Origin of the sequence: Mycobacterium sp. E1747 (assembly GCF_001667775.1) — a bacterium.
GTDB lineage: Bacteria > Actinomycetota > Actinomycetes > Mycobacteriales > Mycobacteriaceae > Mycobacterium.
Map to the genome: position 1 here is coordinate 1 of NZ_LZJI01000249.1, position 55960 is coordinate 55960.

The following is a 55960-nucleotide window of genomic DNA, read 5'->3' on the forward strand; positions in this document are numbered from 1 at the left end:
CGACCGCGGTGACGTGGACGGGGATGGGGTCGGCGCCGCACTGCCCGCTGCCGCGGCCGGCGATCGGGCCGGGCACCTACAACCTCGTGGTGCAGCTGGGCAACCTGCGTTCCCAGCCGGTCCCGTTCATCTTGAACCAGCCACCTCCGCCGCCGGGTCCGGTGCCCGGGCCGGGTCAGCCCGCGGCCGCGCCGCCACCGGAGGCGCCCCCGGCCCCGGTTCCCGCGGGTTAACTCAGCGGGTCGGCGATCGTCGACTCCGCGAGCTGCGACAGCCCCTCCCGCACGTGACGGGCCCACATCGCGCCGATGCCCTCGACCGATTGCAGGTCGCCGGCGCTGGCCGCCAGCAGGCCCTGCAGCGTCCCGAACGAGCGGACCAGTAGGTCGGAGTGGGCGAACTGCAGCCGCGGGATGCTGGCCAGCGCTCGGTAGCCGCGCGGGCTGACAGCCGAGTCCTGCGCCTCGGCCGTGGTCGGATAGCCGAAAACCTTTGCCAGCGCGGTGAGTTCGAGCAGCTCGGTGTCCGAGAGGGCGTCCAGCTCGTCTAGCGTCGCCGTCATCTGCGCCTTGGACAGCGGCTCCGGGCTGGCGTGGTAGTCGCGCACGGTCAATTCCCGCGCGATGTCGTTGCCGCCCAGCAGCTCGTCCAGCTGCAGCCGCAGTTGGCGCCCGTCGGTGCCCAACTCGACGACGTCGTCGTCGATCACCAAGCCGATCCGCCGCACCAGCTCCAGTCGCTGCACCACCGTCATCACGTCGCGCAGCGTGACGAAGTCTTCGATCTCGGCCAGCGACAGTTGCCTGCTCACCTCGTCGAGCCTGGTCTTGTACCGCTCCAGCGTCGCGATCGCCTGGTTGGCCCGCGACAGGATGGTCGCGGAATCGGCCACCACGTGGCGTTCACCGCCCACGTAGACCGTCACGATGTTCATCGAATGGCTGACCGAGATCACCGGGTAACCGGTTTGAACCGCCGCTCGTTCCGCTGACCGGTGCCGCGTCCCCGATTCGTCGGTGGGTATCGACGGATCCGGCACCAGTTGCACGTTGGCCCGCACGATGCGGCTGCCGTCGGTGGACAGCACCACGGCGCCGTCCATCTTCGCCAGCTCCCGCAGCCGCGTCGGCGCGTACCGAACGTCGAGGGCGAAGCCGCCGTCGCAGATGGCCTCGACGTTTTCGTCGTTGCCGATGACGATCAGCGCACCGGTGCGGCCACGCAGGATGCGTTCCAAGCCGTCTCGCAGCCCGGTGCCCGGTGCCAGGCGGGCGACGGTCTCACGCAGTGTCGGACGTGTCACAGCGTGTCATTGTGCGGCCCCAGGGCGTTTTGCGTCCAGCCGGTGCGCGGCCCGGCGATGGCTTTCATGTGTTGCAGCGCCGCGGCGATGGTCGGTGCGCGCAGCGCCCGCATCCCGCTCGGCACGATCTCGCGCCGCGGGTCGTCGCCGTCGGGGATGAGCGCGATGCTGAATCCCTGACGCGCCGCCTCGCCCAGCCGCCGTTCCATGCCGCCGACCCGCCGCAGGTCGCCCGCCAGGCCCACCTCGCCGATCATCACCGCCGTCGTGGGCAACGGCAGGTCGGCGTAGGCCGACGCCAGCGCCATCGCGACGGCCAAATCCGAGGAGGGATCGGTCAACCGCATGCCGCCCACGGTGGACAGGTAGACGTCGTTGACACCGACGGCCAGCCTGCCGTGCTTTTCCAGCACCGCGCTGATCATCGCGGCCCGCGAGTGGTCGATCCCGCTGACGGCGCGGCGCGGCGAGCCGCCCCCCGGCTTTGAAAGGCTGGGCGTGAGCAGTGCCTGCACCTCCCCGATGAGCGGTCGCTTGCCGTCCAGCGTCACGGTGATCGCGGTCCCGGCGACCGGCGCCGGCCGCTGATCCAGGAAGAGGTTCGACGGATCGGACACGTCCTCGATCCCGTTGTCATGCAACAGGAAACAGCCGACCTCGTCGGCCCCGCCGAACCGGTTCTTGACGCCCCGAACCATCCGCAGCGCCCCGTTGCGGTCGCCCTCGAAATGCAGCACGACGTCGACCAGGTGTTCCAGCGAGCGCGGTCCCGCGATGGCCCCGTCCTTGGTGACATGGCCGACCAGGATCAGCGCGACGCCGTTGGCCTTCGCGGCCGCGGTCAAGGCGGCGGTGACGGCGCGCACCTGCGTGACGCCGCCGGCGACGCCGTCGGCCTCGGTCGTGGACATGGTCTGCACGGAATCGACGATGACCAGCGCCGGCTGCACTGTCGCGATGTGGTCCAGCACCGTGTGCACGTCGGATTCGGCGGCCAGGTAGACCTCGTCGGCGCCGCAGCCGGTCCGATCCGCACGCAGCCGGATCTGCCCGGCCGACTCCTCGCCGGAGATGTACAGCGCGCGGCGGCCCGAAAGCGCCCAGCGATGGGCCACCTTGAGCAGCAGCGTCGACTTGCCCACGCCCGGATCGCCCGCCAGCAGCGTGACCGAACCCGGCACCACACCGCCGCCGAGCACCCGGTCGAGCTCTCCGATCCCGGTCGAGCGGTGCCGGCTGGCGTTGGGCTCGACGGAAGTGATCGGGACCGGCGGCGAGGCCGAAGCGGACGCGATGACCGCGCGCCGGCCGCCGACGGCGCTCAGCACCGGCACCTCGTCGACCGCGCCCCAGGTGCCGCACTCCATGCAGCGGCCCACCCACTTGGCGGTCACGTGCTGGCATTCGGAGCAGCGGTATTGGGAGCGCGGATTTGCCACGCCATGACGGTATCGAGCCGGTACGACAAATCCCGGCTGTGACAGGCGGTTGCCCCCGCCTAGCTTGGCTGCGCCGGGCCCAACTTGGCCGAAACGGGCACCTGGACGGTGGCCTGACCGGCCTTCTCGAAGTTGAACGTGAAGTTGTACAGCAGTCCGTTGCTGATCGGCTTGGCCAGCATCACGGTCGCCTTGGCCGCATTGCTGGAGCCCAGCGGGCCGGGCGCTACCTTCTGCCCCTCCGGGGTACCGATCAACAACATGCCGCCCGCGGGCAGCCGGCCGTCGCCGCTCAGGGTCACCGAGCCGACGTCGCTGGTGATGCTCACCAGCCTGTCCGGCACGTCCGGCGACTGGTTGATGGCCACCAGCATGAGGTCGACCGCTTGTCCGGGCTCCACGAAGGCCCCGGTCTGCGGCGCCTGCATGCGGATGTCGCGCAGCGCCACGTTGTTGACGGTCACCTTGTTGCCGTTGATGGCGGGCTCTTGGACGGCCATCTGCGAGACCTGGCCGGCCCCGCAGCCACACAGGAGCGCCGCGACCACCGCAATGAGGCCGACGAGCACCGCCCGAGCGGTCAGCGCCGGCGCGCGGAGGGGGAGGCCGATCTCGAAGCGGTTCACTCAATGCCTCCTGCTGTGCCGTTCGACGGATGCAACTATGCACAGTAGTAGGAAGCTTTCGCGCGCGGTAGCGCGGGGCTCGGGACCAGCCAGGAGGGCCGTCTCGGGGGCCCCGTCAGGACGCTCAGGGGCCGCTCTCGAGGCCGAAAAATGCCAGGGGTAATGTGCATCACTGCACGTTCTGCTCCCCCTGTCAACCCCTAATGTGCGCGTGTTGTGCCCCTGACCTGCATCGTTGCTCCACGCGCGATTGGGTGGCCGTGTTAGACTGAAGTAACGAAAGGGGCTCGAATCAGATGATCTTCAAGGTCGGCGACACCGTTGTTTACCCGCATCACGGTGCTGCGTTAGTCGAGGCGATTGAAACCCGCACCATCAAAGGGGAACAAAAGGAATATCTCGTCTTGAAGGTGGCGCAGGGAGACCTGACCGTTCGAGTTCCCGCCGACAACGCTGAGTACGTCGGTGTCCGCGACGTCGTCGGCCAGGAGGGCCTCGACAAGGTCTTCCAGGTTCTGCGCGCTCCCCACACCGAAGAGCCCACCAACTGGTCGCGCCGATACAAGGCCAACCTCGAGAAGCTGGCATCCGGTGACGTCAACAAGGTGGCCGAGGTAGTACGCGACCTGTGGCGTCGCGACCAGGAACGCGGCCTGTCCGCCGGCGAGAAGCGCATGTTGGCCAAGGCCCGCCAGATCCTGGTCGGGGAATTGGCCCTCGCCGAGAGCACCGACGACGCCAAGGCGGAAACCATCCTCGACGAGGTCCTGGCCGCCGCTTCCTGAAGGCCCTGACGCTTCGGTGGTCACGGGGACGGTCTCCTCGGGCACGGTCGTAGCAGTGGTTCCGGCCGCAGGGTCGGGAGAACGACTCGGCGCCGGCATGCCGAAAGCTTTCTGCGAGATCGACGGGAGCACCCTGCTGGACCGTGCCGTCGGCGGTTTGCTGAAATCCGACGTCGTCGACCACGTGGTGGTCGCGGTCCCGGCGGCCCGCGTCGACGAAGCCAAGCGATCCCTGGGCGAACGGGCGACCGTCGTCGCCGGCGGGCCCGACCGCACGACGTCGGTGAGCCTGGCGCTGGCGGCCCTAGCCGGCGACCCCGACTTCGTCCTGGTGCACGACGCCGCCCGCGCCCTCACGCCCCCCGCGCTGATCGTGCGCGTGGTGGACGCCCTGCGAGCCGGGCACGCCGCCGTCGTGCCCGCGCTGCCGCTGCATGACACCATCAAGGCCGTGGACGCCAACGGTGTGGTCCTGGGCACGCCCGAGCGGGCCGGCCTGCGCGCCGTGCAGACACCGCAGGGCTTCGCCCGGGACTTGCTGATGCGCGCATATCAGCGGGCGGGCACGGCCGACTTCACCGACGACGCGTCGCTCGTCGAGCATGTCGGGGGGCAGGTCCAGGTGGTCGACGGCGACCCGCTGGCGTTCAAGATCACCACGCCGCTCGACCTGTTGCTGGCCGAAGCGATCGTGCGCCGGTGAACGGTCTGCCGCGCGTCGGCCTGGGCATCGATGTGCACCCGATCGAACCGGGCCGGCCCTGCTGGCTGATGGGCCTGCTCTTCCTCGACGCCGACGGCTGCGCCGGTCACTCCGACGGCGACGTGGGCGCCCATGCGCTGTGCGACGCGCTGTTGTCGGCCGCCGGGCTGGGTGACATCGGCGCCGTCTTCGGCGTCGACGACCCGCGCTGGAAAGGCGTCAGCGGCGCCGACATGCTGCGCCACGTGGCCGAGTTGGTATCGCGGGACGGCTTCCGCGTCGGAAACGCCGCCGTTCAGTTGATCGGCAATCAGCCAAGGGTCGGGCCGCGGCGCGCCGAGGCGCAGCGCGTGCTCTCGGAGGTGTTGGGGGCGCCGGTCTCGGTGTCGGCGACGACGACCGACGGGCTGGGCCTGACCGGTCGCGGTGAGGGCCGTGCCGCCATCGCCACCGCGCTGATCGTTCCCGGCGGCTAAGGCGCGCAGCGCCGGGCGACCGGGAACCACCCGGTAAGCTGGCACGTCGTGACCGATCGCGCCCGCTTGCGGCTACACGACACGGCAGCCGGTGCTGTGCGTGATTTCGTCCCCCTGCGCGAGGGTCACGTCTCCATCTACCTGTGTGGCGCCACGGTCCAGGGCCTGCCGCACATCGGCCACGTCCGCAGCGGTGTGGCCTTCGACATCCTGCGCCGATGGCTGATGGCGCGCGGCTGCGACGTCGCGTTCATCCGCAACGTCACCGACATCGAGGACAAGATTCTGGCCAAGGCCGCGGCGGCCGGCCGGCCGTGGTGGGAGTGGGCGGCCACCTACGAGCGCGCGTTCAGCGCCGCCTACGACGCCCTGGATGTGCTGCCGCCGTCGGCGGAGCCGCGCGCGACCGGGCACATCACCCAGATGGTCGAGTTGATGGACCGCCTGATCGAAACCGGCCACGCTTACGCGGCGTGCGGGGACGTCTATTTCGACGTGCTGAGCTATCCGGAGTACGGCCAATTGTCGGGGCACAAGGTCGACGACGTTCATCAGGGCGAGGGGGTGGCGACCGGCAAGCGCGACCAGCGTGACTTCACGCTCTGGAAGGGCGAGAAGCCCGGTGAGCCGTCGTGGCCCTCGCCGTGGGGCCGCGGGCGTCCGGGCTGGCACCTGGAGTGCTCGGCGATGGCACGCACCTATCTGGGTCCCGAATTCGACATCCATTGCGGCGGGATGGACTTGATCTTCCCGCACCACGAAAACGAGATCGCGCAGAGTCGCGCCGCCGGCGACGGGTTCGCCCGCTACTGGTTGCACAACGGCTGGGTGACCATGGGCGGCGAGAAGATGAGCAAGTCGCTGGGCAACGTGCTGGCCATCCCGGCGTTGCTGCAGCGCGTGCGGCCGGCGGAGCTGCGCTACTACCTGGGCAGCGCGCACTACCGCTCGATGCTGGAATTCTCCGACACCGCCCTACAGGATGCGGTGAAAGCCTATGTGGGCGTGGAGGAATTCCTGCACCGCGTCCGGGTCCGCGTCGGCGGCGTCGAGCCCGGTGAGTGGACTTCACGGTTCGCCGAGGCACTCGACGACGACTTGGCGGTCCCGGCCGCGCTGGCCGAGGTGCACCACGCCCGCGCCGAGGGCAACCGGGCCCTCGACTCCGGCGACCACGAAGGCGCCCTGCAACATGCCAGGGCGCTCCGCGCCATGATGGGGATCCTGGGCTGCGACCCACTCGACGAGCGCTGGGAAACCCGTGACGAGACGTCGGCCGCACTCGCGGCCGTCGAGGTGCTGGTGCGGGCCGAACTGGAGAACCGGGAAAAGGCACGCGAGCAACGCAATTGGGCGCTCGCCGACGAGATCCGGGACCGGTTGAAGCTCGCCGGCATCGAGGTCACCGACACCGCCGACGGACCGCAGTGGTCGCTGCAGGCCGGTCAGACCCCGTAATGGCCGGCAATTCGCGCCGCCGCGGCGCAATACGCAAGGCGGGCACCAAGAAGGGGCCCACCGTAGGCTCGGGCGGACAGCGCCGGCGCGCGCTGGAGGGGCGCGGTCCCACGCCCCCCGCGCACCTGCGACCCAACCATCCCGCCGCCAAGCGCGCCCAGTCGCCCCCGCGGCGTCCCACCAAGCGGCCCACCGACGAGACGGAAACCGTGCTCGGCCGCAACCCGGTGCTGGAGTGCCTGCGCGCCGGTGTCCCGGCGACGGCGCTCTACGTGGCGCTCGGCATCGACGCCGACGAGCGGGTCACCGAATCCGTTGCTCGCGCAGCGGATTCGGGCATCTCGATCCTCGAGGTGCCGCGTGCCGACCTGGACCGGATGACCAGCAACCACCTGCATCAGGGCATCGCGTTGCAGGTCCCGCCGTACAACTACGCCCACCCCGACGACCTGCTGGCAATCGCCATGAACTCCCCGCCGGCGCTGCTGGTCGCGTTGGACAACATCTCCGATCCGCGCAACCTGGGCGCGATCGTGCGTTCGGTCGCGGCCTTCGGCGGTCACGGTGTGCTGATCCCGCAGCGGCGCTCGGCGTCGGTGACGGCCGTGGCCTGGCGCACCAGCGCGGGCGCGGCGGCCCGCATCCCGGTCGCGCGGGCCACCAATCTCAATCGGACGCTCAAGGATTGGGCGGACCGCGGGATCCGCGTGATCGGCCTGGACGCTGACGGCGACACCATGGTCGACGACCTGGACGGCGCCGACCCGCTGGTGGTGGTCGTCGGCTCGGAAGGCAAGGGCCTGTCGCGGCTGGTGCGGCAGAACTGCGACGAGGTGGTGTCGATCCCGATGGCCGGGGACGCCGAATCGCTGAACGCCTCGGTGGCCGCGGGGGTGGTGCTCGCCGAGATCGCCCGGCAGCGCAGGGTTTAACCGCGGTGCGCCGCTGGCCCGCTCGCCTCGGTGCTGCGCTGGTTGCGGTCGTCGTGCTGGCGTCGCCCGCCGCGGCCGCCCTGGCGCCGGAGTTCGACCTGCAGGCGCATCGCGGCGGTCGCGGGGAGACCACCGAGGAGTCGGTGCGGGCCTTCGCGAAATCGCTCGAACTGGGCGTCAGCACACTCGAACTCGACATCAACATCACCAGCGACGGCCAACCGCTGGTGTGGCATGATCCGACGATCGACCCGGAGAAGTGCGCCGACACCGGCCCCGCCTTCGCCGGGGATCCGCAGTACCCCTACGTGGGAAAGCTGGTGCACGAGCTCACGCTGTCACAGATCCGCACCCTGGACTGCGGTCAGCGGCTGGCCGAGTTCCCCGACGCCGAGGTGGTGCGCGGCAACAAGATAGCCATCCTGTCGGAGGTCTTCACGCTCGCCGATTCCTATCGCGCCGCCGTGCGGTACAACATCGAGACGAAGGTGGCGGCCGACCGCCCCGGCACTTCGGCCGAGCCCCAACAGTTCGTCGACGTGATCCTGGCCGCCGTCAGGTCGGCCGGCAAGGTCAGCCAGGTGGAGATCGAGAGCTTCGACTGGCGGACCCTGCCGTTGGTTCGCCGGGCCGAGCCGTCAATCCCGTTGGTGGCCTTGTACAACGAGGAGACCTGGGTGCCCGGTTCGCCATGGCTGGCGGGTGAGGACGCCGCCGCCGTCGGCGAGCCGATGATCGGTGCGAAGCTTGCGGGCGCGGACATCGTCTCGCCCAGGTACCAGCTGGTCACCGGCAAACCGTACGTCGATCGCGGGCATGCGCTTGGGTTGCAGGTGATCCCGTGGACGGTCGATGATGCGGCCGCCATGCACGAACTGATCGCCGACGGGGTCGACGGGCTGATCACCGACTATCCGACGTTGTTGCGCGGCGTGCTGGCCGAACTGGGGATGCCGCTGCCGCCCGCCTACCACCGGACGTAGCGTCAGGGCACCACGTTCACCAGAGTGGCGGCGGTCGCGACCCGGGCATCGATGTCGGATCGGCGCGGGCGCCAACCCGGCCGATTTGGTCGAGACCACAAGCCAATTCGACACGATCCCATATCGTTGAGGAATCGCCGAAGCCGCGCAAGCGCTGCAGCAGGGCGTGGAATTCAGGGAGGCGATCGGCTAGACGCCGAACAGCCGCGCCGACGCCCACAGTGCGAGCACCGCGAGCACCAGGGACACCGGCACGGTACACACCCCGAGGCGGGTGTATTCGCCGACACCGGCGTCGACGTCGTGCTGGCGAAGCACCCGCCGCCACAACAGGTTCGACAGCGAACCGACGTAGGTCAGGTTGGGTCCGATATTGACACCGACCAGGACCGCCAGAATGGCGACCGGCCCGCTCGGCGCGACCAGGGGAAGCAACACCAGGGTGGCGGGCAGGTTGTTCACCACGTTGGCCAGCACGGCGGCCACCGCCGCGATGGCCAGCAATGCCGGCAATGTCGAACCGGACGGCAGCACCGCCGACATCGCCTTGTCCATGCCGTTGATCATGACCGCACGCACGACCACACCCAGCGCGAGCACGAACACCAGGAATGACACGTGGGCCGACCGCGCGATGTCGAACACCGAGGTATGCCGACGGCTCAGGCTGCGCGCCGCCAGCACCGCCGCACCGGCGAGAGCCACCCAGGCCGGGGCCACACCGACGGACTGGGCCACCGCGAAGCCGGCCAGCGTCAGCCCCACGACCACCAACACGAGCACCGGTGGCCGGGGCGCCGGCCCCGGTTGCTCCGGATGGGGTTGCACGCGCAGGTCGTCGGCGAAGAACCAACGGAATACCGCGTACAACGTCACCACCACGCCGAGCCACGGCAACGCCATCAACAGGGTGAACCGAATGAACGAAAGGTTGGCGGTGTGAAACGCAAGCAGGTTGGTCAGATTGGATACCGGCAGCAGCAGGGAGGCGCCGTTTGCCAGGTGCGCGGTGGCGTAAGCGTACGGCCGTACCGGGGTCCGCAGCCGACGAACGGCGGCCAGGACCACCGGGGTCAGCAATACCACCGCGGTGTCCAGGCTCAGGACGGCGGTGATCAAGGAGGCGATGACGAACACCCGCCGCAAGAGCCCGCCCGACCCGACGCTGCCGCGCGTGATCGCCGCACCCGCCGCCTCGAACAGGCCCTCGTCGTCACACAGCTTGGCGAGCACGAGCACCGCGCCCAAGAACCCGACCACCCCGGCAAGCCCGGCCACCTCCTCGACCGCCTGATGCACCGAGATGGCGCCGACCGCGATCACGATCAGGGCCGCGGGAACCGCCGCCACCGCCTCCGGCAGCCCCCGCGGGCGCACGACGGCGAAGGCCAGGACGGCAGCGAGCAGCACCAGCGCAAGGGTCAAAGTCAATGGATTAAAACCGTCTCAGGCCCAAGGGTTTTCGCGTCGCCAGACCGTGGGCAGGTGCAGCGCGACACCGTCCTGCGCGGCCAACTCGTCGAGGATGCGGATGGAGGAGTCCAGGTCGTCGCCCGCGTAGGGCAAGGCCCGCAGCGGTTTTGACAGCGGCCGGAAGAAATCGTCCCAATGAATCATGAGCACGCGGCGCGCCCGCACCGCGCGCACGGTCTCGGTCCAGTAGTCGGTCAGGTATGACCTCGGCTGTAGTCCCAGCTGCCCGACGGACAGGTAGACGGCGTCGGCGCGGTGACCGGCCAGCGCACCCTTGACGAACCCGGCGCTGCCCTGGATGAGCAGCCGCCGGCCGGTCGGCCGGTGGTGGACCAGCGTCGACCAGGACTCGCCGCAGCGATAGGCGGACGCCTTGACCGGCGGGATCAGCGGCGCGTCGATGGTGCCGGGAAACCGGTCCGGCGGGCAATGATGGGATTCCACCAGCGTCACGTCGTACGCGCCCAACGTGATTGGCTCGCCGCTGGCGGCGATCAGGACGCGGTCCTCGGGCAGCCCGTAGCCACGCCCGACATTGGCCGCCGACCGTCCGCCCACCAGTCGCGCACCGGTGCGGTCGGCGACGAGCGCCGAATCCAGCGCGTGGTCGATGTGGGTGTGCACCGGGACGACCGCCTCGAGCGCGGACACCTTGGCGCGCGCCAGGCAGCCGTCCACGCGGGCCGGTGACGGCGCGACCTTGCCGGCGGCCACCCGCGCCAGGCTCGGCCGGGAGAAGTAGCCGTCGGTCAGCAGCGCCGACGAGCCGTCGTCGATCAGCAGCGTCGCCACGCCCATCCACGTCGCCGATAGGGACCCGGCTTCGGCGGCGGGCGCGTCGAACCGATCCGCGTACCGCCCGATGTCGGGCCGACCGAGTTTGAGCCGCATCAGCCGAACGCGCCGATCTCGACGCCGGCGGCCGTGAGCCCGTCACGCACGGCCGTCGCGATTTGTACCGCTCCGGGCGAATCGCCATGCACGCAAACCGATTCCACGGTGACCGCGATCGGTGTGCCGTCGCTGGCGGTGACGCGGCCGGAGGTCACCATGCCCACCACCCGGTCGGCGATCGCCGCGGGGTCTCCCAGCACCGCGCCGGGCTCGCGGCGGGAAACCAACTGGCCGTCCGCCCGGTAGGCGCGGTCGGCGAATGCCTCGGCCACCGTGCGGAGGCCGCGCTGGGAGGCCTCGTCGAAGAACGCCGAACCCGCCATGCCCAGCACCGGGAGGGCCGGATCCACCATCCGCACCGCCTCGGCGACGGCGGCCGCCTGGTCGCGGTTGGTCACAATCGTGTTGTACAGGGCGCCATGGGGTTTGACGTAGGACACCGCGGAACCGGCCGCGCCGGCGATCGCCTGGAGCGCGCCAATCTGATAGACCACGTCGGCGATCAGGTCCTCGGCGGCGATGTCGATGAAGCGCCTGCCGAACCCGGCCAGGTCGCGATAGCTCACCTGCGCCCCGATGCGGACGCCGCGCTCGGCGGCAGACCGGCAGACCCGCAACAGGACGGCGGGGTCACCGGCGTGAAACCCGCAGGCCACGTTCGCGCTCGTGACGATCCGCAGCATGGCGTCGTCGTCACCCAGGCGCCAGACGCCGAAGCTCTCGCCCAGGTCGGCGTTGAGGTCGATGCGGGCCACCCGGCCAGCTTATGGGGCGGGGCCGACCTGCGACAGGTGACCGCGGGTGTCCACCGGCGCGGCGCTGCCGCTCGACGATCGTGGTACGGCCGGCCTAAGGGCGCACACCGCCGCCTGCAGCACGATCGCGAATTGCCTACGCACCAGAGCCTTTCGGGCGCAGGCCGGCTGTGCCGACCAGCTCAGGCGGCGAATTCCTGTCGGCGGCCCAGCGACCAGCAGACCAGGTAGATCAGGAAGGAAATCCCCGCGACGAAGACGGACACCGGGACGCCGGGCGCCAGCGATAGCACGATGCCGCCCACAGCGGAAACCTCGGCGAAGACGACCGAGGTCACCATCGCCGCCGCCGGCGAGGCGACCACTCGGGCGGCGGCCGCCGCCGGCGTGATCAGCAACGACATCACCAGCAGCGCCCCGACGATCTGCACGGCCTGCGCGGCCACCACGCCGACCAGGGCGGCGAACACGATGCCCAGCGCCCGAACCGGAACGCCGCGGGCCGCCGCGACGTCGGGGTCGACGGTGGCGAACAACAGCGGGCGGTAGCTCGTCGCGATGACGGCGATGACGAGCAGGCACACCAGCGCCAGCATCCCCAGCCCGGTGTAGCCGACGCCGACGATCTGTCCGGTGAGCAAGGCGAAGCTGGTCGCGGTCCGGCCCGGGTAGAGGTAGATGAACAGCACCGCCAAGCCCAGCCCGAAGGCCAGCACCACGCCGATGACCGAGTCGCGTTCGCGGGCCCGCCGGCCCAGCACGCCGAACAGCGCGGCCGCCAAAGCGCTGCCGACCAAGGCGCCCACCCCCACCTCGACGCCGACCAGCAGCGCGAAAGCCGCTCCGGTCAACGACAGCTCGCTGGAGCCGTGCACGGCGAACGACATCTGGCGCATCACGATGAACGGCCCGATGAGCCCGGCCACCAGGCCCAGCAGCGCCGCGGCGAGCAGCGCTTGCTGGACGAAGTCGTGGCGCAGTAGGTGGGCGGTGACGTCGAAGTCGAGCAGGTGTGCCAGCACGCCGGTGAGCCGGTGATTCACTGGTGGGCCCAGTCGCTCTCGCCGACCACCACGTAGCGGTCTTTGACCTTCACCACCGCAATGTCGGCTTGGTACAGCGTCGAGAGCGTCTCGGTGGTCATCACCTCGTCGACGGTGCCGATCCGGAATCGTCCGTCGACCAGATAGATCAGCCGGTCCACGTACGGCAGGATCGTGTTGAGGTCATGGGTGACGACGATGACGGCGGTCGCGGCATCCCGGCGGCGGCGGTCGATCAGCGCGGACACCAGCCTGGCGTTCGCGGGGTCCAGGGCCAGCAGCGGCTCGTCGCACAGCAGCAGCATGGGGTCGCTGACCAGCGCCTGCGCGACGCGGATCCGCTGTAGCTCGCCGCCGGACATCACCCCCATCCGGACGTCCGCCAGATGTTCGGCGTTGACCTGTCGCAGCGCCTCGGCCACGATCGCGCGGCGGCGGGCGCGGTCGGCGGATCTCACCGGAATGCCGCCCCAGCGATGCCCGTCGACGCCCAGCCGAACCAGGTCGCGTCCCCGGAGCATCACGTCGGAGTCCATCGGCCGGTGTTGGGGGATGTAGCCGACGCGACCACTGCCGGAATGTGTCGGCTGTCCGTCCACCAGCGCGACGCCGGCGGACAGCGGCAGCTGCCCCAGCAGCACCTTGAGCAAGGACGTCTTGCCGCTGCCGTTGGGCCCCAGGACGGCGATGAATTCGCCGGGCGACACCGTCAGGTCGAGGTGGTCCCACAGCACCCGGTCACCGAACGCCAGCCGCGCACCGCGCAGCGAGACGATATCCGGCTGGCTGCCGACGGCGCGGACCGCGTCGAGGCTCACGGTTGGGCTGACCGGCGCGACTGCAGTGCGGTCAGCAGCTGGTTGACCGTATTGCGCTGCCACGTCAGGTAATCCGTGCCGTCGGGCAGCGTCTCGCTCACTTCCGTCACCGGCACGCCCGCGCGTCGCGCGGCGTCCCGCACGCCGTTGATCGCGGGGGTCGACGTCTGGGGGTTGACCAGCACCGCCGACACCTGATGGCGGTCGATCAGGTCGAGGACGAACGCCATGTCGGCGGGCGAGGGGTCCGTCTCGTTCTCGTTGGCCGCGCTGAAGCCGCCAGGCGTGCGGTTGACCAGACCGGACGCCGCCAGCAGGTAGTAGCCGACGGGTTCGGTCGCGATGACCCCGGTGCCGGGGTAGGCGCTGGCGATGGCGTGTTCGGAGATGGCGATCGCGTCGGCGCCGCGGCAGAACGCGGCGGCGTTGGCCCGGTAGTCGGCGGCGTGGGCGGGGTCGATGGCGGCGACCCGGTCGGCGACGGCGAAGGCCACCGATTTGGCGACGTCGAGGTCGTAGAAGACGTGCTCGTTGGCGGGCTGCTCCCCCGAGTCCTTGTGGAAGGAATAGGCGCCGATCGCCTTCACTCCGCGGTGCTCGGCCAGGACCTGGTCCACCCAGGGGTCGTAACCGCCGCCGTTGTACACCAGCAGGGTGGCGTCGGTGATGGCCGCGGCGTCCGCGGGGCTGGCTTGGTAAGAGTGCGGGTCGGTGTCGGCCCCGGTGAGGATGGACTTGACCGCGAGGTGGCGGCCGGTGATCGCGCTGGCCACGCTGCCCCAGACTCCGGTGGAGGCCACAACCGCGGCCGCCCGCGGGTGCGCCGGGCCGCCGCAGCCCGTGCCGGCGGCGAGCAGGACCAGCACCGCGGGCAGCCAACGCCGCGCGCCGGCGACCGCGATTCGTCCTCGCCTCAGCGCCATGCCTGCGTCCGATGTCCTCTCGCCGGCCGGTCGGCCGACCCATAATACTAATGAAAATCGTTTCCATTACAAAGTCGCGAGTGCAAGCCGCGTAGGCGCGCATGCGGATTCGTTGTAGCGTCACCGACTGTGAGTCCCGGACCGCGCCGGCGTGCGACTCTGGCGTCGTTGGCGGACGAACTGAAGGTTTCGCGCACCACGATCTCGAACGCCTTCAACCGGCCGGATCAACTCTCCGCCGACCTGCGCGAACGCGTGCTGGCGACCGCAAAGCGGCTGGGATACGCCGGTCCCGACCCGGTGGCGCGCTCGCTGCGCACCCGCAAGGCCGGCGCGGTCGGCCTGGTGATGGCCGAGCCGCTGCCCTATTTCTTCAGTGACCCGGCGGCGCGGGATTTCGTCGCCGGAGTCGCGCAGTCGTGCGAAGAGCTGGGGCAGGGCCTGCTGCTGGTGGCCGTCGGGCCGGGCCGCAGCATGGAGGACGGGACCGGTGCGGTGCTCGGCGCCGGCGTGGACGGTTTCGTGGTGTATTCGGTGTGCGACGAGGACCCGTACCTACAGGTCGTCCTGCAGCGCCGGTTGCCGGTCGTGGTCGTCGACCAGCCGAAGGACCTCTCCGGTGTGTCCAGGGTGGGGATCGACGACCGGGCGGCGATGCGTGAGCTGGCCGACTACGTGCTCGGGCTGGGGCATCGCGAGATCGGGCTGCTGACCATGCGGCTGGGCCGGGACCGCCGGCAGGGGCTGGTGGACGCCGAGCGCCTGCGGTCGCCGGCGTTCGACGTGCAGCGCGAACGCATCGTCGGCGTGTGGGAGGCGATGGCGGCTGCCGGTGTCGACCCCGATGCGCTGACCGTGGTTGAAAGCTACGAGCATCTCCCCGAGTCCGGGGGAATCGCCGCCAAGGTCGCCCTCGAGGCCAATCCCCGGATCACCGCGTTGCTGTGCACGGCGGACATGTTGGCCCTGTCGGCCATGGACTACCTTCGCGCACATGGCATTTATGTGCCCGGCCAGATGACCGTCACCGGTTTCGACGGTGTGCCAGATGCGATCGGCCGGGGATTGACCACGGTGGCGCAGCCGAGCCTGCAGAAGGGCCGCCGGGCGGGGGAGTTGTTGCTGCGCCCGCCGCGGTCGGGCCTGCCTGTCCTCGAGATCCTGGACACCGAGCTGATCCGGGGCCGCACCGCCGGTCCGCCGGCTTAGCCGTGTCTTCGGGGGCTAGGAGTCCTGGTCGCCGATCAGCAACCGCACGGCCAGGTCCAGCCGCTTGCTGACGTCGGTGGCCGAGGCCCGGCGGGTGAGCCAGGCGAGCAGGTTGGACAGCCACACGTCGGAGATCACCCGGGCGATGTGGTACTGGTCCTCGGTCGGTTCGCCGTCGGCCATCGCGCGGGCGAACATCGAGTCGATCAGCTTCTCGACCTGGTCGACCTCGCTGGCCGCCGACGCGTCGGCGAACACATAGGCGCGCGTCATGGCCTCGGTCAGCAGGGGATTGCGCTGCATCGCGCGGTTGAGCTTGCCGACCATGAAGTTCAGCCGCTGAAACGGCGTACCGCCGGCGACCGACGACCGGTCGGTCTTGGCGTCGATGCGGCTGAACTCACGGCCCAGCGCCGACACCAGCAGGTGCACCTTCGACGGGAAATACCGGTACAGCGTGCCCACCGCCACGTCGGCGCGGTCGGCCACGGCGCGCATCTGGACCGCCTCGTAGCCGCCCTTCGACGCGATCGCCATGGTGGCGTCTAGGATCCGCTTGCGCCGTTCCCGCTGTGCTTCCGAGCCGAGTTCGGATTCCGCCAGTACCGCCACGTTCGTCACCTCGCGCGGCTGCGAGTCTGAAGCGCGACTCGCGCCGGCCCTCGAACCGGCACTGGCTGGCGTATGGCGGGTTGCTCCTGTTCCTGGCGGCACGCTTGCAAACGATACGCATGCTGAGTGTGAATTTCCCACCTCCGTACCGCCGGGACAGCCGCGTGTGCTGCTGTGATGGCGTTCGACTTGACGGTCGATCGCTGGCACTATTAGAACACGTTCTAGTCAGCGACGAGGCCGGTTGCGCAGCGACCCGAGCCGAGCAGGAGAATCGATGGCTAGGGGTCGTAGGCCCCGAGTCACGTCGAGTCGAACGACGGGGAGGTCCCGAGGGTGGTAGCGACCGTCACAGACGAGCAGTTCGCCGCGCGTGCCCTGGTGCGCGACTGGGCCCGCAATTCGACGTCGGGGACGGGCGGGACGACGGCGATCCGCGAGGTCGAGCAGGGTGATGCCGACGCGTGGCGCCCGGTCTTCGCCCGCCTTGCCGAGCTGGGCATCTTCGGCGTCGCGATCGCGGAGGACCACGGCGGCGCCGGCGGCAGCGTCGAGGATCTGTGCGCCATGGTGGAGGAGGCGGCCAAGGCGCTGGTCCCCGGCCCGGTCGCGACGACGGCGCTGGCGACGCTCGTCGTCACCGATCCCGAACTGTTGGCGGCACTGGCCGCCGGCGAACGCTTCGCCGGGCTGGCGCTGGGCGGCGACGCCCGGTTCGACGACCAAACGTCGAGGGCGTCGGGCACGCTGCCGCTGGTGCTCGGCGCGGCCGACGGCGGTGTGCTCCTAGTGCCGGCCGACGGGAAGTGGCTCCTTGTCGACACCGAGAGCGACGGCGTACAGGTCGAGCCGCTGGAGGCCACCGACTTCTCCCGCCCGTTGGCCAGGGTGGTGCTGACGTCGGCGCCGGCCGCCGTCTCGGCGTCGCGCCAGCGCGTCGACGAACTGGCGGCCACCGTGCTGGCCGCCGAGGCGGCCGGCCTGACCCGGTGGGCACTGGACACCGCCGTCGACTACGCCAAGGTCCGCGAGCAGTTCGGCAAGCCGATCGGCAGCTTCCAGGCCGTCAAGCATCTGTGCGCGGAGATGCTGTGCCGCGCCGAGCAAACCGAGGTGGCCGCCGCCGATGCCGCCCGCGCCGCAGCGGATCCCGATCGAGACCAGTTCTCCATCGCGGCCGCGCTGGCCGCGAGCATCGGCATCACTGCCGCCAAGGCCAACCTCAAGGACTGCATCCAGGTGCTCGGGGGCATCGGCTGCACCTGGGAGCACGACGCGCACCTGTACCTGAGGCGAGCGCACGCCATCGGTGGATTCCTCGGCGGTGCCGAACGGTGGTTGCGCCGGGTCACCGAACTGACCCAGGGCGGTGTGCGGCGCCGCCTCGGGATCGACCTCACCGAAGTCGAGGGCCGGCGCGCGGAGATCGCCGCGGCCGTCGCCGAGATCGCCGCGCTGCCCGAAGGGAAGCGGCAGGCGGCGCTGGCCGACGCCGGGCTGCAGGCGCCGCACTGGCCGGCCCCGCACGGGCGCGGCGCGTCACCGGCCGAACAATTGCTGATCGATCAGGAGCTGGCGGCCGCCGGCGTGGCCCGCCCGGATCTGGTGATCGGCTGGTGGGCGGCGCCGACCATCCTCGAGCACGGCACGCCGGAACAGATCGAACGCTTCGTGCCGGGCACCCTGCGCGGTGAATTCCTTTGGTGCCAGCTGTTTTCCGAGCCGGGGGCCGGCTCCGACCTGGCGTCGCTGCGCACCAAGGCGGTTCGTGGCGAGGGTGGCTGGCTGCTCAGCGGGCAGAAGGTGTGGACGTCGGCGGCGCACAAGGCCCGCTGGGGTGTCTGCCTGGCGCGCACCGACCCCGATGCCCCCAAGCACAAGGGCATCACCTACTTCCTGGTGGACATGCGCTCGCCGGGCATCGAGATCCGCCCGCTGCGCGAGATCACCGGTGACTCGCTGTTCAACGAGGTCTTCCTGGACAACGTGTTCGTGCCCGACGAGCTGGTGGTCGGCGCGGTGAACGACGGCTGGCGGCTGGCCCGGACCACGCTGGCCAACGAGCGGGTCGCGATGGCCACCGGCACCGCGCTGGGCAACCCGATGGAGGAGCTGCTCAAGGTGCTGGGCGAGCTCGACCTCGACGCCGCGCAGCAGGACCGGCTCGGGCGGTTGATCGCCATCGCCCAAACCGGCGCGCTGCTGGACCAGCGGATCGCGCAGCTCGCCGTCGGCGGGCAGGACCCGGGGGCGCAGTCCAGCGTCCGCAAGCTCATCGGCGTGCGCTACCGGCAGGCGTTGGCCGAGTTCATGATGGACGTCTCCGACGGTGGTGGGCTGGTCCGCAACCACGCGGTGTACGACTTCCTCAACACCCGCTGCCTCACCATCGCCGGCGGCACCGAGCAGATCCTGCTCACCGTGGCCGCCGAGCGGCTCCTCGGCCTGCCGCGCTAGAGGGGCTCTCGTCGAGACTGACCGCCTTTCGTCGAGACTGACCGCCTCTCGTCGAGACTGACCGCCTTTCGTCGAGCCTGTAATTTGGCAGTCCCTTACTCGCACTTTGTCTGCAGATTTACCGGCTCGCCGAGTTGTCGGTGCCCTGGGCCACCATTCGGCCCATGGGCGGGGTGTTGATCGGTAGCGAAGCCGTGGCGCGCGGAGTGGTGACGCGCCATGAACTGCGACGTTGGTATGCGCCGATCTACCCGGGCGTGTATGCCCCGAAACGGCAACAACTTTCGCTGCGGGACAGGACCGAAGGCGCCTGGTTGTGGTCCCGGCGCAGGGCGACGATAGCGGGCGTCGCGGCTTCGGCCTTGCACGGTGCTCGGTGGGTTGACGACGACGTCCCCATCGAGGTGGTCTGGTCAAATACGCGGCCGCCGCGCGGAGTGGTCGCGCGCGAGCAGTTGCTCGCCGACGACGAGACCGCTTGTATCGCAGGGTTACCGGTGACCACCGCCGTGCGAACGGCGTACGATCTGGGCCGGTATCTGTCCCGCGGGCAGGCGGTCGCCCGTCTCGACGCATTGATGCGGGCGACGCCGTATTCCAAGAACGATGTGCTGCTGCTCGCCGAGCGATATCCCGCTGCTCGCGGGTTGCGCCGGCTGCGTTCGGTCCTGCCCCTTGTCGACGGCGGTGCCGCGTCGCCGAAGGAGACCTGGCTGAGGCTTCTGCTCAACGATGCCGGCTTGCCTACCGTGATCACCCAGATACCGGTGCTCGACGGGTACCGGCCTGTGGCCATCCTCGACATGGGCTGGCCGGAGTTCGGCGTGGCCGTCGAGTATGACGGTGACCATCACCGCAGCGATCGGCGTCAATACGTCAAGGACCAGTGGCGGCTGCGAAAGCTTGCGGACATGGGCTGGGTCGTTATTCGGGTGATCGCCGAGGACAAGCCACAGGACATCATCGCGCAGGTCAGGCGGGCGCTCATCGCTCGAGGTTGCCGGCTCGAGGGAGCGGCCCAAGCCCCGTTAGCGGGATGACCGCGGATGGCCGGTCATCGAGCCTGTAGTTCCGCAGCCCCTTACTGGCACTTTGTCTGCAGATTTACCGGCTCGGCGGCCAGCCCCTCAGGAGAACGTCGTCTGCGCGCAGGTGCTGGGCGAGGTGATGTTGACGCCGGGATAGACCACCTGGATGTGGGTGCAGACGATGACGTTGTTGTCGGTCTTGGGCTGACCGGTCTGCCAGTCGGTGGAGTCGATGCGCCCGGTCGTCTGGTACTTCTCCGGCGGGCCCTCGCCGAAGTAGACGGTGGTGATCTCGTCGGAGCCCATCGACTTCATCACCCGCTCGTGCTCACCGTCGGCGTGCGCGTCCAGGTAGGCCAGCCGGTTGGACGAGCGGATCTCGGTGGTCTGTCGGGCCCAGAGGCCGTTCGGGAAGCCGGTCACCCCGTCGGGCGTCAGCATGTCCGCCCCGGCGGTGAAGTCGCAGTGGCCGTCGGCCTTGAAGCAGTTCAGGATGGTGCGCGTCTCGAGCTGGTTGGGCCCGTCGAGGGGGAACAGCGTGGTGGCGGTGTTGCTGGCCGCGCCCGCGAACGGGGCGGGCAGGAAGGTCAACGCCGAGCCGATGACCGCAAACCCGGTGATCAGTCGCTTCATGCTGCTCCCCTTTCGGTTCGCCAACCCTCACGGTGAACCTAACCCCGCGACTATTCGTCGTAGGTGACTTCTACCGAATCAGATTCCGGGTGGGATTGACAGGCCAGGATCAGCCCGTCGTCGAGGTCTTGCTGCTCGAGCACGTCGTTGACCTCCATGCTCACCTTGCCGCTGCGCAGGGTGCACGCGCATGCGCCGCAGTGGCCCTCGCGGCAGGAGAACGGCGCGTCGAGGCCCTTCGCCAGCAGGACGTCGAGCAATTTGGCGCTGCGCGGCCACGACACGGTATGGGTCTCACCGTCGAGCTGCACCACCGCGGTGGCCGGCGGCGAGTCGCCCGGGGCGGTGTCGTCGATCTTCACCGTCGCGAACGGGTCGGAGTCCAGCGACTTGAACACCTCGATATGCACTTGCGCCGCAGGCACTTCCAGCGATTCCAGCGCGTCGCGGGCCGCGTCCATGAATGGTCCGGGTCCGCAGATGTATACCGGCCGGCCGGTATAGGGCGAGGCGAGCCTCGCCAGCGCGGCCACGCTCGGCATCCCCTGCAGCGATTCCAGCCAGTGCACCACGGTGAACCGGTCGGGGTACTTGGCGGACAGTTCGCGCAGCGCGTCGGCGAAGATCACCGACCTGTCGTCACGGTTGGCGTAGAGCAGGGTCACCTGGCCGCTGCCCTCGGCGAGGGCCGACTTGGCGATCGACATGATCGGGGTGATCCCGCTGCCCGCGGCCAGCAACAGGAAGTCGTCGTCGAGTGTCTTGGGCACGAAGTTGCCCGACGGGGCCAGCACGTGGATCCGCATGCCGGCCCGCGCGTGTTCGCAGAGCCAGTTCGACGCGTAGCCGTCCGCGGTCCGCTTGACCGTGACGGTCAGCGCGTCGTCGGTGAACGGCGAGCTGCACAGCGAGTAGCAACGGGCCACCGACCCGGTGCGCTCGCTGGGAACGCGCAGTGTCAAGAACTGTCCGGGCGCGTAGCGCAGCCGTTCGGGCGGGATGTCGGGGTCGCCCGGCTCGTCGGGTACCGCGAACACCAGCGACCGCGCGTCGTCAGTCTCGGCGACGACCTCGGCGATCTGCAGTTCAAGGACATGGTCACCGAGCGGCTCGTCGAGGTTGGCCTCGGCCACGGACCCCACCCTCCCTCTCGTTACAACTAGAACATGTTACAGAAAAGCGGATTCGCATCGCTACCAGCCGCAGGAATACCCTGCTCGACACAAATCGGAACGTGTTCTAGTCTCTGGTGTAAGCCCGCTGAGTAAGTCTGGCCCAGGAGGCAAACTTAAGTGACGTCCATTCAACAACGCGACGCGCAGTCGGTTCTGGCCGGCATCGACGATCTGCTGCCGCGGATTTCCGAGCGTGCGCAGGCGACGGAGGATTTGCGGCGGCTGCCCGACGAGACCGTTCAGGAGCTGCAGGAGATCGGGTTCTTCACCCTGCTGCAGCCCGAGCAGTGGGGCGGCCTGCAATGCGATCCGGGCCTGTTCTACGAGGCCGTGCGGCGGCTGGCCAGCGCGTGCGGTTCCACCGGTTGGGTGAGCTCGATCATCGGCGTGCACAACTGGCATCTGGCGCTGTTCGACCAGCAGGCCCAGGAGGAAGTGTGGGGCGACGACCCGAACGTGCGGGTCTCGTCGTCGTACGCGCCGATGGGCGCCGGCGTGGTGGCCGATGGCGGATATCTGGTCAACGGTTCCTGGAACTGGTCGTCGGGATGCGACCACGCCACGTGGGCCTTCCTCGGCGGTCCGGTGATCAAGGACGGCCGACCGGTCGACTTCGGCAGCTTCTTGATCCCGCGCAGTGAGTACCGCATCGACGACGTGTGGCACGTCGTGGGCCTGCGCGGCACCGGCAGCAACACGGTGGTGGTCAAGGACGTCTTCGTCCCCCGGCACCGGTTCCTGTCCTACAAGGCGATGAACGACGGCACCGCCGGCGGGTATCAGACCAACACCGCCCCCGTTTACAAAATGCCTTGGGGCACAATGCATCCCACCACCATTTCCGCACCGATCGTCGGCATGGCCTACGGCGCGTACGACGCGCACGTGGAGCACCAGGGAAAGCGGGTGCGCGCGGCGTTCGCCGGGGAGAAGGCCAAGGACGACCCGTTCGCCAAGGTGCGCATCGCCGAGGCGGCCAGCGACATCGACGCGGCGTGGCGCCAGTTGAGCGGCAACGTGGCCGACGAATACGCGTTGCTGTCCGCGGGCAAGGAGATCCCCTTCGAGCTGCGCGCCCGCGCCCGGCGCGACCAGGTGCGGGCGACCGGGCGGGCGATCGCTTCCATCGACCGGCTGTTCGAGGCTTCGGGCGCCACCGCGCTGGCCAACGACCAACCGGTGCAACGGTTCTGGCGTGACGCACACGCGGGCCGGGTGCACGCGGCCAACGACCCCGAGCGGGCTTACCAGATCTTCGGGAACAACGAGTTCGGGTTGCCGCCGGGCGACACGATGGTCTAGCAATGACGGCCACAACGGGGGAATTGACGTTCGAGTCGACCTCGCGCTTCGCCGAAGTCGACGTCGACGGACCGCTGAAGCTGCACTATCACGAGGCCGGGGTCGGCAACGAGACGACCGTGGTGCTGCTACACGGCGGCGGTCCCGGCGCGGCGAGCTGGACGAACTTCGCGCGAAACATTCCGGTGCTAGCGCAGCGCTTTCACGTGCTCGCCGTCGATCAGCCCGGCTACGGGCTCTCCGACAAGCGCGCCGAACACGGGCAGTTCAACCACTACGCCGCGCGGGCGCTCAAGGGGCTGTTCGACCAGCTGGGATTGGGACGCGTTCCGCTGGTAGGTAATTCGCTGGGTGGGGGCACCGCGGTCCGGTTCGCCCTCGACTACCCGGACCGGGCCGGCCGGCTGGTGCTGATGGGGCCCGGGGGGCTGAGCATCAACCTGTTCGCTCCCGATCCGACCGAGGGCGTCAAACGGCTGGGGAAGTTCTCTGCTCAGCCGACCCGGGAAAACCTCGAGGCGTTCCTGCGGGTCATGGTCTACGACCAGAAGCTGATCACGCCCGAGCTGATCGACGAGCGGTTCGCGCTGGCCAGCACGCCGGAGTCGCTCACCGCGACCCGGGCGATGGGAATGTCGTTCGCGGGGGCCGATTTCGAGCTCGGCATGATGTGGCGCGAGGTGCACCGGCTGCGCCAGCCGGTGCTGTTGATCTGGGGCCGCGAGGACCGGGTCAACCCGCTGGACGGCGCGCTGGTCGCGCTGAAGACCATTCCGCGTGCGCAGCTCCACGTTTTCGGGCAGTGTGGGCACTGGGCGCAGGTGGAGAAGTTCGACGAGTTCAACAAGTTGACCGTTGATTTCCTGGGAGGTGCGTGATGAGCATCCGTTCGCTGGGCTATCTGCGCATCGAGGCCACCGACATGGCGGCCTGGCGTGAATACGGCCTGAAGGTGCTCGGCATGGTCGAGGGCCAAGGCGACACCGAGGGCGCGCTGTATTTGCGTATGGACGACTTCCCGGCCCGGCTGGTGATCGTGCCGGGCGAGCGGGATCACCTCATGGAGGCGGGCTGGGAATGCGCCAACTCCGAAGGACTGCAAGAGATTCGGAATCGGCTCGACGTCGAGGGCGTCCCCTACAAGGAGGCCACCGCCGCCCAGCTGGCGGATCGGCGGGTCGCCGAGATGATCCGGTTCGCCGACCCGTCCGGCAACTGCCTGGAAGTGTTCCACGGGGTCGCGCTGGAGCACCGGCGCGTGGTCAGCCCGTACGGGCACACGTTCGTCACCGGCGAGCAGGGTCTGGGACACGTGGTGTTGTCCACCCGCGACGACGACGAGGCGTTGCACTTCTACCGGGACGTGCTCGGCTTCAAGCTGCGTGACTCGATGCGGATGCCCCCGCAGGTGGTCGGCCGGCCCGCGGATGGCGCGCCCGCGTGGCTGCGCTTCTTCGGCTGCAACCCGCGCCATCACAGCCTGGCCTTCCTGCCGCTGCCGACGCCCAGTGGCATCGTGCACCTGATGATGGAGGTCGAGAACGCCGACGACGTGGGTCTGTGCCTGGACCGGGCGCTGCGCCGCAAGGTGCCCATGTCGGCCACCCTGGGCCGCCACGTCAACGACCTCATGCTGTCCTTCTACATGAAGACGCCCGGCGGGTTCGACGTCGAATTCGGTTGTGAGGGACGGCAAGTGGAGGATGACGACTGGGTGGCCCGGGAAAGCACCGCTGTAAGTTTGTGGGGCCATGACTTCACGGTCGGCGCCCGCGGGTAGTCATGTCGGCGCCGATCGATCCGCGGGCCTTCCGGCAGGTGCTGGGCCAGTTCTGCACCGGCATCACGATCATCACCACGGTGCACGACGATGTCCCGATCGGCTTTGCCTGCCAGTCTTTCGCGGCCCTGTCGCTGGATCCGCCGCTGGTGTTGTTCTGCCCGACCAAGGTGTCGCGATCCTGGCAGGCCATTGAGGCCAGCGGCCGGTTCTGCGTCAACGTGCTGACCGAGAAGCAAAAGCACGTCTCCGCGCGCTTCGGCTCGAAGGAAGCGGACAAGTTCGCCGGAATCGACTGGCACGCCTCGGAACTCGGTTCACCGATCATCGGCGGGTCGCTGGCCTACATCGACTGCACGGTGGCCTCCGTGCACGACGGTGGCGACCATTTCGTGGTATTCGGCGCTGTGCAGTCGCTGTCGGAGGCACCCAAGATCAAGCCGCGCCCGCTGCTGTTCTATCGCGGGGAATACACCGGGATCGAACCGGACAAGACGACGCCGGCGCAGTGGCGCGACGACCTGGAGGCGTTTCTCACCGCCACCACACAGGACACCTGGCTCTAGGGCGTCCCGCGGTACGTTTCGTGCCGCATGGCCTGGACGTCCGTCGCCGGATCGTTCGCCTCCGAGGACCACGCCGCGTTGGGATCGTCCTGCTTGCCGGCCCGCTTCGCGTCGGCTTCGGGGTGCAGTGCGTCGGCGCGCTTCAACTGCTCCTGCAGTTGCTCTCTTGACGCCGCGACCTCGCTCTGATGGTTGGCCGCCCGCTCCTGCAGCCGAGCGGCCTCCGCCGCCTTGGCCTCCGCCTCGGCTTGGGCGGCGCGGGCCTTGGCGGCCGTCTCCTGGGCGAGGGCTTCGCGGCGTTCGACCTTCGCCGTCTCAAGCTTGGCCTGTTCGCGAATCTCCTGCGCCTGCCGTTGCCGCCGACGACCCCGCATCCTGGTGACCGCGACGAGGACGACGAGAATCACCAGGACCGCCGCGGCGGCGACCACGATCCAAATAGCGCTGCTGTTCATCATGGGCTCCCATCAGATCGGTTTTCGGCTCGCGCTGGGCGCTGGCTCGTAGTGGGATCCCCCTATCTGGCGCAAGTAAAACAACCGCCTGGATCGGGCGGGCTCCGGCCGGGTGACCTGGGCCGCTATCCGGCCGCGCCGGCCTTGTCGCGCTGTTCCTCAGTGCCTACCGGCGCGCCCGCGACCTTGCCGCTGAAACGAATCGTCGGGGGTGACCCGAAAGACGGGGTAGTGAGCGGCGATACGCGCGAATTCGGTCACCGGTGCGTCGCCGCCGAGCGGAAGGTGGGGGCGCGCTCCGGGAGCAATCGCGAGGTAGCGGCGCAAGATTGGTGCGCGGTCCTCGGCGGCCACCTCGACCAGGTGCACCGGTTCGGCGCGCCTTCGTCGCAGGACGGCCCGCCCGTCGGCGGCGCGAACATTGCGCACCCAGTTCGCCTCTTCGCCGAGCATCGACACCAGGTAGCGCCTGCCGTCGTGATCGACGACGACCACCGGGACCGCGACCACTCGCCCGGACCGCCTGCCCCGTACCTCGAGGGTCATCGCCCGCGACGGGGACGCGAGACCCGCCGAATACTGCAGCGCGGAGAGCCGGTTCATCACCCTCGCCGCGAAGCGCGGTCTCCCACCCCGATACATCCATCGCTTGGCGCCGTACAGCCAGTCGACGGCTCGTCGCCGGTTCATCCCCGCGCGCTCATGGGCGGCCGTTACATGAAGTCCAGCGCCTCGACCGTCGCGATCGGGCCCTCGTGGGTCGGGCGGTTCGCGCCGCCGATGCAGTAGACGGTATTGCCGACCGTCGCCACCACCTCGGCGTGCCTCGCGGTGGGCATCGGGGTCAGGGTGCTCCACTTGGCGTTGGCAATGTCGTACATCTCGACGACGTTGAGCACCATCGTCGGTTCCTCGCCACCGACCACCACGATGCGGCCGTCGATGTAGGTCGCGCCGTAGCTTCCCCGCGGGGTCGGCATGCCCACCAATTTGGTCCAGGAGCCCGATCCGGGATCGAACCGTTCGTTGGCCGAGGAGTTCTTGTCGGCGGAGAGGAACCTGCCGCCGATCGCGTACACGTAGGTGCCGTCCGATACCGCGGCCAGGTGTTCGCGGGGGGTCGGCATGTCGGCGGCGTCCTTCCACGAATTGCCGTCGAAGACCTCGGTCTGCGGGACGAGCTGTTTGGCGTTCTGCCCGCCCACCGCGACCAGTTTGTCGCCCACCACGGCGGCGGCCGGCGCGGCGCGCGGGTGCGTGAGATGGGGTAGCTCAACCCAATTGCCGCCGCGCAGCGCGAATACCTTGTCGGACGCGTCGGCGAGCTGATCGCTCGCCCCGCCGAGCACCACCACCTCGCCGCGGTAGGTCGCCGCGGCCGCGTGGTGCAGCGGGATGGGCAACGGCGGCCCGGTCTGCCAAACGCCGGTGTGCGGGTCGTAGCTCTCGACGGTCTGCAACGCGGTGCCGTTCCGCAGGCCCCCGAGGATCCAGATCTTGTCGTCCTGCACGGCCCAGGCCATCATCAGCCGGGGGGTCGGCGCGTCCGGGAGCGAGCGCCACTGCGACGCCGGCTGGATCCGCCGGGCGGGCAGCTTCAGCGCTTCCGCCGACGAGGTGAGCTGGCCGTCGCCGACGGCGGTCGATCCGCCGATGGCGTAGACGGACTTCTCCACCGCGTCGACGGCCATGCCGTGCCGCGGGGTCGCCATGTCGGGCAATCCGGACCACGTCTTGGTCATCAGGTCGAACGCCGAAACGCTCTTGAGCACCTGCCCCGCCGACACGCCGCCGGCGGCGACCAGGCGCCCGTCGACGATCGCCACGCCGAGGTCGCTGCGCGGCTGGGTCAGCGGCGGCAGCGGCGCCCAACCCTTCGCGGCCGGGTCGTAGGCCTCCACCGTCGGCAGATCGGCAGTCCCATTGGTGCCGCCGACCGCGTACACCAGCTTCCCGTCGGAGGCCGCCGCCAGCATCTGCCGCGGGGTCGGGATTTGCGCACCGAGGGTCCAGGCGTTGCCGTCGAACACCTCGGTGGTGTTCAGCAGCGCGCCGGACGCGTCGACACCGCCCGTCACCACCAGTCGGTCACCGACCACGGCCGCCGCCGCGGCGGCTCGGGGCTGCAGCAGGTGCGGAAGCTCCACCCAGTGGCTGTTGATGACCCGCCAAACCTGGTCGGACGCAACGTTTTTGCCGCCGTCGGATTTCCACCCGCCGAGTACGACGGGGTTGCCCTGCCAAGTCACCGCCATCGCGTGAGAGACCGGAACGGGGAGATCGTCGCCGCCCTTCCAGCTGTCGATGACGGGGTCGTAGCCCTCTTGTAGTCCGGTGAGGGCGCCGTCGCTGCGGATCCCGCCGAAGATCCAGATCGTGCCGTCAGCCTGGGTGGTGGCCGCGGCGTCCCGCGAAATCCGGGCGTTGGTGATCGGTTTCCACTGCATGGGCGGCTGCGCAGTCGGTTGCCCGGGGGCGCCATGGGAACCGGCCTTGTTATCGGGTGAAAGCGCGAAATAGACGACGCCGATGACCAGGAGCAGGACCGCCGCCAGCGCGCCGGCGGTCAGCGCGATGCGGTTCCGCTTCTTCCCCGGTTCCGCGAACCACGCGGCAGCCCGGGCCCGGGGGCCCCGTGGGGGGCCCTGGACGCCGCCGTTCGGACCCGGCCACCCGGCGGTACCGGGTGGCCGCATCTTGGGCTGTGTCGCCGACGCGTGCCCGCCGCGTAGCAGGCTGGCCGCCTCCGACAGCTCGGCGGGGCCCGACTGCGGTAACGCGGCGGTCTCCAGCGCGTGTTCGCTCGCGATGTGGGCGCTGATCGCGGAGGTTGGGTCGTCGTGCCCGGTCGGCCCCCGCGTCGGCGGGGGCATGCTCGCGGTGTGCAGGCCGGACGGCCGCGACACGTCGCTGTGCACCCCGGACGGCGCAGCATATGGCGTGTCGGCCGCGGCGGCCGAAGGGCGCCCGGTGATGGCCATCGCGTCGGGTTTCAGACCGTTGGCGCGCTGGGCGGCCTGCAGTTCGCGGCCGAACTCCTCGGCCGACGCGGGCCGCTCGGCCGCGTCGATCGACATCGCCCTCTCGATCGCCGTGCACACCGCGTCCGGGATACCGTCGGGGCGCATGTCAGGAATCCCGGTGGTGCTGATCCGCAGATACTGCGCGATCAGGTCCTCGCCCTTCTTGCGTTCGTGCGCGGCGTTGCCGGCGATGAGCGCGTAAAGCGTGGCGCCCAGTGAATACATGTCGGAAGCCACCGTGGCGGGATTGCCCGTCATCACCTCGGGCGCGGTGAAGTCGATGGTGCCCGAGAAGAACCCGGTCGCCGTCTCGTATCCGCCTTCGATGTGGGCGATCCCGAAATCACTGAGCTGCGGCTCGCCGTAGTCGTTCACGAGGATGTTCGCGGGCTTGATGTCGCGGTGCAGCGTGCCGGTCCGGTGCGCGGTTTCCAGTGCGCCGCAAAGCTTTACGCCGATACGCAGTGCCTCGGGCCAGGCCACCGGCCCCTCCCGGCGCAGCCGAACCGCCAGCGAATCCGCTGAGTGGTAAGGCATCACGATGTACGGCTTACCGGTCGGGGTGACGCCGACCCGCAGGATGTTGACGATGTTCGGATGCCCGGAGAGGCCGCCCATCGCATAGCCCTCGCGAAGGAACCGTTCACGGCTGTCATCGTCGATGTGCGACGGCAACACCTTCACCGCGACACTTCGCCCGAGAGCGGTCTCGTAGCAACAGTAAATGACCCCGGCCCCGCCCCGGGCCACCTGGCGGGCGTCCTCGAATCCCGCGGCCGCCAGCTCCGCGGCGATGCCGCTCGGTACCGGTGCGACACTGTCGGGCCGGGGCTCTTCGGGCATTTGCTGGCCTCAACCCTCCGCGAAATATGTTCTTGGCGAGCTCAAGATTAGCGCTCAGAACATCACGGATGTGCTTTTCCGGCAACCTTCGTTCGCCCGCTGCTGAGCTCGGGCGATGCCCGAGCTCAGGCCTCGATGGTCGGGGGGCCTTCATACGGCCGTTGCAGCGCGGCGAATTCGGGAATGGCGGCCATGGTGAACACAGCCTCCAGCAGCCGAACGGCGTCCGGTGTCTTGAGGGTTCGGGTAAGCACCGGCCCGGAGAACGCGCGGCCGTCGACCGCGATGATCGGGCTGCCGGCCTCGTCGCCCAGCGCATCCTGGCTGGCTTGGTGCGCCTGCTTGACGGCCTCGTCCAAGCCGGAGTCGTCCTGCGCTTCGGCGAGGTGTTCCGCCAGGCCGTTCTCGGCCAGGGCAGCGCGGACGGCGGGGGCGGTCAGGTCCTCCCCGTCCACGTGGATGCGACGGCCGATAGAGGCGTAGAGGCCGGCGAACACTTCCGGCCCCCGCTCGCCGACAGCGGCGGCGAACAGCCGTCCCAACCGCGTCGATCGCTCCATCATGTGTCGCTGTTTGTCGTCGGCGTCCTGACCCTCGTTGAGGACCGCCAGGCTCATCTGCCGCAGGGCAACGGGCGTGTCCGTCGCGTGCCCGGCATCGAGCAGCCAGCGCGCGGTCACCCAGGAGAACGGACAGACGGGGTCGAGATACAGGTCGACATCGGCCACGGGCTCCTCCTTCGATCCAAGGCTTGGGCTACCGAGCGGCATACCCGCTGCCGGCCATCGCATGCCTGCCGATGATCTGGCAGCACAATGGCGTTATGACGCTGAACCTGGGCCAGTACTTCGAACGGATCGGTTACCGCGGAGCCACGGCGCCCGACCTCGAGGTCCTGCAGGCGTTGGTGAGCGCGCACACCAAAGCGATTCCTTTCGAGAACCTCGATCCGGTGATGGGGGTGCCGGTCGACGACCTGGGTCCGGGGGCCCTTGCCCGCAAGCTCGTTGCGCGGGGCCGCGGCGGCTTTTGCTACGAGCACAACGGCTTGATGGGCTACGTGCTCACCGAGCTCGGCTTTCGGGTGCGGCGCCTGGCCGGCCGGGTGGTGTGGATGCGGCCGCCCGACGCGCCGTCACCGCCGCAGACACACACCGTGTTGGCGGTGACGTTCCCCGGCTCCCACGGTTCATACCTGGTCGACGTCGGCTTCGGCGGGCAGACACCCACCTCGCCGCTGCGGATCGAGACCGGCACCGTGCAGCAGACGACGCACGAGCCCTACCGGCTGGAGGACCGCGGCGACGGGCTGGTCCTGCAGGCCCAGGTTCGCGGGGAGTGGCAGCCGCTCTACGAATTCAGCACCCGCACCGCGCCGGACATCGACCTGGCGGTGGGCAGCTGGTACGTCTCGACGCACCCCTCGTCGCATTTCGTCACCGGACTGACGGCCGCGCGCGTCACCGACGACGCCCGGCTGAACCTGGCCGGCCGGAACCTGGCCGTGCACCGCGCCGAAGCCAGCGAGAAGATCCGCCTCGACGACGCCGCCGCGGTGGTGGACACCCTCAGGGATCGGTTCGGCATCAACGTGTCCGACGTCGGCGATCGCGGCGCGCTCGAGGCTCGCCTCGATAAGATCCTGGACGCTTAGATCCAGGACCCGATGCGACGCAGGGCCTCTTCGATGTCGTTCGTAGGCCCGGCGAACGACAGCCGGACGAACGAATCGCCGTGTGTGGTGTCGAAATCGATACCCGGCGCGATGGCAACGCCGGTGTCGCTCAACAGTTTCGAGCAGAACGCGGTCGAGTCGGTGGTGAGTTCGGAGACGTCGGCGTACACGTAGAACGCTCCGTCGGTGGGCGCGAGCCGGTCGATGCCGATCCGGCGCAGCCCGTCGAGCAGCAGTGTGCGATTGGTCGCGTAGTGGTGCAGGTTGTCGTCGGCCTCGGCCGTCGACTCCGGTGTGAAGGCCGCGACCGCGGCGAGCTGTGACAGCACCGGCGGGCAGATGGTGAAGTTGCCGGTCAGGCGATCCACGGCGCGCAGCAGTGCGGGCGGTACCAGCATCCAGCCCAGCCGCCAGCCCGTCATCGCGTAGTACTTGGAAAAGCTGTTGACCACCACCGCGTCTCGCGATGTCTGCCAGGCGCAGCTGGTCTGCGGCGCCCCCTCGTAGATCAGGCCGTGGTAAACCTCGTCGCTGATCAGCCGAACCCCGGACGCCTCGCACCACGAGGCGATCGCGGCCAGCTCGGCCGGCGCTATCACGGTCCCGGTGGGATTGGCCGGGCTGGCGACGATCACGCCGTGCGGTGGCGGATCCAGTCGTTCGAGCATCTGCACGGTGGGCTGGAAACGGGTTTGCGGTCCGCACGGGATCTCGACCACCTCGCACCCCAAGGCGGACAGGATGTTTCGGTAGCACGGGTAGCCGGGGCTGGCCAGCGCCACCCGGTCGCCCGCATCGAAGCACGCCAGGAATGCGAGCAGGAATCCGCCGGACGAGCCGGTGGTCAACACCACCTCGCCGGGTTCGACCCGAAGCCCGTGCTGGCGTAGATAATCCGTCGCTATCGCCGCGCGCAGCTCCGGAATGCCCAGTGTGACGGTGTAACCCAGCTCGTTCACGTGCAGGGCGGCCGCCGCCGCGGCGCGCACCGGCTCGGGCGCTCCTACGCTCGGCTGGCCCGCCGACAGGTTCACCAGGTCGCCGTGGCTGCGCTGGCGCTCGGCGGCGGCCAGCCACACGTCCATCACGTAGAACGGCGGGATCGCGGCGCGTCGCGCGACATGGTCGTTCACGACGGTTCGAGCACCTCGGATTCCAGTCGTGCGAGGACTTCCCGCGTTGTGCTGAGCAGGTGGGCGCTGCCGTGGGCGCGCTTGAAGTACAGGTGCATGTCGTGTTCCCAGGTGATCGCGATCCCGCCGTGCAACTGGATGCCTTCGGCGGCCGCGCTGAACAGCGCCTCGGTGGCGGCCAGCCGCGCGGTCCCCGCATTCGTCGGGGTGGGATCGTCGCAGGCTTCGGCCACCACCGCCTTTGCCGCGGCGATCATGACGTACAGATCGGCCATCCGGTGTTTGAGCGCCTGGAAGCTGCCGATGGGCCGGCCGAACTGCACCCTGTTCTTGGCGTATTCGACGGTCAATTCGAGGCAGCGTTCGGCGGCGCCGATCTGCTCGGCCGCGAGCAGGATGGCCGCGGTGTCGGCGAGGCCGGGGTCGGCGCCGACCGCTTCGGTGTCTTCGGGCGTGACGCGCGCGAGCCGCCGGGTCGGGTCCATGGTGACGGCCGGCTCCGCGGTGAAGCGGGTCCACCGGGCCAGCCGCCCGTCGGTGGCGGCGACGACGACGTCGGCGGTGTCCCCATTGACGACGTAGTCGGCGTCGAAAACCAGCGCGCCGATCGAGGTGCCCTCGGCGAGGCCGCCCAGCGTCTCGGCATCGGGCTCCGGCGCGCTCAGCAGTGCCAGCTCCGCCAGCGTGGTGCCCAGCAGCGGTGAGGGCACCAGCGCCCGGCCCAGCTCCTGCAAAACGGTTGCAGCGTCGGCCAATTCGCCGCCCGCGCCGCCCAGCTCCTCGGGGATGACCAGAGCGGCGGCCCCGACCTGCTCACAGAGCATCCGCCACAGCGACTCGTCGTAACCGCGCTCGGAGTCCATCGCGGCGCGCACCGCCGCCGGGTTGGCGTGCTTGGCCACCAACGCCGCGACGGTCTCCCGCAGCATCTCCCGTTCTTCGTTCACGGTCACAGCGCCTCCAGCACTCGCCGCCGATGCGCCTCGGGAGTGCCCCATGCCGAACGCAATGCTTGCACGCGCAGCAACCAAAGCGACAGGTCGTGTTCCTGCGTGAAGCCGATCGCCCCGTGGGTCTGCAACGCGGATCGCGCCGCCAGGAGGCCCGCCTCGGACGCGGCCGCCTTGGCCGCGCTGACGTCGCGGGGCTCCATCGACAGCGCCGCGCCGTAGAGCAGCGGCCTGGCGAGTTCGATCGCGATGTGCACGTCGGCGAGCTTGTGCTTGATCGCCTGATAGGACCCGATCACCCGGCCGAACTGCGCGCGCTGCTTGGCGTAGTCGACGGTGTCGCGTAGCAGCGCCTCGGCCGCGCCGACCAGCTGCGCAGCGGTGGCCAGCGCGCCGAACTCGAAGGCGCGCAGCGCATCCGCCCGCCAGGGTTGTCCGGTGGCGGTCACGTCGTAGAGGGGCCGGCTCGGATCGACCGACTCGTGTCGGTCACCGGCCGCGGCTTCGCTGGCCCCGTCGTCGGTGGCCAACAGCACCAGTCCGGCGGAGTCGGCGTCCACCGCGCGGGGTGCGTGCGGCGGGAAGGCGACCGTGGCGACGAGCTCACCGGAGGCCAGCCTCGCGCACCGTTCGTCAGAGGCGAGCAAAACCGGTGCGACGGCGATGGATTCGGCCACCGGCCCGGGCACACACCAGCGTCCGAGGCGTTCGAGCGCTACCACCAGGTCCACCGGGTGCGCCTCGATGCCGTCGAACTTCTCCGGAACCGCCAGGGCGGTGACGCCGAGGTCGGCCAGCTGCTCCCACACCTTGCGGCCGGGCGCGGTGTCGCCGGCGGACCAGGCGCGGATCGCACCGGGCAGGTCGGCCGCGCCGAGCGCGGCATCGATACTGGCCGCGAAGTCGCGTTGCTGTTCGTCTAGCGCAAATTTCACTTCTTGCCCCCGGACTTCTCGCGGGGCAGGCCCAGCAGCCGCTCCGAGATGATGTTGCGCTGAATCTCGTTGGTGCCGGCGTAGATCGGCCCGCCCAGGGCGAACAGCAGGCCGTCCGTCCAACTGCCGGCGAGCTCGCCGTCGGCGGCGAGGATGTCCAGCGCGGTCTGGTGCAGGTCGACGTCGAGGTCGGACCAGAACACCTTGGTCACCGACGACTCGGCGCCGAGCTCACCGCCGTCGGCCAGCCGGGTGACCGTGCCGAAGGTCTGCAGCCGGTAGGCCTGCGCCTTGATCCAGCCATCGGCCACCCGGTCGGCGAACGCGGGCGGTGAGCCGCTGTCCTTCCACAGACGCACCAGTCGCTCGGCGGTCGCCAGGAAGCGCGCCGGGCTGCGCAGCGACATGCCCCGCTCGTTGCTCGACGTGCTCATGGCCGCCCGCCAACCGTCGTTCGGCGTACCGATCACGTCGTGATCGGGCACGAACACGTCGTCGAGGAAGATCTCGCCGAATCCGGTATCGCCGCCCAACTGCACGATGGGCCGCACGGTGACGCCCTTGGCCAACAGGTCGAACATGACGTAGGTCAGGCCGTTGTGCCGCTCGGCTTCCGGGTCCGACCGGAACAGCCCGAAGCCCATCTCGGCGAACGGCGCCCGCGAACTCCAGATCTTCTGCCCGTTGAGCAGCCAGCCTCCGTCGGTCTTGGTCGCGGTGGATCGCAGCGAGGCCAGGTCGCTGCCGGACTCCGGCTCCGACCATGCTTGCGCCCAGATCTGTTCGCCGCTAGCCATTTTCGGCAGGATGCGGTCCATCTGTTCTTGGGTGCCGTGCGCGAACAACGTCGGGGCCAGCATCGAGGTGCCGTTGGCGCTGGCCCGGCCCGGGGCGCCGGCGCGAAAATACTCCTCCTCGAACACCACCCAATGCAACAGCGGAGCATCGCGACCACCGTACTTCTTCGGCCAGGTGATCACCGACAGCCCGGCGTCGAACAGCACACGGTCCCAGTGCCGGTGCTGCGCGAAACCCTCTGCGTTGTCATAGGACTTCGTCGGGATCGCCTCGGCGTTGGCGGACATGAATTCACGGACCTCGGCCGCAAACGCCAGGGTCTCCTCGTCTAACTCCAGATCCATTCAGGCCAGCTCTCGCAGTTGTGGTTTGACCACCTTGCCGCCCGGATTGCGCGGCAACGCGTCGACGAACAGCACCGAACGTGGTGCCTTGAAGTTCGCCAAATGTTCACGGGTATAAGCGATCACGGATTGCTCGTCGAGGTCGGCGCCGGGCCTGGGCACGACGAAGGCCCGGCCGACCTCGCCGAGGCGCTCGTCGGGGATCCCGATCACCGCGGCGTCGGCCACCCCCGTCATCCGCGCGAGCACCTGCTCGACCTCGGCGGGGTAGACGTTGAAGCCGCCGCAGATGTACATGTCCTTGAGCCGGTCGGTGATGCGCAGGTTACCGGCGTCGTCGATGGCGCCGATGTCACCGGTGTGCAGCCAACCGTCGGCATCGATGGCCGCCGCCGTGGCCTCCGGGTCGTCGAGGTAGCCCAGCATCACATTCGGCCCGCGCAGCAACACCTCGCCCGCCTCTGCGGGAGCGCTTGAGTCGATCCGCAATTCGAAGTCGGCGAACGGGCGCCCGCAGGTGGTGGCGACGGTGACCGCGTCGTCGTCGGCGCGGCACATCGTGCCCATCCCGTTGGCTTCGGTGAGTCCGTACGCCGTCAGCACGATGTCGATGTCGAGTTCGGACTGCATGCGCTCCACCAGCACCACGGGCACGGTGGCCGCCCCCGTCACCGCGAACCGCAGCGAACTGAGGTCGTAGTCGTCGCGCCGCGGATGGTCCAGCAGGGTCTGGTAGATCGTGGGCGGTCCCGGTAACACCGTGATGCGGTGCCGCTCGATCGCCTGCAGCGCGCGCAGCGGGTCGAAGGTCAGGTGCGGAATCAGCGTCGCGCCGGTCTGCAGGCAGGCCAGGATGCCCGCCTTGTAGCCGAAGTTGTGGAAGAACGGGTTGATGCACAGGTAGCGGTCGTCGCTGGTGATCTTGCCGTTGGCCGCCCATGACGCCGAGGCCGACAGCGACTGCCGGTGCGCGCACAGCACCCCTTTGCTGCGGCCGGTGGTGCCCGAGGTGAACAGGATGTCGCTGACGTCGTCCGGGGTGACGGTGGCGGCGCGGGTGGCGACCGCCTCGAGGTCGGTGCCGCGCGTGATGAAGTCGTCCCACGTCCCTGGAACGGGATCGTCGGCCTCGATCGGAATCCGGACGATGTGCCGCAGTGCGGGCAAGGCACTCCGATCCAGGTCGGCGATGCGATCGTGGCCCAGGAAGCTGCCCATGCCGAACAGCACGGGTGCCCCGGTGCGGGCCAGGATGTCGGCGGCTTCCTCGGCGGTATAGCGGGTGTTCAGGGGCACCATTGCGGCGCCGGCGTGGTGAATGGCCAGGCAGGCGACCACCCAGTGCCAGGTGTTGGGCGACCAGATGGCCACCCGGTCGCCCGCCCGCACGCCGAGGTTGATCAGCGCGGCGGCGGCGCGGTGCACCTCGTCGCGCAGGGCGGCCGCCGTGAACGACCGCGTGTCGGTGATCAACGCGTCGTGGTCGGGAAACCGACTCGCAAAACGGTCCAGCGCCGCGGGAATGGTGCGGACATCGCCGGTCATCGAGACTGCTCCTACCTGGATTGCTCGGTTCCTCCCTGGCGTGCATCGTCACCGAGCCGACAAAGCAAGTGCTTGGTAGGTTAGCCTACAGGGCATGCAGGACGTCGAGGAGTTCCGGGCGGAGGTCCGCGGTTGGCTCGCCGACAACCTGGTCGGCGAATTCGCAGCTCTCAAGGGTCTGGGCGGACCGGGGCGCGAGCACGAGGCATTCGAAGAGCGCCGGGCGTGGAACCAGCATCTCGCCAGGGCCGGTCTGACCTGCCTGGGCTGGCCCGTCGAGCACGGCGGCCGTGGGCTGTCGACCGCGCACCGGGTGGCGTTCTACGAGGAGTACGCCAAAGCCGACGCGCCGGACAAGGTCAACCACTTCGGCGAGGAGCTGCTCGGCCCGACGCTGATCGCCTTCGGGACGCCGGAGCAGCAACAGCGGTTCCTGCCAAAAATCCTCGACGTCACCGAGCTGTGGTGTCAGGGCTATTCCGAGCCGGGCGCCGGCAGCGACCTGGCGAACGTGTCCACCACCGCCGAGCTGGACGGCGACCAGTGGGTGATCAACGGCCAGAAGGTGTGGACGTCGCTGGCGCACTGGGCGCAGTGGTGCTTCGTGGTCGCTCGCACCCAGAAGGGCTCCAAGCGGCATGCCGGCCTGTCCTACCTGCTGGTGCCGCTGGATCAGCCCGGGGTGCAGGTGCGCCCGATCATCCAGCTGACCGGAGACTCGGAGTTCAACGAGGTGTTTTTCGACGACGCCCGCACCGACGCCACTCTGGTGGTCGGCGAACCCGGCGACGGCTGGCGGGTTGCGATGGGCACGCTGACCTTCGAGCGCGGCGTGTCGACGCTCGGGCAGCAGATCCGCTATGCCCGTGAGCTTTCCAACCTCGCCGACGTGGCGCGGCGCAACGGCGCCGCCGACGACCCCTTCATCCGCGAGCGGCTGACCCGCGCGTGGACCGGGTTGCGCGCGATGCGCAGCTACGCGCTGGCCACCTTGGAAGGACGAGCCGTCGAGGGCCAGGACAACGTGTCGAAGTTGTTGTGGGCCAACTGGCATCGCGCGCTGGGGGAGCTGGCGATGGACGTGGTCGGCAAGGCGGGGCTGACCCTGTCCAACGGCGAATTCGACCAATGGCAGCGGCTGTTCCTGTTCACCCGCGCCGACACCATCTACGGCGGATCCAACGAGATCCAGCGCAACATCATCGCCGAGCGGGTGCTCGGCCTGCCCCGGGAGGTAAAGGGATGAGCCTGTCCGAAGCTCCGAAAGAGGTTGCCGGGCATGGGCTTTTGCAGGGCAAGGTCGTCGTCGTCACCGCGGCCGCGGGCACCGGAATCGGCTCGGCGACCGCCAAGCGCGCGCTGGCCGAGGGTGCCGATGTGGTGGTGTCCGACCACCACGAACGCCGGCTGGGGGAGACGGCCGAGGAGCTGTCCGCGCTGGGGTTGGGCCGCGTCGAGGGCGTGCTGTGTGACGTGACGTCCACCGCGCAGGTGGACGCGCTGATCGCGTCCACCACCGCCCGGATGGGCCGGCTCGACGTGCTGGTTAACAACGCCGGCCTGGGCGGCCAGACCCCGGTGGTGGACATGACCGACGACGAGTGGGACCGCGTCCTGGACGTGACCCTGTCGTCGGTGTTCCGGGCCACCCGGGCGGCGCTGCGGTACTTCCGCGAGGCCGCGCACGGCGGCGTGATCGTCAACAACGCAAGCGTTTTGGGCTGGCGGGCGCAGCACTCGCAGTCGCACTACGCCGCCGCCAAGGCGGGCGTGATGGCGTTAACCCGTTGCAGCGCAATGGAAGCAGTCGAATACGGGGTGCGCATCAACGCGGTGTCGCCGAGCATCGCCCGCCACAAATTCCTCGACAAGACCACCTCGGCCGACCTGCTCGACCGGCTGTCCGCCGGGGAGGCGTTCGGGCGGGCCGCCGAGCCGTGGGAGGTCGCGGCCACCGTCGCCTTCCTGGCCAGCGACTATTCCAGCTACCTCACCGGCGAGGTCATCTCGGTGTCCAGCCAGCACCCCTGAGTGGACGGGTTGGCCAAGCAAGCGCTTGGTTGATATGCTGGCCCGGTGGATCGAGTGGCAGGTCAGGCGAACAGTCGCCGCGCCGAGTTGTTGGACCTCGCCGCGACGATGTTCGCCGAGCGCGGCCTGCGCGCCACCACGGTGCGCGACATCGCCGACAGCGCCGGCATCCTCTCTGGCAGCCTGTATCACCACTTCTCGTCCAAAGAGGAGATGGTCGACGAGCTGCTGCGCAGCTTCCTGGACTGGTTGTTCGCCCGGTACCGCGAGATCGTGGACAGCGAGGCCAATCCGCTCGAGCGGCTCAAGGGGCTGTTCATGGCCTCGTTCGAGGCGATCGAACATCGGCACGCGCAGGTCGTCATCTATCAGGACGAGGCCCAACGGTTGTTGTCACAGCCCCGGTTCTCCTACATCGAGGACATGAACCGACAGCAACGCAAAATGTGGGTCGAGGTGATCAACCAGGGCATCGACGAGGGCTACTTCCAGCCCGACCTCAACGTCGACCTCGTCTACCGTTTCATTCGTGACACCACCTGGGTGTCGGTGCGCTGGTATCAACCCGGCGGACCGCTCACCGCTCAGCAGGTGGGTCAGCAATACCTCGCCATCGTTCTTGGTGGAATTACCAAAGAAGGAGTCTGACAATGGCTCGTGTCGGCGACGATGCAGAACGAAGTGAGGAGGAGCGACACAATGGCTGACGCGTACGTCATCGACGCTGTACGCACCGCGGTCGGCAAGCGCGGCGGCACGCTGTCCGGGGTACACCCCGTGGACCTCGGCGCGCTGGGATGGCGCGGATTGCTCGACCGCGTCGACGTCGACCCCGCCGCCGTCGAGGACGTGATCGCCGGCTGCGTCGACGCCATCGGCGCGCAGGCGGGCAACATCGCCCGGCTCTCCTGGCTGGCCGCGGGTTATCCCGAGGAGGTTCCCGGCGTTACGGTGGACCGGCAGTGCGGCTCCAGCCAGCAAGCGATTTCCTTTGCGGCGCAGGCGATCATGGCGGGTACCGCCGACCTGATCGTGGCCGGCGGCGTGCAGAACATGAGTCAGATCCCGATCTCGTCGGCCATGACGGTCGGCGAGCAGTTCGGGTTCACCTCGCCGACCAACGAGTCCAAGCAGTGGTTGCACCGGTACGGCGACCAGGAGATCTCCCAGTTCCGCGGCTCGGAGCTGATCGCCGAGAAGTGGAACCTGTCGCGCGAGGAGATGGAGCGGTACGCGCTGACCAGCCATGAGCGCGCGTTCGCCGCGATCCGCGCCGGTCACTTCGACAACGAAATCATCACCGTTGAAACGGAATCGGGGCCGTTCCGGGTCGATGAGGGCCCCCGCGAGTCGTCGCTGGAGAAGATGGCCGGCCTTAAGACGCTCGTCGAGGGCGGCCGGTTGACGGCGGCGATGGCCAGCCAGATCTCCGACGGGGCCAGCGCGGTGCTGCTGGCTTCCGAGCAGGCGGTCAAGGACCACAACCTGACGCCGCGGGCCCGCATCCACCACATCAGTGCCCGCGCCGCAGACCCGGTGTTCATGTTGACCGGGCCCATCCCGGCCACCCGCTACGCACTGGAAAAGACTGGCCTCTCCATCGACGACATCGACACCGTCGAGATCAACGAGGCGTTCGCGCCGGTGGTTTTGGCCTGGCTCAAGGAGATCAAGGCCGACCCGGAAAAGGTCAACCCCAACGGCGGTGCGATCGCGCTCGGTCACCCGCTGGGCGCCACCGGCGCCAAGCTGTTCGCCACCATGCTCAACGAACTCGAGCGCGTCGGTGGCCGCTATGGCCTGCAGACGATGTGTGAGGGCGGGGGCACCGCGAACGTCACCATCATCGAGCGGCTGTAATTTCCCGCACTGCCCATCGCGACACTGAAACGACGCACGCGACACGCCGATTCGGGTGTGCATAGTTTCAGTCTCGGCGCGGCGGCTACGGCGTCGCGAGCACCAGCGCGATACCGCCGAGGGCCAGCAGCCAGCTGGTGAAGCTGCCCACCAGGAAATACTCGGTGACCTCGTCGATGCCGACGTCGCCGTTGCTGTTCTTCTGGGCGCTCAACTCCGGAAACCGGATGATGCCCTTGGCGGCGATGACGGCGCTGGCCGCGGCCACCTGTCCGCCGACGCCCAGGCTCAGGATCAGCAGGCGTTCCATGGGACCCAGCAGCCGTCCGCCCTTGAGCCGGTCGGACGGCTGGGGCTCGCCCAGCGGACGTACGGCCCCCACCGCCCGAAGTATCAGGCGCACAAGCTGATTCGCGGTGGTGAACTGCACCAGTACCACGCCGACGACCATCAGCAGCCGCGTCGGGGTGATGTGGTTGAGAGGCAGCTGCGCCCAGCCCGACCACCGGCCGACGAGGCCATGGACCGCCGAAGACCACCCGGACAACACGATCAATAGCGTCAGCGCGGCCACGAACACGGCCAGGGGCGCGGCCTGCCGCCCGCCCCGCAGCTCGCTGCGCCGACACAACCACGCCCAGTCGACCGACGCCGCGGCCGCGATCACGAGGAGCGCGATGTCCCCGGCAAGCCACAGCTTCGCCAGCGCCGCGCACACCACCACGACGAGTGGGCCGATCGCCAGCGCGGGCCACGCCGCGCGCACCGCGTGCCGGCACAGGTCGGCGACGCCGAGCGCTATCAGCAGGACCGCCACGGCGCTCACGGCAGGCTCCGAAGGTACTGGCTGGCAAGAACTATCAGGTCCAGGCCGTCGCGGGCCGCCCGCTGGGACACCGCCGACGGACTGATGCCTTCGCCCGCGGCAAGCTCCTTTTTGGTCCGGCCGGTCATCAAGCCCTCCAGAATCCGCAACGATCTTTCATCCAGCGATCCAAGCAGATGGTCCCGACAAATCAGGGCCGCGTTGACGGCGGCGACGTCGGCACGGGTGCCCTCGGCCGCCGCAAACGTCGTGCGGATCAGGGCGAGGCCGGGCTGGCGCTGTGCCCGGGCGGTCTGCTGGATCGCCTCGCGCCCGGCCCACCAGCCGGGGCCGTCCTGGATTCGCGTCTCGGGGTCGAGGATGGTGACCTGTCCCCAGCCGATGCCGAACCGGACATCGATTTCGGGGCCGACGGCCAGCCGGAGCCTGAGGGCGGCGTCGATCGCGGCCCCGACGGTCGGATAGCTGCCTTGGAATTCGTCGCCGACGGTGAAGGCCGGCGGGTCCAGCGCGTCCGGGCCGACCTGGCGCAACGCAGCGGCGACGCGCCGATGCAGGGCGGCGCGGTCGCTGGCCCGCCGTGAGCCCACCACGTCGCCGATCAGCGTCGCGCACGGTGAAGTTTGAGCCTTCACATTGGTCATATGAATACTATAGCTTCATATAGTCGATATTTATGTTAATGCTTAATTCGGGCGCACCCGGGCGCGACGCTGCTCAGTTCGCCGGCTGGTCTGTCAGCCTGAGGTAGCCCTCTATGCCGACCCGTTCGAAGGTGCGTCGTCGGGGAGCCGACAGCAGGGGCAGGGCCTGGGCCGCGTCGATGATCTCGGGGTGCCCCACCTCGTACCGCTCACCCTGGGACAAGATGGTCGCTCGCCCCGCGGCGCGGACGTTCTGCAACCAATCCACGTCGGTGCCGTAGGGCAGCGGGATGACGAAGCCGTCATCGATGCGCTCGGCGACGACCGGTGTGGTGTACACCTTGCCCGACCGCCGTCCGGTGTGCTCGATCGCCGCCGCATACCAGTTTTTGCGGCCGGCCAGCCGCAGCATGAGCGGGTTGAGCAGGTATCGGTTCGAGGTGCGAACCGCGTTCAAAAGCGGAGCGGGCCAGGTTCCCGGTGCCAACGTCATCATTCATCCAGGGTGACGCCGCGTCACGGGCCACGACCAGAGTCCTTAGTCCACTGCTGACGGTTCCTCGACGAGCGCGGACGCGGCCTTCAGGTGCGCGATCGCATCACGCACGACCGAGTCGATCAGCTCGGCGCACGACGGCAGGTCCTCGAGGATGCCGGCCACCTGGCCGGAGGCGAGCACCCCGGCCTCGGTGTTGCCTTCGACCAGTCCGGCCTTCAGCAGCATCGGGGTGTTGGCCGCCATCACCACCTGGGACCAGGTCAGCTCCTTGCCGTGGCGCATTGCCAGGCCGTCGCGGATCATCGACCGCCAGGTCATCTGTGACATGTGCTTGAACTTCGCCGCATTACGCACGGCCGCGGTGAGGCCCCTTACCGGCGAACCGCTTTCGAGCCTCTCGACCAGACCGGTGCGCAGCACCCGGTGCGGCATGCCGTCGACGCGCGTGGTGACCACCGTGCCGTCAAGGGCCGCCTCCAAATAGCGCCGCTTGACCCCGTCGGGCACGGACGAGTCGGAGGTCAGCAGGAAGCGTGTGCCCATCGCCACGCCGGCGGCCCCGTAACTCAGCGCGGCCGCGAGCCCGCGCCCGTCGAAGAAGCCCCCCGCCGCGATCACCGGGATCCCGGTGCCCTGCACGGCATCCAGCACCGACGGCAACAGCAGCGTCGTGGCCACGGGTCCGGTGTGTCCACCACCCTCGCCGCCCTGCACGATCATCGCGTCGGCACCCCAGGCCGCGACCTTCTTTGCGTGCTTGGCGGCGCCGATCGACGGAATCACCACCGCGCCGGCCTCTTTCAGCCGCGCGATCAGCTCTTGCTTGGGTGCCAGGGCGAAGGACGCCACCTTCACACCCTCCCGGATCATCAGGTCGACGCGGTCGCCGGCATCGGCGGCGTCGGCGCGGATGTTCACCCCGAACGGCTTGTCGGTGGCCGCCTTGACCTTGCCGATGGCCGTCGCCAATTCGTCCAGCGTCATGGTGGCCGATGCCAGGATGCCCAACCCGCCCGCGTTGGCCGTGGCGGCCACCAGGTGCGCGCCGGCCACCCACCCCATCCCGGTCTGCACCACCGGGTGCTCGACGCCGACCAGCTCGGTCAGCGGCGTGCGCAGCTTCATCGCCGCCGCCGACGATGCAGTGGGGGTACCCCCAGCCGCGCAGCGGCGAGGGGGTCAAAGCGATGCAGTGGGGGCACCACCCGCTTGCGGGGGAGAGGCGGAATAAGCATCAACGTATTTCCCTGTCGCGCAGCGACTTCGGATCGATAGCCGTCCGGATCAGCCGGAGCTCCTCATCCGTCGGCAGCCGGGTCTCGCCGGCCTCGTCCACGCCATGCACCTCGAACGACGTGGCCTCGCGGACGTCCTCGGGGGATACACCGGGATGCAGGGAGACCGCGTGCATGGTGTGGTCCGGGCCGCCGAAGTCGAACACTCCGAGGTTGGACACGACCCGGTGGGTGTTGGCGAAGCGGAACGCCGGGTTGTCGGGGTCCACCTTGTCCCAGCCGATGCCGCAGACCACGTCGACCGCCTCGCAGAACACCCGCTTCGAATGGTTGCCCACCCAATAACTGGTTGCGTGGTTGATCGCATTGCCGGGCGCGCCCCGCAGGCCGAACATCTGGCGGGTCGGGTGCTGCAGCGGACCGAACGCCGAGATGTTCTGATTGCCGAAGCGGTCAACCTGATTGGCGCCCATCACCACGTGCCGCCTACCCCAGGCCAGCGTCTCGAACACCCGTCCGAACGGCATCCAGCCCTCGACGGGTCCCGTTTTGCCCAGGGCGGGGGTGTCCGCCAGCAATTGCGCCTCGCCGTCGGTCAGCACGATGTCCGGTGAAAACGTCAATCGCGCCAGCCGCGCGCCCACCGATGCCATGTTCGTCATCGGGCTGACCATGATTTCGCCTGCGTCCCTGAAGAGTTCGGCGCACGCGACGGCGCACACTTCGGCGCGGGTGGTGCTCACTTGGCCGCCTCCTCTGCGAATGCGCGAACCGCCGCCCGGTAGTCGTCCTCGCTGCCCGACAGGTAGGTCTGAACGAAGGTCCGCCAGCCCTCTTCGGTGGAGGCGGCCTCGGCGTAATGCCGCTGGAATTTCTCGTCGCGACCGTAATCCGGTGCGGCGGTGGTGAAGTGGGCGCCGCCAGGCGCTTCCACCACGGAGTCGACCATCATCCGGTTCACCAACAGCGCCTGCGGGGGAACGGCCTTCACCAGCTCCTCGGTGGGGATGACGCGCTCCACCGACAGGAAGCGCCTGTCGGCGGCCATCAGGAACAGGTCGTCGAAGTAGGGATCGATTCCGGTGTACGCCGCATTGCCGCGGCTGTCACCGAGATTGAGGTGCACGAAGGCCGCGTCCAGGCGCAGCGCCGGCATGGCGATCAGCGTCTCGTGCCCGCCTTCGGGGGCGGGGTACGGGCTGGTCACCGTCTGCAACTCGCCTTCCCAAAAGTCGGGGACCGAGCTGCCGAGCCCGGCGCGGATGGGCAGGAACGGCAGGCGTTGCGCGGCGGCTTGCAGGCCGCAGCGCAGCATGCCCTCGTCCATTTCGCGGGCCTCGATGGCGCCGCTGGTGCGGGCCTTGGCGAACCAGGGGTCGTAGAACGGCGGGGAGTCCAGGGAGACAAAGCCGTAGTAGACGCGCTTGACCTTGCCGGCCGAGCACAGCAACCCCAGGTCGGGTCCGCCATAGGTGACCACCGTGAGGTCCGTGACGTCGGAGCGCAGCATCGCGCGCACGAACGCCATCGGCTTGCGGCGCGAGCCCCAGCCGCCGATGCCGATCGTCATGCCGCTGCGCAGCTGCGCGACGGCGTCGTCCAAAGTCGTTCTCTTGTCGGTCACTTGTCCTTGCCCTTCGCCGTACCGGCGAACGCGTCGCGGTGCTCGTCGGCGACGCCGGCCAGGTTGAGCTCGAACGTAAACCCTTGTTCCATGCGGTAACTGGAGTTGACCCGCTGCACGTCGATCAGGTTGAGCGCCTCCTTGGCCGCGCGGATGACCCGGGTGTCCTTGGCGGCGATGTCGCGGGCCACCCGCAAGGCGGCCTCGTCCAGCTGATCGCGCGGCACCACCTGGTGCACCGAACCGAAGTGCTGCAGGGTGGCGGCGTCCACGGTGGCGGCGGTGAAGAACAGCCGTCGCATCATGTGCTGCGGAACCAGCCGCGACAGGTGGGTGGCCGCGCCGAGTGCTCCGCGCTCCACCTCCGGCAAACCGAAGGTGGCGTCCTCGGAGGCCACGATGACGTCGGAGTTGCCGACCAGGCCGATCCCGCCGCCGACGCAGAAGCCGTTCACGGCGGCGACGACGGGGACCGCGCACTCATAGACGGCGCGAAAAGCGGCAAAACAACCGCGGTTGGCGTCGATGAGCGCGGTGAATCCCTCGGTGCGCTGCATCTCCTTGATGTCGACCCCGGCGTTGAAGCCGCGGCCCTCGGCCCGCAGGATGACCACGTGGGTCTCGGGGTCGTGGCCGGCGGCCGTGACGGCGTCGGCCAGTTCGAACCAGCCGCGGGACGGGATGGCGTTGACCGGGGGAAAGTCGACGGTGACCGCGACGATGCCCGGTTCGGTGGTCTTGGATGTGATGGGCAAGGTGCCACTTCCTTGTGGGGTAACTACCTAAGCAAGCACTTGCTTGGTACGCTAGCACAGTGACTCGCGCCGAAGCACCCGACGCCGTGAACTTGGGGCTGGCCGGGCGGGTGGTTCTGGTCACCGGCGGGGTCCGCGGAGTGGGCGCCGGCATCAGCTCGGTGTTCGCCGGGCAGGGCGCAACCGTCATCACCTGCGCGCGGCGGGCCGTCGAGGGCCTGCCCTATGAGTTCCATTCCTGCGACGTCCGCGACGACGACGCCGTGCAGGCGCTCATCGACGCCATCGTCGACAAGCACGGCCGGCTCGACGTCGTGGTCAACAATGCGGGCGGTTCGCCGTACGTGCTGACCGCGGCGTCCAGCGCGAAGTTCAACCGCAAGATCATCGAACTCAACCTCATTGGCGCGCTCTCGGTTTCGCAACACGCGAACGACAAGATGCAGCAGCAGGACCGCGGTGGGTCGATCATCAACATCTGCAGTCTGTCCGGTCGACGTCCGTCGCCCGGTACCGGCGCCTACGGGGCGGCCAAGGCCGGGCTGGAAAGCCTCACGCAGACCCTGGCGGTGGAATGGGGGCCGAAGGTCCGGGTGAACGCGTGCGTGGTCGGCATGGTCGAGACCGAGCAATCCGAGCTGTTCTACGGTGACGCCGAGTCCATCGCCGCCATCTCGAAGAACGTGCCGCTGGGCCGACTTGCGAAGCCCGATGACATCGGCTGGGCCGCAGCGTTTCTGGCGTCGGATGCGGCGTCCTACATCAGTGGCGCCTCGCTCGAAGTGCACGGCGGCGGCGAGCCGCCGCACTATCTGGCCGCAACGAACGCCAGCGCGATCAAGTAGAGGAGACACGAAGAATGGGAGTGGTGGACGGCCGCGTCGTCATAGTCACGGGAGCGGGCGGCGGTATCGGTCGCGCGCATGCGCTGGCTTTCGCGGCCGAAGGTGCGCGCGTGGTGGTCAACGACATCGGCGTCGGCCTGGACGGTTCGCCGGCCGGTGGCGGCAGCGCCGCCCAGGGCGTGGTCGACGAAATCACCGCCGCCGGTGGGGAAGCGGTCGCCAACGGATCCAACGTCGCCGACTGGAACGAGGCGTCCGCCCTGATCCACACCGCGGTCGACCATTTCGGCGGGCTGGATGTTCTGGTCAACAACGCCGGCATCGTCCGCGACAGGATGATGGCCAACACCAGCGAGGAGGAGTTCGACGCCGTCATCGCCGTGCACCTCAAGGGCCACTTCGCCACGATGCGGCACGCCGCGTCGTACTGGCGGGGACTGTCCAAAGAGGGCAAGACGGTCGACGCGCGAATCATCAACACCAGTTCGGCTGCCGGCCTGCAGGGCAGCATCGGACAGGGCAATTACAGCGCGGCCAAGGCCGGCATCGCGGCGATGACGCTGGTCGCCGCCGTGGAGATGGGCCGCTACGGCGTCACCGTCAACGCCATCGCGCCGTCGGCCCGCACCCGCATGACCGAGACGGTCTTCGCCGAGATGATGGCAACGCAGGACCAGGATTTCGATGCCATGGCGCCCGAGAACGTCTCGCCGCTGGTGGTGTGGCTGGGCAGCGCCGAATCCCGCGACGTCACCGGGAAGGTGTTCGAGGTCGAGGGCGGCAAAATTCGGGTCGCGGAGGGTTGGGCGCACGGGCCGCAGATCGACAAGGGCGCGCGGTGGGACCCCGCGGAATTGGGACCCGTGGTCGCCGACCTGCTGGCCAAGGCGCGTCCGCCGGTCCCGGTCTACGGTGCCTGAGTCACCTATCGGACAACCGGATGCGGGGGCAAGCAGCACAGGCGACATCCGTCGAGTGGCTTTGAGCTGAGGCGGTTTTCGGCGGGCACGCACCGGGGAGTCATGCTGGAATCAGCTTGAGTGGCAGGGCTTGGTGGCGGCGGATGATGTTGTTGATCGCCCATTTCGGGGTGCCGGTGACCTCGATGCGGTCGACGCGTTCAATCAGCGCGCGCAGCATGGCTGTCGTTTCCAATCGCGCCAGCCCTTGGCCGGCGCAGGCATGCGCTCCCTGTCCAAAGCCGATTTGACGGGTGGCGTCGCGGCGGATGTCGAAGACCTCGGGTTCCTCCCACTCGCGTTCGTCTCGGTTGGCCGAGGCGTACATCACGAGGACGCGAGCACCGGGTGGCATCGCCGCGCCGGAAATGTCGGCCTGTCGGCCCACCCAGCGCGCGAACGCACGAAGCGGTGGCTCGTACCGGATCACCTCATTGACGGCGTTCGCCATGAGGGCCGGGTCCTCTTTGAGGAGTCGCCATTGCTCGGGATGGCTGGCGAACAAATGCAACGCGTTGGAGATGGCGCTCATGGTCGTGTCTATCGACGGTGCGAGATAGTCGACCATCAGTGGTGGGCATTCGCGATGCGACAGCTTTCCTTCGTCGGCGGCAATCAGAAGCTCGTGTGCCATGCTGCCCTCGAGAACGGCGCGCTGGCGAACCACCCGGCGCGCGAACCGCAGCATTTGCAGCGCTCGGGGCATCGATTTAATCGCTTGCCAGTTCAGCGGACCGAGCACATCGAAAGTGGCCCCGCCCCACTCGATCAGGCGATCACGGTGATCCCGCGGCCAACCGATGAGGTCAGGTACCACCGCCAGCGGTAGGGCGGCCGCCAGGTCATTCACCCCATCGACCGTGCCCTGGACTAGCGCTGCGTCGACGACCGCGGCGGCGGTAGCGTCCACGCTGTCGCTGATCGCGCGTAGCACGCGCGGCAACAGCCGGTGCGCGACCAATTTACGACGTTGATCGTGCTCGTCGCCGTCGCTATTCAGGGTCGTGCCTCGCGACAAGCGGTTGGTGATCGGGTTCAGGGAGACACCCCTGCCCGACGCGAACGTCTTGTCGTCCCGCAGGGTGGCCTTGCAGTCGGCGTAGCGGGGGAGCGCGTAAGCCTTCTGCTTGGCCAGCCAGACCACTGGCCCCAGCTCCCGCAGGCGCTTGTAGTGCGGGTATGGATCCAGGATTGCGTCGGTGGAGTAGATGTCTAGCGTGTATGCCGGGACACCGGCCGACCTGCGACGCATCGGATCTCCTCACCGGGCGCTGCCGGGGGACACGGCAACAGCGTATTTCTGACGAAATCGTCACACACGACGAGATGGTCAGTCAAGCCCGGTGCGGACTCGCTCATGCTGAGTCGTGGCCGCCGAACAAGCCCGGCACGGTCACCTTCCAGCGTCGCGCCGGTCGAGGGTCGCAGTGGTCCGCGGCCGGTCCGACTTGCGTCCGGTGGTCGTCAGCAGCCCGGCGGGAAAGCGCACCAGTTTCACGCCGATCCGGCCGTCGGTTGGGCGGTACACCCAGATGTGGATGCGCGCGAAGAAATCCAGCAGCAGCCCGATCGGGCGGGAGTTGCGGATCCACTTTCCCGTCTCGCCCAGGATGATCCCGGGGCCCAGGGGCGGGGAAACGTCAGGGATCGCAGATGACGATGGGGATGACGCGGTCCGTCCACGACCGGTAGTCGCCGAACGACGGGTACATGGCATCGAGCTTCGGCCAGTACTCCGCGCGCTCGGCCTCGGTGGCGTCACGGGCCTGCAGCTGCAGCACCTCGTCCTTGATCTGAACGGAAACTGCTGGATTGGCCTTGAGGTTGAGGTACCACAGCGGGTTCTTGTCGCTACCGCCCTTCGACGCGACCAGGACCACCCGGTTTCCCTCGCGCAGGTATAACAGCGGGCTGACCCGCGGTTCACCGCTCTTGCGGCCGGTCGTGGTGAGCAGCGCGACGGGCGCGTTGCCGAAGGTGCCGCCCAATTTCCCGTTGCTGCGTCGGTAGATCCACGTGTTGCCCTTGGCCATCCATTTGATGATGAAACCGACCCAGGGCGCGTTCAAAGAGCGTGGCTTCGGTTTGGGCATCATGCTCCTCTGGTCTGGCCGGCGCCTCCGCACCCGCTCTGGCGGGATGCGTCGTTACCGCCGCTGCTGGATGAACGGTCGGAAGCGAACCTCGATGTGATGGATTTCGGCCTTGCCGCTTGAGCTTTCGGCTGGAATCACGAACGTCTCGTCGACTCGTGCGGCCAGCCGGCGGGCGCCCAACGCCGCCTTGGTCAGCACGGTGTACACCGCGTGCACCCGGTCCCCGTCGATCCGGTAGTCCGGCGGTGTCGTGTCCGCGAGAAATCGGTACTGCGGACCGCGGTTCATGCTACGGCGCAAGTGGTTTCCGGAGAAGCCGTTCTTGATCCCCTGCTCGACGCGTGTGCACCGGGCGGCGAACGGAACGGAGTCGCCGTCATGGCTGACGAGCGCGTCGATGTAGGACTGTGCCGCGGCGATGCGGCTCTCTTCGCAGACGAGCACCGAGAGGCTAGATGCGTTCGATGATGGTGCCGGTCGACAGGGCACCGCCCGCACACATGGTGATCAGCGCGGTGCTCTGGTCGGTGCGCTCCAGCTCGTGCAGCGCGGTGGTGATCAGCCGGCTGCCGGTGCTGCCGACCGGGTGGCCCAACGCGATCGCCCCGCCGTTGACGTTCACCTTGTCCATGTCGGGGTTGTGCACCCGCGCCCAGGACAGCACGACCGAGGCGAACGCCTCGTTGATCTCGGTGATGTCGATGTCACCCATCTTCATGCCGGCCTTCTCCAGCACCTTGGCGGTGGACTGCACGGGGCCGTCGAGGTGGTAGTAGGGCTCGGCGCCGACCAGCGCCTGACTGACGATCCGCGCCCGCGGCCGCAGCCCGAGCGCCTTGGCCTTGTCTTCGTCCATCCACAGCACGGCCGCGGCCCCGTCGGAAATCTGCGACGACGTTCCCGCCGTGTGGATGCCGCCCTCGAGGACCGGCTTCAGGGAGCTCAGCCCGGAAAGGGTGGTCTCGCGCAGGCCCTGGTCACGGGAGATGGTGACCCGTTCGGACGTCGGTTGCTTGTTCTCGTCCAGGGCCGGCGCCTCGATCGGGGAGATCTCGCGATCGAACCGGCCCTCCTCCCACGCCTGCTTCGCCTTGGCCTGGGACTGGTAGCCGAACTCGTCGATGTCGTCGCGGGTGATGCCTCGCCGCTTGGCGATTCGCTCGGCCGCGGTGAACTGGTCGGGCAGGTCGATGTCCCACGACGCGGGGCGCAGGATGCTGCGGTCGGGGCCGGCGTTGGCGCCGAGTCCGACGCGGCTCATGGCCTCGATTCCGCAGGCGATGCCGATGTCGATGGCGCCCGCCGCGATCAGGCCGGCGACCAGGCCGTTGGCCTGCTGGCCGCTGCCACACTGGCAGTCCACGGTCATCGCCCCAACGTGGTCCGGCAACCCGGCGACCAACCAGCTGACCCGGCTGATGTTGTTGGACTGCTCGCCGAATTGCGTCACGCAGCCGCCGATGACCTGTTCGACTTGACCGGCTTCAAAGCCGGAATTGCTGCCGGCCTTCTCAACCAGTGCCTTCTGCACCGCCCCGAGCAGCTCCGTGGCGTGCAGCCCTGACAGCCATCCGTTGCGCTTGCCGATCGGGCTGCGGGTGGCTTCGACGATTACCGGGTTACCCATTCCGTCAGGCTAGAACACGTTTCATTACTCTGACAAGCGAGGATGGTGACCTGCCTTTTATCTGCCTAGGAGCCGTGTTTTACTGGCACTAGAACACGTTGCAATTGAGGAGCGCATCACATCATGGCACCCCCCAACATTCCCGCTGACTTCGACTTTCTCGACCCAGACGTCAACCTCGCCGGGCTGCCCGTCGCGGAACTCGCCGAGTTGCGCAAGGCGGAGCCCATCCACTGGGTCGACATTCCCAATGGTGCGGGTGGGTTCGAGGACCACGGATATTGGCTCGTCACCAAGCACGCCGACGTCAAGGAGGTGTCCAAGCGCAGCGACATCTTCTCGAGCTGGATGAACGGCGCCATCCCCACGTGGCCGCCGGAGATGAAGCGCGAGCAGGTCGAGCTGCAGCGCAGCGTCATGCTCAACATGGACGCACCCCACCACACCCGGCTGCGCAAGATCATCTCGCGCGGGTTCACGCCCCGGGCCATCGGACGGCTGGAAGCCGAGTTGGCCCAGCGCGCCCAGAACATTGCCAAGACGGCGGCAAACGAGGGTAGCGGCGACTTCGTCGAGCAGGTCTCGTGCGAGCTGCCGTTGCAGGCCATCGCGGGCCTGCTCGGTGTTCCCCAGGAGGATCGCGACAAGCTGTTCCGCTGGTCCAACGAGATGACCGGTGGCACCGACCCCGAGTACGCCGACGTCGATCCCGCGCAGTCGTCGATGGAACTGATCACCTACGCCATGGCGATGGCCGCGGAGCGGAACAAAAACCCCACCGACGACATCGTCACCACCCTCGTCCAGGCCGACATCGACGGCGAGAAGCTCTCCGACGACGAGTTCGGTTTCTTCGTGGTGATGCTGGCGGTGGCGGGCAACGAGACCACCCGCAACTCGATCACCCATGGCATGATCGCGATGGCCAACAACCCGGATCAATGGGAGCTCTTCAAGAGGGAGCGCCCGTCGACCGCGGCCGACGAGATCATCCGGTGGGCCACCCCGGTCTCGGCGTTCCAGCGGACCGCCAACGAGGACACCGAGTTGGCCGGCGTGCGAATCAAGAAGGGGCAGCGGGTGGTGATGTCCTACCGGTCGGCCAACTTCGACGAAGAGGTCTTCGAGGACCCGCACACCTTCAACATCCTGCGCGACCCTAATCCGCATGTCGGCTTCGGCGGGACCGGCGCCCACTACTGCATCGGCGCGAACCTGGCCCGCATGACCATCAACCTGATCTTCAACGCGGTCGCCGATCACATGCCGGACCTCAAGCCGATCGGCGAGCCCGAGCGGCTGCGGTCGGGCTGGCTCAACGGCATCAAGCATTGGCAGGTGGACTACACCGGCAAGGCCGCGGTGACGTCCTGATGGACTTCAATCTCACTGCGACGCAACAAGCCGTCGCGGATGTCGTGTCGTCGGTTCTGGACCGGGACTTCGGCTCGGCGACAATGCGGGCCGGTAACCGGCCCGAGGAGGAGCCGGGCCAATTGGGGCCGATTTGGGACGCTCTGGTCAGCGGCGGCGTGACGGCGCTGCCGGTGCCCGAACGCCTCGGCGGCGACGGTGTGGGCCTGCCCGAGGTCGCCACAGTGCTCACCGAGATCGGCCGCCACGGCGCCATCACGCCGGCGCTGGCCACGCTCGGTTACGGCGTGATGCCGCTGCTTGACCTGGCGTCCGACCAACAGCAGGATCGCTTCCTGGCCGGCTTGATCAACGGAGCCAAAGGCGGGGTACTGACCGCCGCGCTCAACGAGCCGGGTACCGCGTTGCCCGATCGGCCGTCGACCACCTTCGCCAATGGCCGGCTGTCGGGAACCAAAGTTGCTGTGCCGTATGCCGAATCGGCCGACTGGGTCGTCGTGACCGCCGACAACGCCGTGGTGGTGGTGTCACCGAAGGCCGACGGCGTGGCGCTGGTCAAGACGCCGACATCGAACGGTGCGGACGAGTACACCGTCACGTTCGCCGACGTCGCCGTCGGCGACTCCGACGTGCTGGCCGGCGCCCAGGCGCATCGGGTCAACCAGCTCGCGTTGGCGGCCGTCGGCGCCTACGCCGACGGGCTGGTGGCCGGGGCGCTGCGCCTGACCGCGGATTACGTGGCCAACCGCAAGCAGTTCGGCAAGCCGCTGTCCACGTTTCAGACGGTGGCCGCGCAGCTCGCCGAGGTCTACATCGCCTCGCGCACCATCGATCTGGCGGCCAAGTCGGTGGTGTGGCGGCTGTCCGAGGGACGGGACGCCGATAGCGACCTCGACGTCCTCGGATATTGGATCACCTCGCAGGCGCCGCCGGTCATGCAGACCTGCCATCATCTACACGGCGGCATGGGGATGGACATCACCTACCCGATGCACCGGTACTACTCCACGATCAAGGACCTGTCCAGGCTGCTGGGCGGTTCTTCTCATCGGCTCGACTTGGTGGGAGCGCAATGTTCATAGACCTCACTCCTGAGCAGCGCCAGCTGCAAGCGGAGCTGCGGGAGTACTTTTCGAACCTGATCTCGTCCGACGAGATGAAGGCGATGGAGCAGGACCGGCACAACGAGGCCTACCGCGCGGTGATCCGGCGGATGGGCCGCGACGGCAAGCTCGGGGTGGGGTGGCCAAAGGAGTTCGGCGGCTTGGGCTTCGGCCCCATCGAGCAGTCGATCTTCGTCAACGAGGCGCATCGGGCCGACGTTCCGCTACCCGCGGTCACGCTGCAGACCGTCGGTCCGACGCTGCAGCAGTTCGGCAGCGAGGCGCAGAAGAAGAAGTTCCTGCCGGCGATCCTGGCGGGCGAGGTCCATTTCGCGATCGGCTACACGGAGCCCGAGGCGGGCACCGACCTGGCGTCGTTGCGGACCACCGCGGTGCGCCAGGGCGACGAGTACATCGTCAACGGCCAGAAGGTCTTCACCACCGGGGCGCACGACGCCGACTACATCTGGCTGGCCTGCCGCACCGACCCGGAAGCCGTGAAGCACAAGGGCATCTCGATCCTGATCGTCGACACCAAGGATCCCGGCTACTCCTGGACGCCGATCATCCTGTCCGACGGCGCCCACCACACCAACGCCACCTATTACAACGACGTGCGGGTGCCGGCCGACATGCTGGTCGGCGAGGAGAACGGCGGGTGGCGGTTGATCACCACCCAGCTCAACAACGAGCGGGTCATGCTCGGCCCCGCGGGCCGCACCGCCGGCATCTACGATCGGTTGCACGCCTGGGCGTCCAAGCCGGGCAGCGACGGGATCACCCCGATCGACCACCAAGACGTGAAGCGGGCGCTCGGCGAGATCCACGCCATGTGGCGGATCAACGAGCTGCTTAACTGGCAGGTCGCCGCCGCCGGTGAAGACATCAACATGGCGGATGCGGCGGCGACGAAAGTCTTTGGCACCGAGCGTATCCAATACATCGGTCGGCTCGCGGAGGAGATCGTCGGCAAGTACGGCAACCCCGCCGACTCCGACACCGCCGAACTGCTCAACTGGCTGGATTCACAAACCAAGCGCAACCTGGTCATCACCTTCGGTGGGGGCGTCAACGAAGTCATGCGAGAAATGATCGCGGCGGCGGGCCTCAAAGTGCCGAGGGTGCCCCGATGACCGACATCGACGAAGCCGTCGCGGAGATCAAGGCGGCCGGTGGCCCCAAGCCGCGCGCCGGCCGCGACCCGGTGAACCAGCCGATGGTCAACAACTGGGTGGAGGCCATCGGCGACCGCAATCCCATCTACGTCGACGAGGCCGCGGCCCGGGCCGCCGGTCATCCGGGAATCGTGGCCCCGCCGGCCATGATTCAGGTCTGGACCATGTTCGGCCTGGGTGGGGAGCGTCCGAAGGACGACCCGATGGGCCCCATCATGGAGCTGTTCGACAAC

57 protein-coding genes and 1 pseudogene (1 of these 58 cut by a window edge) are annotated in these 55960 nt (G+C 68.7%); 25 read left to right on the forward strand and 33 right to left on the reverse strand.

Going from position 1 to position 55960, the window contains the following annotated elements; genetic code table 11:
- Window positions 1-233, forward strand: a pseudogene (locus A5695_RS26185) (hypothetical protein); the annotation flags it as partial.
- On the opposite strand, the gene disA reads toward A5695_RS26185, so the two are convergent.
- From disA to A5695_RS26200, 3 genes are read right to left on the reverse strand one after another with little or no spacing between them, the layout of a single operon-like run.
- Window positions 230-1303: a DNA integrity scanning diadenylate cyclase DisA gene (gene disA / locus A5695_RS26190; protein WP_068089546.1), complete on the reverse strand. Its 1074-nt coding sequence runs from the start codon at window positions 1301-1303 to the stop codon at window positions 230-232. The pseudogene A5695_RS26185 and the gene disA overlap by 4 nt on opposite strands.
- Window positions 1300-2742, reverse strand: coding sequence for a DNA repair protein RadA (gene radA, locus A5695_RS26195; protein ID WP_068089550.1), 1443 nt, complete (start codon window positions 2740-2742; stop codon window positions 1300-1302). Before radA ends, disA begins: the two co-directional genes overlap by 4 nt.
- A gap of 59 nt (window positions 2743-2801) precedes the next feature.
- On the reverse strand, window positions 2802-3368 hold the full coding sequence (locus tag A5695_RS26200; protein ID WP_068089553.1) for a hypothetical protein: 567 nt from the start codon (window positions 3366-3368) through the stop codon (window positions 2802-2804).
- Between the two features lie 296 nt (window positions 3369-3664).
- Here A5695_RS26200 and carD point away from each other — a divergent pair, with 296 nt between their 5' ends.
- The 6 genes from carD to A5695_RS26230 are packed head-to-tail and all read left to right on the forward strand — an operon-like array spanning window position 3665 to window position 8705.
- Window positions 3665-4153, forward strand: a complete 489-nt coding sequence (gene carD / locus A5695_RS26205; RefSeq protein ID WP_007166539.1) for an RNA polymerase-binding transcription factor CarD — start codon at window positions 3665-3667, stop codon at window positions 4151-4153.
- 16 nt (window positions 4154-4169) lie between these two features.
- Window positions 4170-4856, forward strand: coding sequence for a 2-C-methyl-D-erythritol 4-phosphate cytidylyltransferase (gene ispD, locus A5695_RS26210; RefSeq protein WP_068089556.1), 687 nt, complete (start codon window positions 4170-4172; stop codon window positions 4854-4856).
- Window positions 4853-5332 (forward strand): 2-C-methyl-D-erythritol 2,4-cyclodiphosphate synthase, encoded by a 480-nt coding sequence (gene ispF, locus A5695_RS26215; RefSeq protein WP_068089559.1) that lies wholly within the window; start codon window positions 4853-4855, stop codon window positions 5330-5332. Before ispD ends, ispF begins: the two co-directional genes overlap by 4 nt.
- 48 nt (window positions 5333-5380) lie before the next feature.
- Complete coding sequence (cysS, locus tag A5695_RS26220; protein WP_068089562.1) at window positions 5381-6790, forward strand: cysteine--tRNA ligase; 1410 nt, start codon at window positions 5381-5383, stop codon at window positions 6788-6790.
- Window positions 6790-7722 (forward strand): 23S rRNA (guanosine(2251)-2'-O)-methyltransferase RlmB, encoded by a 933-nt coding sequence (gene rlmB, locus A5695_RS26225; protein ID WP_068089565.1) that lies wholly within the window; start codon window positions 6790-6792, stop codon window positions 7720-7722. The genes cysS and rlmB overlap by 1 nt, the downstream gene beginning before the upstream one ends.
- Window positions 7723-7727: 5 nt before the next feature.
- Window positions 7728-8705, forward strand: a complete 978-nt coding sequence (locus tag A5695_RS26230) for a glycerophosphodiester phosphodiesterase (RefSeq protein ID WP_068089568.1) — start codon at window positions 7728-7730, stop codon at window positions 8703-8705.
- 189 nt (window positions 8706-8894) lie between these two features.
- On the opposite strand, the gene A5695_RS26235 is transcribed toward A5695_RS26230, so the two are convergent.
- From A5695_RS26235 to A5695_RS26260, 6 genes are all read right to left on the reverse strand, one after another.
- Window positions 8895-10136, reverse strand: coding sequence for an SLC13 family permease (locus A5695_RS26235; RefSeq protein ID WP_068089571.1), 1242 nt, complete (start codon window positions 10134-10136; stop codon window positions 8895-8897).
- Between the two features lie 15 nt (window positions 10137-10151).
- Complete coding sequence (locus tag A5695_RS26240; protein ID WP_068089574.1) at window positions 10152-11069, reverse strand: MBL fold metallo-hydrolase; 918 nt, start codon at window positions 11067-11069, stop codon at window positions 10152-10154.
- A complete protein-coding gene (locus A5695_RS26245; RefSeq protein ID WP_068089576.1) occupies window positions 11069-11827 on the reverse strand; it encodes a LamB/YcsF family protein in 759 nt (252 codons plus the stop codon). The genes A5695_RS26240 and A5695_RS26245 overlap by 1 nt, the downstream gene beginning before the upstream one ends.
- 182 nt (window positions 11828-12009) lie before the next feature.
- Window positions 12010-12870: a metal ABC transporter permease gene (locus A5695_RS26250; protein WP_068089579.1), complete on the reverse strand. Its 861-nt coding sequence runs from the start codon at window positions 12868-12870 to the stop codon at window positions 12010-12012.
- On the reverse strand, window positions 12867-13688 hold the full coding sequence (locus A5695_RS26255) for a metal ABC transporter ATP-binding protein (protein WP_068089583.1): 822 nt from the start codon (window positions 13686-13688) through the stop codon (window positions 12867-12869). Before A5695_RS26255 ends, A5695_RS26250 begins: the two co-directional genes overlap by 4 nt.
- Window positions 13685-14611, reverse strand: coding sequence for a metal ABC transporter solute-binding protein, Zn/Mn family (locus A5695_RS26260; protein ID WP_068089586.1), 927 nt, complete (start codon window positions 14609-14611; stop codon window positions 13685-13687). The genes A5695_RS26255 and A5695_RS26260 overlap by 4 nt, the downstream gene beginning before the upstream one ends.
- A gap of 129 nt (window positions 14612-14740) precedes the next feature.
- On the opposite strand from A5695_RS26260, the gene A5695_RS26265 reads away from it, so the two are divergent.
- Window positions 14741-15820: a LacI family DNA-binding transcriptional regulator gene (locus A5695_RS26265; protein WP_068089589.1), complete on the forward strand. Its 1080-nt coding sequence runs from the start codon at window positions 14741-14743 to the stop codon at window positions 15818-15820.
- Window positions 15821-15835: 15 nt separating this feature from the next.
- Here A5695_RS26265 and kstR read toward each other — a convergent pair whose 3' ends face one another.
- Window positions 15836-16432 (reverse strand): cholesterol catabolism transcriptional regulator KstR, encoded by a 597-nt coding sequence (kstR, locus tag A5695_RS26270; protein ID WP_067279200.1) that lies wholly within the window; start codon window positions 16430-16432, stop codon window positions 15836-15838.
- A gap of 336 nt (window positions 16433-16768) precedes the next feature.
- On the opposite strand from kstR, the gene A5695_RS26275 reads away from it, so the two are divergent.
- Window positions 16769-18889: an acyl-CoA dehydrogenase gene (locus tag A5695_RS26275; protein ID WP_068089592.1), complete on the forward strand. Its 2121-nt coding sequence runs from the start codon at window positions 16769-16771 to the stop codon at window positions 18887-18889.
- Window positions 18890-19053: 164 nt separating this feature from the next.
- A complete protein-coding gene (locus tag A5695_RS26280; protein WP_068089595.1) occupies window positions 19054-19929 on the forward strand; it encodes a hypothetical protein in 876 nt (291 codons plus the stop codon).
- An 87-nt stretch (window positions 19930-20016) separates the two neighbouring features.
- Here A5695_RS26280 and A5695_RS26285 read toward each other — a convergent pair whose 3' ends face one another.
- Together A5695_RS26285 and A5695_RS26290 are read right to left on the reverse strand one after the other, a co-directional pair.
- Window positions 20017-20550 (reverse strand): hypothetical protein, encoded by a 534-nt coding sequence (locus A5695_RS26285; RefSeq protein WP_068089598.1) that lies wholly within the window; start codon window positions 20548-20550, stop codon window positions 20017-20019.
- Between the two features lie 50 nt (window positions 20551-20600).
- Window positions 20601-21683: a ferredoxin--NADP reductase gene (locus A5695_RS26290; protein ID WP_068089601.1), complete on the reverse strand. Its 1083-nt coding sequence runs from the start codon at window positions 21681-21683 to the stop codon at window positions 20601-20603.
- A 159-nt stretch (window positions 21684-21842) separates the two neighbouring features.
- Between A5695_RS26290 and hsaA the strand changes: the two genes are divergently transcribed.
- Genes hsaA through hsaB form a run of 4 tightly spaced genes read left to right on the forward strand, consistent with a single transcriptional unit; the run spans window position 21843 to window position 25373 of the window.
- A complete protein-coding gene (gene hsaA, locus A5695_RS26295; protein ID WP_068089604.1) occupies window positions 21843-23027 on the forward strand; it encodes a 3-hydroxy-9,10-secoandrosta-1,3,5(10)-triene-9,17-dione monooxygenase oxygenase subunit in 1185 nt (394 codons plus the stop codon).
- Window positions 23028-23029: 2 nt separating this feature from the next.
- The gene (hsaD, locus tag A5695_RS26300) at window positions 23030-23905 is read left to right on the forward strand and encodes a 4,5:9,10-diseco-3-hydroxy-5,9,17-trioxoandrosta-1(10),2-diene-4-oate hydrolase (protein WP_068089606.1); all 876 of its coding nucleotides are present in this window, start codon (window positions 23030-23032) and stop codon (window positions 23903-23905) included.
- Entirely contained in the window at window positions 23905-24807 is a 903-nt protein-coding gene (gene hsaC / locus A5695_RS26305) for an iron-dependent extradiol dioxygenase HsaC (RefSeq protein ID WP_068089609.1), read from the forward strand. The genes hsaD and hsaC overlap by 1 nt, the downstream gene beginning before the upstream one ends.
- A gap of 2 nt (window positions 24808-24809) precedes the next feature.
- On the forward strand, window positions 24810-25373 hold the full coding sequence (gene hsaB / locus A5695_RS26310; RefSeq protein WP_068089612.1) for a 3-hydroxy-9,10-secoandrosta-1,3,5(10)-triene-9,17-dione monooxygenase reductase subunit: 564 nt from the start codon (window positions 24810-24812) through the stop codon (window positions 25371-25373).
- On the opposite strand, the gene A5695_RS26315 is transcribed toward hsaB, so the two are convergent.
- The 4 genes from A5695_RS26315 to A5695_RS26330 form a co-directional block, all read right to left on the reverse strand.
- Window positions 25370-25828: a hypothetical protein gene (locus A5695_RS26315; protein WP_231974989.1), complete on the reverse strand. Its 459-nt coding sequence runs from the start codon at window positions 25826-25828 to the stop codon at window positions 25370-25372. The genes hsaB and A5695_RS26315 overlap by 4 nt on opposite strands.
- Window positions 25829-25987: 159 nt before the next feature.
- Complete coding sequence (locus A5695_RS26320) at window positions 25988-26518, reverse strand: nitroreductase/quinone reductase family protein (protein ID WP_068089618.1); 531 nt, start codon at window positions 26516-26518, stop codon at window positions 25988-25990.
- A 23-nt stretch (window positions 26519-26541) separates the two neighbouring features.
- Window positions 26542-29694: a serine/threonine-protein kinase gene (locus A5695_RS26325; protein ID WP_068089621.1), complete on the reverse strand. Its 3153-nt coding sequence runs from the start codon at window positions 29692-29694 to the stop codon at window positions 26542-26544.
- A gap of 125 nt (window positions 29695-29819) precedes the next feature.
- Complete coding sequence (locus A5695_RS26330; RefSeq protein ID WP_068089624.1) at window positions 29820-30422, reverse strand: DsbA family protein; 603 nt, start codon at window positions 30420-30422, stop codon at window positions 29820-29822.
- A 95-nt stretch (window positions 30423-30517) separates the two neighbouring features.
- Here A5695_RS26330 and A5695_RS26335 point away from each other — a divergent pair, with 95 nt between their 5' ends.
- Window positions 30518-31348, forward strand: a complete 831-nt coding sequence (locus tag A5695_RS26335) for an arylamine N-acetyltransferase (RefSeq protein ID WP_068089799.1) — start codon at window positions 30518-30520, stop codon at window positions 31346-31348.
- Here the strand turns inward: A5695_RS26335 and A5695_RS26340 are convergent.
- From A5695_RS26340 to fadD3, 5 genes are read right to left on the reverse strand one after another with little or no spacing between them, the layout of a single operon-like run.
- Window positions 31345-32502, reverse strand: coding sequence for a pyridoxal phosphate-dependent aminotransferase (locus tag A5695_RS26340; RefSeq protein ID WP_068089627.1), 1158 nt, complete (start codon window positions 32500-32502; stop codon window positions 31345-31347). The two genes, A5695_RS26335 and A5695_RS26340, sit on opposite strands and share 4 nt — an antisense overlap.
- Window positions 32499-33455, reverse strand: a complete 957-nt coding sequence (locus A5695_RS26345; RefSeq protein ID WP_156749865.1) for an acyl-CoA dehydrogenase family protein — start codon at window positions 33453-33455, stop codon at window positions 32499-32501. The genes A5695_RS26340 and A5695_RS26345 overlap by 4 nt, the downstream gene beginning before the upstream one ends.
- Window positions 33452-34387: an acyl-CoA dehydrogenase family protein gene (locus A5695_RS26350; RefSeq protein ID WP_068089630.1), complete on the reverse strand. Its 936-nt coding sequence runs from the start codon at window positions 34385-34387 to the stop codon at window positions 33452-33454. Before A5695_RS26350 ends, A5695_RS26345 begins: the two co-directional genes overlap by 4 nt.
- Window positions 34384-35529, reverse strand: coding sequence for an acyl-CoA dehydrogenase family protein (locus tag A5695_RS26355; protein ID WP_068089633.1), 1146 nt, complete (start codon window positions 35527-35529; stop codon window positions 34384-34386). The genes A5695_RS26350 and A5695_RS26355 overlap by 4 nt, the downstream gene beginning before the upstream one ends.
- A complete protein-coding gene (gene fadD3 / locus A5695_RS26360; RefSeq protein WP_068089636.1) occupies window positions 35530-37074 on the reverse strand; it encodes a 3-((3aS,4S,7aS)-7a-methyl-1,5-dioxo-octahydro-1H-inden-4-yl)propanoate--CoA ligase FadD3 in 1545 nt (514 codons plus the stop codon).
- 94 nt (window positions 37075-37168) lie between these two features.
- Here fadD3 and ipdE1 point away from each other — a divergent pair, with 94 nt between their 5' ends.
- The 4 genes from ipdE1 to fadA6 are packed head-to-tail and all read left to right on the forward strand — an operon-like array spanning window position 37169 to window position 40965.
- Window positions 37169-38320, forward strand: coding sequence for an acyl-CoA dehydrogenase IpdE1 (gene ipdE1, locus A5695_RS26365; protein ID WP_068089639.1), 1152 nt, complete (start codon window positions 37169-37171; stop codon window positions 38318-38320).
- Complete coding sequence (gene ipdF, locus A5695_RS26370) at window positions 38317-39105, forward strand: (5R,7aS)-5-hydroxy-7a-methyl-1-oxo-2,3,5,6,7,7a-hexahydro-1H-indene-carboxyl-CoA reductase (RefSeq protein WP_068089642.1); 789 nt, start codon at window positions 38317-38319, stop codon at window positions 39103-39105. Before ipdE1 ends, ipdF begins: the two co-directional genes overlap by 4 nt.
- Window positions 39106-39150: 45 nt before the next feature.
- The gene (gene kstR2, locus A5695_RS26375) at window positions 39151-39753 is read left to right on the forward strand and encodes a TetR family transcriptional regulator KstR2 (protein ID WP_156749866.1); all 603 of its coding nucleotides are present in this window, start codon (window positions 39151-39153) and stop codon (window positions 39751-39753) included.
- Window positions 39754-39804: 51 nt separating this feature from the next.
- On the forward strand, window positions 39805-40965 hold the full coding sequence (fadA6, locus tag A5695_RS26380) for a steroid 3-ketoacyl-CoA thiolase FadA6 (RefSeq protein WP_068089647.1): 1161 nt from the start codon (window positions 39805-39807) through the stop codon (window positions 40963-40965).
- A gap of 85 nt (window positions 40966-41050) precedes the next feature.
- Here fadA6 and A5695_RS26385 read toward each other — a convergent pair whose 3' ends face one another.
- The 7 genes from A5695_RS26385 to echA20 form a co-directional block, all read right to left on the reverse strand.
- The gene (locus A5695_RS26385; protein WP_068089649.1) at window positions 41051-41791 is read right to left on the reverse strand and encodes a hypothetical protein; all 741 of its coding nucleotides are present in this window, start codon (window positions 41789-41791) and stop codon (window positions 41051-41053) included.
- On the reverse strand, window positions 41788-42435 hold the full coding sequence (locus tag A5695_RS26390) for a SatD family protein (protein ID WP_068089652.1): 648 nt from the start codon (window positions 42433-42435) through the stop codon (window positions 41788-41790). Before A5695_RS26390 ends, A5695_RS26385 begins: the two co-directional genes overlap by 4 nt.
- A 73-nt stretch (window positions 42436-42508) precedes the next feature.
- Complete coding sequence (locus A5695_RS26395) at window positions 42509-42931, reverse strand: nitroreductase family deazaflavin-dependent oxidoreductase (protein ID WP_082946321.1); 423 nt, start codon at window positions 42929-42931, stop codon at window positions 42509-42511.
- Between the two features lie 42 nt (window positions 42932-42973).
- On the reverse strand, window positions 42974-44059 hold the full coding sequence (ipdC, locus tag A5695_RS26400) for a (3aS,4S,5R,7aS)-5-hydroxy-7a-methyl-1-oxo-octahydro-1H-indene-4-carboxyl-CoA dehydrogenase (protein WP_068089655.1): 1086 nt from the start codon (window positions 44057-44059) through the stop codon (window positions 42974-42976).
- A gap of 109 nt (window positions 44060-44168) precedes the next feature.
- Window positions 44169-44912, reverse strand: a complete 744-nt coding sequence (gene ipdB, locus A5695_RS26405) for a cholesterol ring-cleaving hydrolase subunit IpdB (protein ID WP_068089658.1) — start codon at window positions 44910-44912, stop codon at window positions 44169-44171.
- Window positions 44909-45793 (reverse strand): cholesterol ring-cleaving hydrolase subunit IpdA, encoded by an 885-nt coding sequence (gene ipdA, locus A5695_RS26410; protein WP_068089661.1) that lies wholly within the window; start codon window positions 45791-45793, stop codon window positions 44909-44911. The genes ipdB and ipdA overlap by 4 nt, the downstream gene beginning before the upstream one ends.
- The gene (gene echA20 / locus A5695_RS26415; RefSeq protein WP_068089664.1) at window positions 45790-46548 is read right to left on the reverse strand and encodes a (7aS)-7a-methyl-1,5-dioxo-2,3,5,6,7,7a-hexahydro-1H-indene-carboxyl-CoA hydrolase; all 759 of its coding nucleotides are present in this window, start codon (window positions 46546-46548) and stop codon (window positions 45790-45792) included. The genes ipdA and echA20 overlap by 4 nt, the downstream gene beginning before the upstream one ends.
- Before the next feature lie 59 nt (window positions 46549-46607).
- Between echA20 and A5695_RS26420 the strand changes: the two genes are divergently transcribed.
- Window positions 46608-47393, forward strand: coding sequence for an SDR family oxidoreductase (locus A5695_RS26420; RefSeq protein WP_197515628.1), 786 nt, complete (start codon window positions 46608-46610; stop codon window positions 47391-47393).
- Window positions 47394-47407: 14 nt separating this feature from the next.
- The gene (locus A5695_RS26425; RefSeq protein ID WP_068089670.1) at window positions 47408-48313 is read left to right on the forward strand and encodes an SDR family oxidoreductase; all 906 of its coding nucleotides are present in this window, start codon (window positions 47408-47410) and stop codon (window positions 48311-48313) included.
- A 100-nt stretch (window positions 48314-48413) separates the two neighbouring features.
- On the opposite strand, the gene A5695_RS26430 is transcribed toward A5695_RS26425, so the two are convergent.
- From A5695_RS26430 to A5695_RS26450, 5 genes are all read right to left on the reverse strand, one after another.
- Window positions 48414-49604, reverse strand: coding sequence for a cytochrome P450 (locus A5695_RS26430; RefSeq protein WP_068089672.1), 1191 nt, complete (start codon window positions 49602-49604; stop codon window positions 48414-48416).
- Window positions 49605-49745: 141 nt separating this feature from the next.
- On the reverse strand, window positions 49746-50069 hold the full coding sequence (locus A5695_RS26435) for a nitroreductase/quinone reductase family protein (RefSeq protein WP_231974990.1): 324 nt from the start codon (window positions 50067-50069) through the stop codon (window positions 49746-49748).
- Window positions 49993-50445, reverse strand: a complete 453-nt coding sequence (locus A5695_RS26440) for a nitroreductase family deazaflavin-dependent oxidoreductase (protein WP_068089805.1) — start codon at window positions 50443-50445, stop codon at window positions 49993-49995. Before A5695_RS26440 ends, A5695_RS26435 begins: the two co-directional genes overlap by 77 nt.
- Before the next feature lie 54 nt (window positions 50446-50499).
- On the reverse strand, window positions 50500-50892 hold the full coding sequence (locus tag A5695_RS26445; protein ID WP_068089674.1) for a hypothetical protein: 393 nt from the start codon (window positions 50890-50892) through the stop codon (window positions 50500-50502).
- 7 nt (window positions 50893-50899) lie between these two features.
- On the reverse strand, window positions 50900-52075 hold the full coding sequence (locus tag A5695_RS26450) for a steroid 3-ketoacyl-CoA thiolase (RefSeq protein WP_068089676.1): 1176 nt from the start codon (window positions 52073-52075) through the stop codon (window positions 50900-50902).
- Between the two features lie 123 nt (window positions 52076-52198).
- Here A5695_RS26450 and A5695_RS26455 point away from each other — a divergent pair, with 123 nt between their 5' ends.
- The 4 genes in view from A5695_RS26455 to A5695_RS26470 are tightly spaced (each overlapping or abutting the next) and all read left to right on the forward strand, a layout consistent with a single transcriptional unit that may run on beyond the window.
- Window positions 52199-53449, forward strand: coding sequence for a cytochrome P450 (locus A5695_RS26455; RefSeq protein WP_068089678.1), 1251 nt, complete (start codon window positions 52199-52201; stop codon window positions 53447-53449).
- Entirely contained in the window at window positions 53449-54531 is a 1083-nt protein-coding gene (locus A5695_RS26460) for an acyl-CoA dehydrogenase family protein (RefSeq protein ID WP_068089680.1), read from the forward strand. The genes A5695_RS26455 and A5695_RS26460 overlap by 1 nt, the downstream gene beginning before the upstream one ends.
- Window positions 54522-55685 (forward strand): acyl-CoA dehydrogenase FadE29, encoded by a 1164-nt coding sequence (fadE29, locus tag A5695_RS26465; protein ID WP_068089682.1) that lies wholly within the window; start codon window positions 54522-54524, stop codon window positions 55683-55685. The genes A5695_RS26460 and fadE29 overlap by 10 nt, the downstream gene beginning before the upstream one ends.
- Window positions 55682-55960, forward strand: partial view of a bifunctional MaoC family dehydratase N-terminal/OB-fold nucleic acid binding domain-containing protein gene (locus A5695_RS26470; RefSeq protein WP_068089684.1) — the beginning only. The gene runs 672 nt beyond the window's last position; the window shows 279 of its 951 coding nt (coding positions 1-279); it begins with the start codon at window positions 55682-55684; the stop codon falls past the right edge of the window. Before fadE29 ends, A5695_RS26470 begins: the two co-directional genes overlap by 4 nt.

What these genes read in the sequence shown, in the direction of transcription:
- carD (WP_007166539.1), top strand. Translation starts at nt 3,665, where the DNA reads ATGATCTTCAAGGTCGGCGACACCGTTGTTTACCCGCATCACGGTGCT.
- rlmB (WP_068089565.1), top strand. Translation starts at nt 6,790, where the DNA reads ATGGCCGGCAATTCGCGCCGCCGCGGCGCAATACGCAAGGCGGGCACC.
- A5695_RS26240 (WP_068089574.1), bottom strand. Translation starts at nt 11,069, where the DNA reads ATGCGGCTCAAACTCGGTCGGCCCGACATCGGGCGGTACGCGGATCGG.
- A5695_RS26260 (WP_068089586.1), bottom strand. Translation starts at nt 14,611, where the DNA reads ATGGCGCTGAGGCGAGGACGAATCGCGGTCGCCGGCGCGCGGCGTTGG.
- A5695_RS26280 (WP_068089595.1), top strand. Translation starts at nt 19,054, where the DNA reads ATGGGCGGGGTGTTGATCGGTAGCGAAGCCGTGGCGCGCGGAGTGGTG.
- A5695_RS26285 (WP_068089598.1), bottom strand. Translation starts at nt 20,550, where the DNA reads ATGAAGCGACTGATCACCGGGTTTGCGGTCATCGGCTCGGCGTTGACC.
- hsaD (WP_068089606.1), top strand. Translation starts at nt 23,030, where the DNA reads ATGACGGCCACAACGGGGGAATTGACGTTCGAGTCGACCTCGCGCTTC.
- hsaC (WP_068089609.1), top strand. Translation starts at nt 23,905, where the DNA reads ATGAGCATCCGTTCGCTGGGCTATCTGCGCATCGAGGCCACCGACATG.
- hsaB (WP_068089612.1), top strand. Translation starts at nt 24,810, where the DNA reads ATGTCGGCGCCGATCGATCCGCGGGCCTTCCGGCAGGTGCTGGGCCAG.
- A5695_RS26315 (WP_231974989.1), bottom strand. Translation starts at nt 25,828, where the DNA reads ATGAACAGCAGCGCTATTTGGATCGTGGTCGCCGCCGCGGCGGTCCTG.
- A5695_RS26320 (WP_068089618.1), bottom strand. Translation starts at nt 26,518, where the DNA reads ATGAACCGGCGACGAGCCGTCGACTGGCTGTACGGCGCCAAGCGATGG.
- A5695_RS26325 (WP_068089621.1), bottom strand. Translation starts at nt 29,694, where the DNA reads ATGCCCGAAGAGCCCCGGCCCGACAGTGTCGCACCGGTACCGAGCGGC.
- A5695_RS26335 (WP_068089799.1), top strand. Translation starts at nt 30,518, where the DNA reads ATGACGCTGAACCTGGGCCAGTACTTCGAACGGATCGGTTACCGCGGA.
- A5695_RS26355 (WP_068089633.1), bottom strand. Translation starts at nt 35,529, where the DNA reads ATGGATCTGGAGTTAGACGAGGAGACCCTGGCGTTTGCGGCCGAGGTC.
- fadD3 (WP_068089636.1), bottom strand. Translation starts at nt 37,074, where the DNA reads ATGACCGGCGATGTCCGCACCATTCCCGCGGCGCTGGACCGTTTTGCG.
- ipdE1 (WP_068089639.1), top strand. Translation starts at nt 37,169, where the DNA reads ATGCAGGACGTCGAGGAGTTCCGGGCGGAGGTCCGCGGTTGGCTCGCC.
- ipdF (WP_068089642.1), top strand. Translation starts at nt 38,317, where the DNA reads ATGAGCCTGTCCGAAGCTCCGAAAGAGGTTGCCGGGCATGGGCTTTTG.
- fadA6 (WP_068089647.1), top strand. Translation starts at nt 39,805, where the DNA reads ATGGCTGACGCGTACGTCATCGACGCTGTACGCACCGCGGTCGGCAAG.
- A5695_RS26390 (WP_068089652.1), bottom strand. Translation starts at nt 42,435, where the DNA reads ATGACCAATGTGAAGGCTCAAACTTCACCGTGCGCGACGCTGATCGGC.
- A5695_RS26395 (WP_082946321.1), bottom strand. Translation starts at nt 42,931, where the DNA reads ATGATGACGTTGGCACCGGGAACCTGGCCCGCTCCGCTTTTGAACGCG.
- ipdC (WP_068089655.1), bottom strand. Translation starts at nt 44,059, where the DNA reads ATGAAGCTGCGCACGCCGCTGACCGAGCTGGTCGGCGTCGAGCACCCG.
- A5695_RS26425 (WP_068089670.1), top strand. Translation starts at nt 47,408, where the DNA reads ATGGGAGTGGTGGACGGCCGCGTCGTCATAGTCACGGGAGCGGGCGGC.
- A5695_RS26430 (WP_068089672.1), bottom strand. Translation starts at nt 49,604, where the DNA reads ATGCGTCGCAGGTCGGCCGGTGTCCCGGCATACACGCTAGACATCTAC.
- A5695_RS26435 (WP_231974990.1), bottom strand. Translation starts at nt 50,069, where the DNA reads ATGCCATGTACCCGTCGTTCGGCGACTACCGGTCGTGGACGGACCGCG.
- A5695_RS26440 (WP_068089805.1), bottom strand. Translation starts at nt 50,445, where the DNA reads ATGCCCAAACCGAAGCCACGCTCTTTGAACGCGCCCTGGGTCGGTTTC.
- A5695_RS26450 (WP_068089676.1), bottom strand. Translation starts at nt 52,075, where the DNA reads ATGGGTAACCCGGTAATCGTCGAAGCCACCCGCAGCCCGATCGGCAAG.
- A5695_RS26455 (WP_068089678.1), top strand. Translation starts at nt 52,199, where the DNA reads ATGGCACCCCCCAACATTCCCGCTGACTTCGACTTTCTCGACCCAGAC.
- A5695_RS26460 (WP_068089680.1), top strand. Translation starts at nt 53,449, where the DNA reads ATGGACTTCAATCTCACTGCGACGCAACAAGCCGTCGCGGATGTCGTG.
- fadE29 (WP_068089682.1), top strand. Translation starts at nt 54,522, where the DNA reads ATGTTCATAGACCTCACTCCTGAGCAGCGCCAGCTGCAAGCGGAGCTG.